The sequence below is a fragment of the Actinomadura sp. NEAU-AAG7 genome (assembly GCF_018603865.1).
Lineage (GTDB): Bacteria > Actinomycetota > Actinomycetes > Streptosporangiales > Streptosporangiaceae > Spirillospora > Spirillospora litoris.
The window spans coordinates 1-56,209 of the sequence record NZ_JAHFZY010000004.1; the positions used below are offsets into that span (position 1 = coordinate 1).

General features: G+C 73.1%; 50 protein-coding genes, 2 pseudogenes and 1 riboswitch (1 of these 53 cut by a window edge). Of the genes and pseudogenes, 27 read left to right on the plus strand and 25 right to left on the minus strand.

Going from position 1 to position 56,209, the window contains the following annotated elements; genetic code table 11:
- The first annotated feature begins 160 nt into the window (after positions 1-160).
- A complete protein-coding gene (locus tag KLI87_RS18970; protein ID WP_308166075.1) occupies positions 161-853 on the plus strand; it encodes an O-methyltransferase in 693 nt (230 codons plus the stop codon).
- A 94-nt stretch (positions 854-947) separates the two neighbouring features.
- On the opposite strand, the gene KLI87_RS18975 is transcribed toward KLI87_RS18970, so the two are convergent.
- Complete coding sequence (locus KLI87_RS18975; RefSeq protein ID WP_214618125.1) at positions 948-1,187, minus strand: phosphopantetheine-binding protein; 240 nt, start codon at positions 1,185-1,187, stop codon at positions 948-950.
- Positions 1,188-1,392: 205 nt separating this feature from the next.
- On the opposite strand from KLI87_RS18975, the gene KLI87_RS18980 reads away from it, so the two are divergent.
- The 3 genes from KLI87_RS18980 to KLI87_RS18990 are packed head-to-tail and all read left to right on the plus strand — an operon-like array spanning position 1,393 to position 7,545.
- A complete protein-coding gene (locus tag KLI87_RS18980; protein ID WP_214618126.1) occupies positions 1,393-4,449 on the plus strand; it encodes an AMP-binding protein in 3,057 nt (1,018 codons plus the stop codon).
- 5 nt (positions 4,450-4,454) lie between these two features.
- A complete protein-coding gene (gene cmdF, locus KLI87_RS18985; protein WP_308166076.1) occupies positions 4,455-6,059 on the plus strand; it encodes a tyrosine 2,3-aminomutase in 1,605 nt (534 codons plus the stop codon).
- A 13-nt stretch (positions 6,060-6,072) separates the two neighbouring features.
- Entirely contained in the window at positions 6,073-7,545 is a 1,473-nt protein-coding gene (locus tag KLI87_RS18990; protein WP_214618128.1) for a tryptophan 7-halogenase, read from the plus strand.
- 58 nt (positions 7,546-7,603) lie between these two features.
- On the opposite strand, the gene KLI87_RS18995 is transcribed toward KLI87_RS18990, so the two are convergent.
- The gene (locus tag KLI87_RS18995; protein ID WP_156222257.1) at positions 7,604-9,106 is read right to left on the minus strand and encodes a 4-hydroxyphenylacetate 3-hydroxylase family protein; all 1,503 of its coding nucleotides are present in this window, start codon (positions 9,104-9,106) and stop codon (positions 7,604-7,606) included.
- A gap of 461 nt (positions 9,107-9,567) precedes the next feature.
- Here KLI87_RS18995 and KLI87_RS19000 point away from each other — a divergent pair, with 461 nt between their 5' ends.
- Positions 9,568-11,097 carry an acyl-CoA carboxylase subunit beta gene (locus KLI87_RS19000; protein ID WP_156222255.1) on the plus strand — a complete coding sequence of 510 codons (1,530 nt, stop codon included), beginning with the start codon at positions 9,568-9,570 and terminating at the stop codon, positions 11,095-11,097.
- 7 nt (positions 11,098-11,104) lie between these two features.
- Here KLI87_RS19000 and KLI87_RS19005 read toward each other — a convergent pair whose 3' ends face one another.
- The 4 genes from KLI87_RS19005 to KLI87_RS19020 all read right to left on the minus strand — a co-directional run bounded on the left by KLI87_RS19005 (position 11,105) and on the right by KLI87_RS19020 (position 16,076).
- A complete protein-coding gene (locus KLI87_RS19005; RefSeq protein WP_308166077.1) occupies positions 11,105-11,782 on the minus strand; it encodes a TetR/AcrR family transcriptional regulator in 678 nt (225 codons plus the stop codon).
- A gap of 168 nt (positions 11,783-11,950) precedes the next feature.
- Positions 11,951-12,802, minus strand: coding sequence for an alpha/beta fold hydrolase (locus KLI87_RS19010; RefSeq protein WP_284734162.1), 852 nt, complete (start codon positions 12,800-12,802; stop codon positions 11,951-11,953).
- A gap of 1,130 nt (positions 12,803-13,932) precedes the next feature.
- The gene (locus KLI87_RS19015; RefSeq protein ID WP_214618130.1) at positions 13,933-15,282 is read right to left on the minus strand and encodes an NAD(P)/FAD-dependent oxidoreductase; all 1,350 of its coding nucleotides are present in this window, start codon (positions 15,280-15,282) and stop codon (positions 13,933-13,935) included.
- 98 nt (positions 15,283-15,380) lie between these two features.
- Entirely contained in the window at positions 15,381-16,076 is a 696-nt protein-coding gene (locus tag KLI87_RS19020; RefSeq protein WP_214618131.1) for a TetR/AcrR family transcriptional regulator, read from the minus strand.
- Positions 16,077-16,374: 298 nt separating this feature from the next.
- On the opposite strand from KLI87_RS19020, the gene KLI87_RS19025 reads away from it, so the two are divergent.
- The 5 genes from KLI87_RS19025 to KLI87_RS19045 all read left to right on the plus strand — a co-directional run bounded on the left by KLI87_RS19025 (position 16,375) and on the right by KLI87_RS19045 (position 21,185).
- Entirely contained in the window at positions 16,375-16,680 is a 306-nt protein-coding gene (locus KLI87_RS19025) for an STAS domain-containing protein (RefSeq protein ID WP_173391018.1), read from the plus strand.
- 323 nt (positions 16,681-17,003) lie between these two features.
- Positions 17,004-18,053, plus strand: coding sequence for an alpha/beta fold hydrolase (locus KLI87_RS19030; RefSeq protein WP_214618132.1), 1,050 nt, complete (start codon positions 17,004-17,006; stop codon positions 18,051-18,053).
- Between the two features lie 119 nt (positions 18,054-18,172).
- Positions 18,173-18,372, plus strand: a riboswitch (cobalamin riboswitch).
- A 34-nt stretch (positions 18,373-18,406) separates the two neighbouring features.
- Entirely contained in the window at positions 18,407-19,387 is a 981-nt protein-coding gene (locus tag KLI87_RS19035; protein ID WP_214618133.1) for an ABC transporter substrate-binding protein, read from the plus strand.
- Entirely contained in the window at positions 19,384-20,418 is a 1,035-nt protein-coding gene (locus tag KLI87_RS19040) for an iron ABC transporter permease (RefSeq protein ID WP_214618134.1), read from the plus strand. The genes KLI87_RS19035 and KLI87_RS19040 overlap by 4 nt, the downstream gene beginning before the upstream one ends.
- Positions 20,415-21,185 (plus strand): ABC transporter ATP-binding protein, encoded by a 771-nt coding sequence (locus tag KLI87_RS19045; protein WP_214618135.1) that lies wholly within the window; start codon positions 20,415-20,417, stop codon positions 21,183-21,185. Before KLI87_RS19040 ends, KLI87_RS19045 begins: the two co-directional genes overlap by 4 nt.
- On the opposite strand, the gene KLI87_RS19050 is transcribed toward KLI87_RS19045, so the two are convergent.
- Positions 21,166-21,594 carry a MerR family transcriptional regulator gene (locus tag KLI87_RS19050; RefSeq protein WP_214618136.1) on the minus strand — a complete coding sequence of 143 codons (429 nt, stop codon included), beginning with the start codon at positions 21,592-21,594 and terminating at the stop codon, positions 21,166-21,168. The genes KLI87_RS19045 and KLI87_RS19050 overlap by 20 nt on opposite strands.
- 50 nt (positions 21,595-21,644) lie before the next feature.
- Here KLI87_RS19050 and KLI87_RS19055 point away from each other — a divergent pair, with 50 nt between their 5' ends.
- On the plus strand, positions 21,645-22,559 hold the full coding sequence (locus tag KLI87_RS19055) for an NAD(P)-dependent oxidoreductase (protein WP_214618137.1): 915 nt from the start codon (positions 21,645-21,647) through the stop codon (positions 22,557-22,559).
- Positions 22,560-22,563: 4 nt separating this feature from the next.
- On the opposite strand, the gene KLI87_RS19060 is transcribed toward KLI87_RS19055, so the two are convergent.
- The 3 genes from KLI87_RS19060 to KLI87_RS19070 form a co-directional block, all read right to left on the minus strand.
- Positions 22,564-23,274 (minus strand): class I SAM-dependent methyltransferase, encoded by a 711-nt coding sequence (locus KLI87_RS19060; protein WP_214618138.1) that lies wholly within the window; start codon positions 23,272-23,274, stop codon positions 22,564-22,566.
- A gap of 28 nt (positions 23,275-23,302) precedes the next feature.
- Positions 23,303-24,013, minus strand: coding sequence for a restriction endonuclease (locus KLI87_RS41575; protein ID WP_214618139.1), 711 nt, complete (start codon positions 24,011-24,013; stop codon positions 23,303-23,305).
- 259 nt (positions 24,014-24,272) lie between these two features.
- A complete protein-coding gene (locus KLI87_RS19070; RefSeq protein WP_156222238.1) occupies positions 24,273-24,851 on the minus strand; it encodes a hypothetical protein in 579 nt (192 codons plus the stop codon).
- A 291-nt stretch (positions 24,852-25,142) separates the two neighbouring features.
- Here KLI87_RS19070 and KLI87_RS40160 point away from each other — a divergent pair, with 291 nt between their 5' ends.
- Positions 25,143-26,129, plus strand: a complete 987-nt coding sequence (locus KLI87_RS40160; protein ID WP_250904051.1) for a hypothetical protein — start codon at positions 25,143-25,145, stop codon at positions 26,127-26,129.
- Here the strand turns inward: KLI87_RS40160 and KLI87_RS40165 are convergent.
- Together KLI87_RS40165 and KLI87_RS41880 are read right to left on the minus strand one after the other, a co-directional pair.
- A complete protein-coding gene (locus KLI87_RS40165) occupies positions 26,102-26,380 on the minus strand; it encodes an NAD(P)H-dependent oxidoreductase (protein ID WP_250904052.1) in 279 nt (92 codons plus the stop codon). The genes KLI87_RS40160 and KLI87_RS40165 overlap by 28 nt on opposite strands.
- Positions 26,381-26,417: 37 nt before the next feature.
- Positions 26,418-26,690: pseudogene (locus KLI87_RS41880) on the minus strand (LLM class flavin-dependent oxidoreductase); the annotation flags it as partial.
- Between the two features lie 117 nt (positions 26,691-26,807).
- Between KLI87_RS41880 and KLI87_RS19080 the strand changes: the two are divergent.
- Entirely contained in the window at positions 26,808-27,257 is a 450-nt protein-coding gene (locus KLI87_RS19080) for a MarR family winged helix-turn-helix transcriptional regulator (protein WP_156222234.1), read from the plus strand.
- Here the strand turns inward: KLI87_RS19080 and KLI87_RS19085 are convergent.
- Genes KLI87_RS19085 through KLI87_RS19095 form a run of 3 tightly spaced genes read right to left on the minus strand, consistent with a single transcriptional unit; the run spans position 27,254 to position 29,690 of the window.
- On the minus strand, positions 27,254-28,027 hold the full coding sequence (locus tag KLI87_RS19085) for an aldo/keto reductase (protein WP_214618140.1): 774 nt from the start codon (positions 28,025-28,027) through the stop codon (positions 27,254-27,256). The two genes, KLI87_RS19080 and KLI87_RS19085, sit on opposite strands and share 4 nt — an antisense overlap.
- A 19-nt stretch (positions 28,028-28,046) precedes the next feature.
- The gene (locus KLI87_RS19090) at positions 28,047-28,694 is read right to left on the minus strand and encodes an AAA family ATPase (RefSeq protein ID WP_214618141.1); all 648 of its coding nucleotides are present in this window, start codon (positions 28,692-28,694) and stop codon (positions 28,047-28,049) included.
- 21 nt (positions 28,695-28,715) lie between these two features.
- A complete protein-coding gene (locus tag KLI87_RS19095) occupies positions 28,716-29,690 on the minus strand; it encodes a threonine/serine dehydratase (RefSeq protein ID WP_214618142.1) in 975 nt (324 codons plus the stop codon).
- A 256-nt stretch (positions 29,691-29,946) separates the two neighbouring features.
- Between KLI87_RS19095 and KLI87_RS19100 the strand changes: the two genes are divergently transcribed.
- Positions 29,947-30,756: a methyltransferase domain-containing protein gene (locus KLI87_RS19100; RefSeq protein ID WP_214618143.1), complete on the plus strand. Its 810-nt coding sequence runs from the start codon at positions 29,947-29,949 to the stop codon at positions 30,754-30,756.
- Between the two features lie 22 nt (positions 30,757-30,778).
- Here the strand turns inward: KLI87_RS19100 and KLI87_RS19105 are convergent, their stop codons facing one another.
- Both KLI87_RS19105 and KLI87_RS19110 read right to left on the minus strand, forming a co-directional pair.
- Entirely contained in the window at positions 30,779-32,380 is a 1,602-nt protein-coding gene (locus KLI87_RS19105; RefSeq protein ID WP_214618144.1) for a hypothetical protein, read from the minus strand.
- A gap of 221 nt (positions 32,381-32,601) precedes the next feature.
- Positions 32,602-33,012: a hypothetical protein gene (locus tag KLI87_RS19110; RefSeq protein WP_214618145.1), complete on the minus strand. Its 411-nt coding sequence runs from the start codon at positions 33,010-33,012 to the stop codon at positions 32,602-32,604.
- Between the two features lie 269 nt (positions 33,013-33,281).
- Between KLI87_RS19110 and KLI87_RS19115 the strand changes: the two genes are divergently transcribed.
- On the plus strand, positions 33,282-34,178 hold the full coding sequence (locus tag KLI87_RS19115) for a class I SAM-dependent methyltransferase (protein WP_250904054.1): 897 nt from the start codon (positions 33,282-33,284) through the stop codon (positions 34,176-34,178).
- Positions 34,179-34,196: 18 nt separating this feature from the next.
- Here KLI87_RS19115 and KLI87_RS19120 read toward each other — a convergent pair whose 3' ends face one another.
- Complete coding sequence (locus KLI87_RS19120) at positions 34,197-34,481, minus strand: hypothetical protein (RefSeq protein WP_214618146.1); 285 nt, start codon at positions 34,479-34,481, stop codon at positions 34,197-34,199.
- Between the two features lie 90 nt (positions 34,482-34,571).
- The gene (locus KLI87_RS19125; RefSeq protein WP_214618147.1) at positions 34,572-35,351 is read right to left on the minus strand and encodes an SGNH/GDSL hydrolase family protein; all 780 of its coding nucleotides are present in this window, start codon (positions 35,349-35,351) and stop codon (positions 34,572-34,574) included.
- Positions 35,352-35,485: 134 nt separating this feature from the next.
- On the opposite strand from KLI87_RS19125, the gene KLI87_RS19130 reads away from it, so the two are divergent.
- Positions 35,486-36,442 carry an ATP-binding cassette domain-containing protein gene (locus tag KLI87_RS19130; protein ID WP_214618148.1) on the plus strand — a complete coding sequence of 319 codons (957 nt, stop codon included), beginning with the start codon at positions 35,486-35,488 and terminating at the stop codon, positions 36,440-36,442.
- Positions 36,439-37,206 carry an ABC transporter permease gene (locus KLI87_RS19135; RefSeq protein WP_156222217.1) on the plus strand — a complete coding sequence of 256 codons (768 nt, stop codon included), beginning with the start codon at positions 36,439-36,441 and terminating at the stop codon, positions 37,204-37,206. Before KLI87_RS19130 ends, KLI87_RS19135 begins: the two co-directional genes overlap by 4 nt.
- Here KLI87_RS19135 and KLI87_RS19140 read toward each other — a convergent pair.
- The 4 genes from KLI87_RS19140 to KLI87_RS19155 form a co-directional block, all read right to left on the minus strand.
- Positions 37,190-40,375 (minus strand): BTAD domain-containing putative transcriptional regulator, encoded by a 3,186-nt coding sequence (locus tag KLI87_RS19140; protein WP_214618149.1) that lies wholly within the window; start codon positions 40,373-40,375, stop codon positions 37,190-37,192. The two genes, KLI87_RS19135 and KLI87_RS19140, sit on opposite strands and share 17 nt — an antisense overlap.
- On the minus strand, positions 40,375-41,271 hold the full coding sequence (locus KLI87_RS19145; RefSeq protein ID WP_156222214.1) for an HAD family phosphatase: 897 nt from the start codon (positions 41,269-41,271) through the stop codon (positions 40,375-40,377). Before KLI87_RS19145 ends, KLI87_RS19140 begins: the two co-directional genes overlap by 1 nt.
- Before the next feature lie 75 nt (positions 41,272-41,346).
- On the minus strand, positions 41,347-41,523 hold the full coding sequence (locus KLI87_RS19150; protein WP_156222212.1) for a hypothetical protein: 177 nt from the start codon (positions 41,521-41,523) through the stop codon (positions 41,347-41,349).
- 237 nt (positions 41,524-41,760) lie between these two features.
- Positions 41,761-42,387, minus strand: coding sequence for a sigma-70 family RNA polymerase sigma factor (locus KLI87_RS19155; protein WP_214618150.1), 627 nt, complete (start codon positions 42,385-42,387; stop codon positions 41,761-41,763).
- A 225-nt stretch (positions 42,388-42,612) separates the two neighbouring features.
- Between KLI87_RS19155 and KLI87_RS19160 the strand changes: the two genes are divergently transcribed.
- The 8 genes and pseudogenes from KLI87_RS19160 (at position 42,613) to KLI87_RS19195 (ending at position 51,657) form a co-directional block, all read left to right on the plus strand.
- A complete protein-coding gene (locus tag KLI87_RS19160) occupies positions 42,613-44,151 on the plus strand; it encodes a putative quinol monooxygenase (RefSeq protein WP_214618151.1) in 1,539 nt (512 codons plus the stop codon).
- Positions 44,148-44,411, plus strand: a complete 264-nt coding sequence (locus tag KLI87_RS19165; protein ID WP_214618152.1) for a glutaredoxin family protein — start codon at positions 44,148-44,150, stop codon at positions 44,409-44,411. Before KLI87_RS19160 ends, KLI87_RS19165 begins: the two co-directional genes overlap by 4 nt.
- 308 nt (positions 44,412-44,719) lie before the next feature.
- Positions 44,720-45,454, plus strand: coding sequence for a redox-sensing transcriptional repressor Rex (locus KLI87_RS19170; RefSeq protein ID WP_214618153.1), 735 nt, complete (start codon positions 44,720-44,722; stop codon positions 45,452-45,454).
- A gap of 103 nt (positions 45,455-45,557) precedes the next feature.
- Positions 45,558-46,877 (plus strand): annotated as a pseudogene (locus KLI87_RS19175) (glutamyl-tRNA reductase); the annotation flags it as partial.
- A gap of 343 nt (positions 46,878-47,220) precedes the next feature.
- Positions 47,221-48,180, plus strand: a complete 960-nt coding sequence (gene hemC / locus KLI87_RS19180) for a hydroxymethylbilane synthase (protein WP_308166078.1) — start codon at positions 47,221-47,223, stop codon at positions 48,178-48,180.
- Positions 48,167-49,798: a uroporphyrinogen-III synthase gene (locus KLI87_RS19185; protein ID WP_156222206.1), complete on the plus strand. Its 1,632-nt coding sequence runs from the start codon at positions 48,167-48,169 to the stop codon at positions 49,796-49,798. Before hemC ends, KLI87_RS19185 begins: the two co-directional genes overlap by 14 nt.
- Positions 49,799-49,859: 61 nt before the next feature.
- Positions 49,860-50,840 (plus strand): porphobilinogen synthase, encoded by a 981-nt coding sequence (gene hemB / locus KLI87_RS19190; RefSeq protein ID WP_214618154.1) that lies wholly within the window; start codon positions 49,860-49,862, stop codon positions 50,838-50,840.
- Between the two features lie 148 nt (positions 50,841-50,988).
- Entirely contained in the window at positions 50,989-51,657 is a 669-nt protein-coding gene (locus tag KLI87_RS19195; protein ID WP_156222202.1) for a bifunctional DNA primase/polymerase, read from the plus strand.
- A gap of 83 nt (positions 51,658-51,740) precedes the next feature.
- Here the strand turns inward: KLI87_RS19195 and KLI87_RS19200 are convergent, their stop codons facing one another.
- Entirely contained in the window at positions 51,741-53,432 is a 1,692-nt protein-coding gene (locus KLI87_RS19200) for a serine/threonine-protein kinase (RefSeq protein WP_173391016.1), read from the minus strand.
- Between the two features lie 183 nt (positions 53,433-53,615).
- Here KLI87_RS19200 and hemL point away from each other — a divergent pair, with 183 nt between their 5' ends.
- Complete coding sequence (hemL, locus tag KLI87_RS19205; protein WP_214618155.1) at positions 53,616-54,908, plus strand: glutamate-1-semialdehyde 2,1-aminomutase; 1,293 nt, start codon at positions 53,616-53,618, stop codon at positions 54,906-54,908.
- A gap of 72 nt (positions 54,909-54,980) precedes the next feature.
- On the opposite strand, the gene dapA is transcribed toward hemL, so the two are convergent.
- Positions 54,981-55,853: a 4-hydroxy-tetrahydrodipicolinate synthase gene (gene dapA / locus KLI87_RS19210; RefSeq protein WP_173391015.1), complete on the minus strand. Its 873-nt coding sequence runs from the start codon at positions 55,851-55,853 to the stop codon at positions 54,981-54,983.
- Positions 55,854-56,037: 184 nt separating this feature from the next.
- Between dapA and KLI87_RS19215 the strand changes: the two genes are divergently transcribed.
- Positions 56,038-56,209 carry the beginning of a LysR family transcriptional regulator gene (locus KLI87_RS19215; RefSeq protein WP_156222196.1) on the plus strand. It continues 731 nt past the right edge of the window, so only the first 172 of its 903 coding nucleotides appear in the window; its start codon is at positions 56,038-56,040; its stop codon lies beyond the right edge, outside the window.

The window sequence follows — 56,209 nt, forward strand, 5'->3', positions numbered from 1 at the left end:
GTCGATGGGGCAGATCCTGGCCGATGTGCAGGCGGTGAACCTGCACGCGTTGATGAACCCCGAGACCAACGCCGAGTTGCATGGGCGGATCCTGTGCGACCAGGAACCCAACACCCTCTACATCTGACCAGCGACGCGTCCGTCCAGGAGGGAGAACACCGTGAGCGGCGCCGTTCCGTCCCCCGCGGTCAAGCACGTGCCGGTCAGCGAGGCCATGCGCGCCTACCTGGCGCGCTCGTGCACCCCGCCGGACGCCGTGCTGACCAGCCTGATCGAGAAGACCGCCGCGCTCGGTGACCAGGCGGGCATGATGGTGCCCGCCGAGCAGGCCGCCCTGCTCACCCTGCTCGCCCGGACCGTCGGCGCGCGGACCGTCGTGGACGTGGGGACGTTCACCGGCCTGTCCGCGCTGGCGTTCGCCCGGGGGCTCGCGGCGGGCGGGACGGTCATCACCTGCGACGTGTCCGACGAGCACGCCGACCTGGCGCGCGAGCACTGGGAGCTGGCGGGCGTCGCGGACCGCATCGACTTCCGCCTGGGCGCGGCGGGCCGCACGCTCGCCGCGCTCCCGGACGGCCTCGCGGCCGACATCGTCTTCGTCGACGCCGACAAGATGAACTATGTGAACTACCACGCGCTGGCCGTTCCGCTGCTGCGGCCGGGCGGTCTGCTGATCGCCGACAACGTCCTTCTCGACGGTTATGTCATGGACCCCGACCTCGCCGGCGACGCGCTCATGCGCAGTTGCGCGCGAAAGCTCCGTGAATTCAACGCGGCGCTCGCCTCCGACGACAGGCTCGACACGGTCATGCTGCCGATCGCCGACGGCCTGACCATCGCCCGCAAACGCTGACCGGCAAGGCGGGCGCCCCGAGAACGCGGGCGGTCCGGATCCTCACCACAAGCTCGGTACCCCGGATCCGGACCGCCCGTACTTCCTTTTCCCCTTAGGACCGCTGAGCGGTCGCCGCGACCTCGCGGGCCAGCGTTCCGGCGTCGCAGTCGTTGAAAAGGACGCCGATGTCCAGCACCACCCCGAACTCGTCCTCCACCCGCGCGACGATGCGGGCCGCGGAGATCGACTGCCCCTGGAGCTCGAAGAACGTGGCGTCCTCCTCGCCCTCCCCGGCGTTCAGCACGTCCGCCCAGATCTTCCTGACCCGGCCCTCGATCTCCTGCGGACTCAAGTCACCCATCATGCGGCTCCCTTTTTCTCGTGGACAATGCCGCCGGTGATCGCGGCGAAGCACGTCCATCGTCATCGCGTGCGAAGCGGCCCGGCATCCTGGTGATTGCGCTTTCTTCGCCCTGGCCAGGGGAGTCGCCGCGCATTTCATGAGAAGCGCGCCGGTCGGCCGCGTGTGAGGATCCATAACTGTCAAAGGAGGTGAAATGGCGGCGACGAATTCACCGGCATCACGGGAGCGGCGGACCGCCATTTCCCGCGCCCAGGAGGGGCTCTGGTTCCTGGACCGGCTGAACCCGTCCGCGCCCGCGATGATCCTGCGCAGGGCCTACCGGGTGACGGGCGAGCTGGACGCCGGCGGGCTGGAGCGGGCGTGGCGCGCCGTCACCGAGCGGCACCGGATCCTGCGCACCCGGATCCGGCAGCGGGACGGACGGCCGGTGCCGCGGGTCTCCCCGCTCGCCCCCGCCGCGACCGGACGCCTCCTCGACCTCGCCGACGGCCCGGTGGCCGGGCTCACGGTCGTGCGGACCGGGCCGTCCGAGCACAGGGTCCTGCTGGAGGCGCACCGCGCGGTCGCGGACCGCGCCTCGCTGGCGCTGCTCGCGGGTGAGCTGTCCACCGCCTACGGCACCGGCCGGGCGCCCGCCGTCCACGCCCCTCGATACGCCGACTACCTGCGGTGGGAGGGGCGGGCGCGGTGGCAGCGCGCGCGCCGGTTCTGGGACGGCGCGCTCACCGCGCCCCCGCCCGCGCTGCCCTTCGACCGCGGCGGCGGCGCGCCCGTCGCGGTGCCCTTCGACTGGGGCCCCGGGGCCGCCGCGCGGGTGGCCGCGCTCGCCGACCGGTGCGGCACCACGTCCGAGATCGTGCTGCTCGCGGCGTTCCACGCGCTGCTGTCCCGGTACTCCGGTGGCGGCGCCGTGCCGGTCACGGTGCCGATGGACGCGCGTCCGGCGGGTTTCGAGCGCACGGTCGGGCCGCTGGAGAACCCGGTGGTGGTGTGCGGTGACGCCTCGGGCGGACCGTCCTTCGCCGAGCTGGTCGCCAGGGTCGCCCGCGCCCACGCCGAGGCGCACCGGCACCGGACCCTGCCGTTCGCCGAGGCGATACGGTCGATACGCGCCGACCGCGACCCGGACCGCGTCCCCTGGGGCGACGCGACGTTCGTCCCGCCGGTCACCGCGGACGGCGCCCTCGTCCTCGGGGACGCCCGCGCCGAGCTCCTCCCGGCGGCCGACACCGAACTCGCGGACCTGTGGCTGAGCCTGGACGAGGCGCGCCGCACGGTCCGGGGCAGGCTGGGCTACCGCGTGCACCCGCACGCGCCCGCGCCGGCGGCGATGCTCGACCACCTGCGGACCCTGGTCCAGGCGGCGGCCGCCGACCCCGACGTCCCGATCGGCGACCTGCCGTTGGAGGACCGGGCCCTGCGTCCGGACGATCGGCTCGGCGCGGACGCCCCGCGCGAGCCGGTGCACACGCTCATCGGGCGGCACCGCGACGGCACCGCCATGACCTGGCCCGACGGCCGGCTGCCCTACCGCACGCTCATGGAGCGGGCCGCCGCGCTCGCGTCCCGGCTGGCGGGCATCGGCGTCGACCGCGCGCCCGTGGCCATCCGCATGGGGCACGGCCCCGCGCAGCTCACCGCGTCGCTCGCCACGCACCTGGCCGGAGGGCACGTGGTGTGGTTCGGGCCGGGGGACGCGGGCGAGCGCGGCCGGTCGGTGCTGACCGAGCTGCGCCCCGCCTGCCTGGTCACCGAGACCCCGGACGCGCCGCTGGAGCGCTGGTACCGCGACCACCTCGGCGGCACGCTGCTCCTCCCCTCCGACCCCGCCCCCGACGGCGCGGCCCCGGTCCCGGTCCCGCCGTCGGACCTGGACCGGCTCGCCTACGCCGCCTACACCTCGGGCTCGACCGGCAAGCCCAAGGGCATCGCGCAGACGCACGGCGCGCTCGTCCAGTTCGCCGCCTGGCTGGCGGACGAATGCGGCATCGACGCCCGCTCGCGCGTCGCCCTGTGGGTCGCCCCCGAACACGACCCGAGCCTGTGCGAGATCTTCGCGACGCTGGTCGCGGGCGGCACGCTGTGCGTGGTCCCCGACCGGCTCCGGCTGAACCCCGAGCCGCTGCTGGAGTGGCTGCGGGACGAGCGGATCACCTTCCTCCAGACCGTCCCGAGCTTCGCGGCCGAACTGCTGCGCGCCGCCCGCGACCACGCCGGCGGATGGCCCCGGACGCTGGACCGCGTCGCGCTGATGGGCGAGGCCCTCCCGGCGGGCCTGGTGAACGGGCTGCGCGCGGCGGCGCCGCACGCGCGGGTCTTCAACGGCTACGGCCCGACCGAGACCATCGCCGCCACCTGGCACAGGTTCACCGGGCCGGTGGCCGCGACCGTCCCGATCGGCCGCCCCATCCCGGGCCGCCAGGTGCTCGTGCTGGACGGCGACGACCGCCCCTGCCCGGCGGGCGTCACCGGGGAGATCGTGATCCGCAGCCCGTACGCCGCCGCCGGCTACCTCGGCGGCGACGACGCGGGCGCGTTCCGCCCCGTCCGGGGCATGGGCGGGACGACCCGCTGCTACCGGACGGGCGACCTCGGCCGCTGGGGCTTCGACGGGACGCTGGAGTTCCGCGGCCGCCGCGACCACCAGGTGAAGCTCGGCGGCAACCGCGTCGAGATCTCCGGGGTCGAGGCGGAGCTGGCGGCGCACCCGTCGGTGCGCGAGTGCGCGGTCGTCCCCGTCACCGGTGACCACGGCCTGGTCACGCACCTGCTGGCCTACGTTGTGCCCCGGGACGGCGCCGAGGCCGCCCCGCACGCCTGGCGCGCCCACCTGAACCAGCGGCTCGGCGCGTCCGTCCGGCTGATCGCCTTCCACGTCCTGGAGGCCGGGCTGCCGCGCAACATCGCGGGGAAGGTGGACCGGCGCCGGCTGCCCGACCCGGCCCGGGTGCTGTCCCGGCGGGGCCGCGCCCCGGCGTCCGATACCGAACGCGAACTGGCGCGCATCTGGCACGACCTGCTCGGTGCCGCCCCGGAGACCGTCGAGGAGAGCTTCTTCTCCGCCGGCGGCCATTCGCTGCTGGTACCCACGCTCACCCAGCGAATACACGGCAGATTCGGCGTGCCGGTCTCCCTCCGGGAATGCCTGCTGCGCCCTTCACTCGCCGGAATGGCGGCTCTGATCGAGTCCGCCACTGTCCATTCCCGTCCCAAGAACGACGATCGCCGTCGTGATCGAGTGAGAGGTTGAGTTTGGTGGATTCGGAGTCGCGGGTTGTTTTCGATGGTGCGGGTGTGACGACCGCCGACGTGCGGCGGGTGGCGGAGTCCGGCACCCCCTGCGCGGTGGCGCCGGGCGCGTTGGAACGCGCCGCCAAGAGCCGCGGCCAGTTCGAGGACCTGGTGAGCCAGGGCGTCCCCGTCTACGGGGTGACCACGGGGTACGGCGAGATGATCTACATGCTCGTCGACCGCGCGCACGAGGTGGAGTTGCAGACCAACCTGGTCCGCAGCCACGCGGCCGGTGTCGGGCCGCTGTTCAACACGGTGGAGGCCCGCGCGATCGTCTCGGCCCGCCTGAACGCCCTCGCCAAGGGGCACTCGGCGGTGCGGCCGGAGGTGCTGGAGCGGCTGGCGCTGTACCTGAACTCGGGGCTGACCCCGGCCATCCCGCAGATGGGGTCGCTCGGGGCGAGCGGCGACCTGGCGCCGCTGTCGCACATCGCGATGGCGCTGATCGGCGAGGGCTACCTCCTCGGCAAGGACGGCGAGGGGCAGGTGGCGACCGGGCCGGTGCTGCGGGAACTCGGCATCGAACCCGTCCGGCTGCGGTTCAAGGAGGGGCTCGCGCTGATCAACGGGACCTCCGGCATGACGGGCCTGGGCGCCCTGATCGTGGAGCGCGGCCTGGACCAGGTCCGCCAGGCCGAGATCGTCACCGCCCTGGCCGTGGAGGCGCTGCGCGGCTCGACCGGGGGGTTCCAGCCCGAGGGCCACGACATCGCCCGCCCCCACCCGGGCCAGATCGACACCGCCGCGAACCTGCGCGCCCTGCTGGCGGGCAGCGGCCTGGTCGTCTCCCACGCGCAGATGCGCGAGTCGGTGCAGGCCGAACGCCGCGAGGGCGACGGGGTGCAGCGCACCCAGATGTACATGCAGAAGGCGTACTCGATGCGGGCGATCCCGCAGGTGCTGGGCGCCGTCCGCGACACCCTCTACCACGGCCGCCGCGTCGTCGACATCGAGCTGAACTCCGCCAACGACAACCCCCTGTTCTTCGAGGGCATGGAGGTGTTCCACGGCGCGAACTTCCACGGCCAGCCGGTCGCGTTCGCGATGGACTTCACCATGGTCGCGCTGACGCAGCTCGGCGTGCTCTCCGAGCGGCGCACCAACCGGATGCTGAACCGGCACCTGAGCTACGGCCTCCCCGAGTTCCTCGTCGCGGGCGACCCGGGGCTCAACAGCGGGTTCGCGGGGGCGCAGTACCCGGCGACGGCGCTGGTGGCCGAGAACCGCACGATCGGCCCCGCCTCGACGCAGAGCATCCCCTCCAACGGCGACAACCAGGACATCGTCTCGATGGGTCTGATCGCCGCCCGCAACGCCCGCCGGGTGCTGGACAACAACCGCTACATCCTGGCGGTGGAGTTCCTGGCCGCCGCCCAGGCCGTCGACATCGCCGACCGCGCCGCCGGCCTGTCGCCCGCCGGGCGGGCCGTCTACGACCACATCCGCGCCACCGTCCCCACCCTGGACGCCGACCGGTTCATGGCCGACGAGATCGAGCAGGTCGCCGGAATGATCGAGCGCGGCGAGTTCCTGACCGCCGTCGCCGGCACCGGCACCACCCTCCACTGAAGGAGAGACAGCAATGGACGAGCCCGGCTTCGATGTGGTCGTGGTCGGCGGCGGCCCGTGCGGGTCGACGGTGTCGACCCTGATCGCCCGCGAGGGGCACCGGGTGCTGCTGCTGGAGCGCGAGCGGTTCCCCCGCTACCAGATCGGCGAATCGCTGCTCCCCGCGACCGTGCACGGGATCTGCCGCCTGCTCGGCGTGAGCGAGAAGGTCGAGGCGGCGGGGTTCACGGTGAAACGCGGCGGGACGTTCCGCTGGGGCGCGAGCCCCGAGCCGTGGACGTTCGCCTTCGCCGCCTCCCCGCGTTTCGCGGGGCCGCATTCGACCGCGTTGCAGGTGGAGCGGATGCGGTTCGACCAGATCCTGCTCGACAACGCCCGCGCCACCGGCGTCGACGTCCGCGAGGAGGCCACCGTCACCAGCCTCCTGCGCGAGGGCGACCGCGTCAGCGGCGTGACCTGGCACGACTCCGAGGGCGTCAAGCACCAGACCGCCGCGCGGTTCGTCGTGGACGCCTCCGGGAACGGGTCGCGCATCCACACCGCCACGGGCGGGACCCGGCGCTATTCGGAGTTCTTCCGGAATCTGGCGCTGTTCGGCTATTTCCGGGGCGGGAAACGGCTTCCGCCGCCGAACCGGGGCAACATCATCGCGGCGGCGTTTCCGTCGGGATGGTTCTGGTACATCCCCCTCAACGACGAACTCACCAGCGTCGGCGCCGTCCTGCTGCCCGAGGCCCTCGAACGCGTCCGGGGCGACCGGGCCGAAGTTCTGCAAACGCTGATCGGGGAATGCCCGTTCATCGCCGATCTGCTCGACGGTGTTCCCCGCGTCACCACCGGCCCGTACGGGCAGGTGCGCGTCCGCAAGGACTACTCCTACATCCAGGACGCCTTCACCGCGCCCGGACTGGTGCTGGCCGGGGACGCGGCGTGCTTCATCGACCCGGTGTTCTCCTCCGGCGTGCACCTGGCCACCTATTCCGGCCTGCTCGCCGCGCGCTCGATCAACACCGTCCTCACCGGCGCCCTCACCGAGACCGCATGCATGGAGGAGTACGAGGCGCGGTACCGGCAGGAGTACGCCCGGTTCCACGACTTCCTCGTCGCCTTCTACGACATGCACCAGGACCAGCACTCCTATTTCTGGCGCGCCAAGAAGGTCACCGACCACACCGGCACCGAACTGGAGTCCTTCGCCGAACTCGTCGGCGGCGGCTCCTCCGGCGAGACCGCCCTCACCGCGAGGACGACCGCCATCCAGGAACTGTCCCAGGCCGTCCAGACCATCGACGGCGACACGAAGCAGGTGGCGCCCGACCGGGACCTGCTGCACACCAGCCTGGCCCGATCGGTCACCCGCACCGGTATCCGCCTGCAACTCCAGGCCACCGGTGACACCGACGACACCACCCCGATCCGCCCGCACGGGCTCATCCCCACGACCGACGGCACGCACTGGACCACGCCGCCCGATCAGGCGGCCTGACGAGACGATGAAGGCCGCGCGTCACGCGCGGCCTTCATCGCTTTGTGCCGGGGCTCGGTCAAAGGGACGAATTCAGGTCGGGCACCGTCCAGCCGTCGAGGTCGTATTCGGCCATGCACCGGTCGACGAGGTCCTTGTAGGACGCGAGCTGCCCGCCGAGCGTCTGGGCCCCGAGCAGTTCGAGCCGGGTGTTCTCGTGGTTGCCCGCGTAATTGCGTTCGTAGAGCTCGTGCCGGCCGCCGAACTCGGTGCCGACCGCGTCCCACAGCAGCTTCATGAGCTTGACCCGCTCCACCGAGTCCGCGCCGCCGGAGCCGCGCAGGTACTTGTCGAGATAGGGGCGGACGCGCGGGTCGCGGAAGTCGGCGGCGCTGGAGTTGACGTAGATCAGGCCGCTCGCCACGTCCTGGAGGACGATCTCCCGGATCCGGGGATAGCCGATCTGCATGAACCACCGGTAGGCCATCCCGTAGTCGGGATTGGGGAGGACGGCGCCGTTCTTCCAGGGGACGGGATTGCGGGCCGCCGCGTCCGACAGGCCCCAGAACAGGTTCCGCCAGGCGAGCACTTCCCCGAGCCGGGTCTGCACGCCCCGGAAGTCGGCGACGCCGGTCAGGTCCAGCGCCTTGGCGAGCAGCCCGGCGATGAACTCCAGCTTCACCGCCAGCCGGGTGGCGCCGTGGAAGGTGAAGCGCTCCACGAAGCCCGACTGGCCTGTGAACGTCTGCGCCTTGCCCAGGTCCCCGTAGACGAACACGTTCTCCCAGGGGATGAGCACCTTGTCGAGGACGAGGATCGAGTCGTTCTCGTCCATGCGCGCCGACAGCGGATAGTCGAACGGGCTGCCCGCCGCCGCGGCCGCCGTATAGGAGGGCCGGCAGATCAGCTTCACCCCCGGGGCGCCGGTCGGCACGGTCGCCACGAGCGCGAACTCCTTGCGCCGGACCGGCACGCCGTAGTGCGCCACGAACGTGTGGTGGGTGAGCGCGGAGCCGGTGGCCACGACCTTGGCGCCGCTGACCACCAGGCCCGCGTCGGTCTCGCGCTCGACGTGCACGAAGACGTCGGCTACCTCGTCCGGCGGCCTGCTCCGGTCGACGGGCGGGTGCACGATCGCGTGGTTCCAGTACAGGACGCGCTCCTGCGCCCGCCGGTACCACCGCCGGGCGTTGTCCGCGTACTCGCCGTAGAACTCGGCATTGGCGCCCAGCGTGCCGAGGAAGGACCCCTTGTAGTCGGGGCCGCGCCCCATCCACCCATAGCTCATCCGCGCCCAGAGCGCGATCGCGGCCTGGTCGGCGACCAGGTCCTCGGAACTGCGCGGCGCGGTGAAGAACCGGTGCGTGTACCCCTCGCCGCCGCCGTCCAGCGGAACGGTGAGCACCGGACGGGTCTTCTCGTCGTGCAGGGAATCGTAGAGCCGCGCCGTCATCGCGATCGGATTGCGGAACGCCGGGTGGGCGGTGACGTCCTTGATGCGCTCTCCGTCCAGGAAGACCTCGCGGTCGTCACGCAGGCTGTCGACGTACTCCGCGCCGGTGTACGGCCTCGTCTCGGGCATCACCAGCCGCCTTCCTTCGCTCGTCGATCGCGGTGGCCGGGGCGGCGCCCGGTGGCCCGGGACGCGCGCCTGGCGTCGCCAGCATCCCCCGGGCCGCCGCGCGGCCACATCTCGCGACGTGCGCTCGGGCCCCCGCCGCCCTTTTCATCGGGCGGTGTTATGGAAATGCGTTATAAAATGGTGTTATCAATAAATGATCGACGGGCGCACGTGGGGAGAAGCCGGGAGAACGCCATTACGGCACGCTGTCAGCAGAATTAATTGCGGTCACGCACGGGGGAGATGAGTCCTTGAGCGCCTCGGAGATAGATTTCGTCCCCGTACCCGTTCCGCGGCCGGTGAACGGCCGCGCGCCGGCTCCGCGAGTCGTTCCGCCGAGCCGTTCCATTCCGGCCGCGCCGGCCGCGCCGGCCGCGCCGGCCGCGCCGGCCGCGCCGGCCGCGCCGGCCGCGCCGGCCACGATGCGCGAACTGCGGGAGCGGCGGCGCGCGCTGGCGGACCGCGTCGCGGCGGGCGCCGGGCCCGCGGTCGCGCGGCAGCGCGCGCTCGGCAAGCGGACGGCGCGCGAGCGCCTCGGCCTCCTCCTCGACGAGGGCTCGTTCATCGAGCTCGACGCGCTCCGCCGCGCCCGGGGCGAGGACGGCGCGCGTCCCCACACCGACGGGGTCGTCACCGGCTCGGGGACGATCGACGGCCGCCGCGTGTTCGTCTACGCCCAGGACTTCACCGTGATCGGCGGCTCGCTCGGCGAGGCGCACGCCGCGAAGATCCAGAAGCTGATGGACCTGGCGCTGGCGAACGGCGCGCCGCTGATCGGGCTCAACGACAGCGGCGGCGCCCGCATCCAGGAGGGCGTGATGGCGCTCGACGGGTACGGCGGGATCTTCCGCCGCAACGTCCGCGCGTCCGGCGTCATCCCGCAGATCAGCGTGATCCTCGGGCCGTGCGCGGGCGGCGCGGCCTACTCGCCCGCCCTCACCGACTTCACCTTCATGGTCCGCGACACCGCGCAGATGTACCTGACCGGGCCCGACGTCATCGAGGCCGTCAGCGGCGAGCGCGTCACGCACGCCGAACTGGGCGGCGCCGACGTGCACGGCCGGCGCACCGGCGTGGCGAGCTTCGTCCACGACGACGAGGAGAGCTGCCTGGACGAGGTCCGCTACCTGGTCTCGATGCTGCCGGGCAACTACCTGGAGCCCGCGCCCGCCGGGCCCCCGCGCGGCGCGACCGCCGACGAGCGGCCCGCGCTGGCGGAGATCGTGCCGGTGGAGCCGAACAGGCCCTACGACATGCGGCTCGTGATCGGCGAGCTGGTGGACGACGCCGACGTCATCGAGGTGCACGAGCGCTGGGCCGCCAACGTGATCTGCTGCCTGGCACGGATCGACGGCCGGGTCGTCGGGATCGTCGCCAACCAGCCGATGGTGCTGGCCGGGGTGCTGGACGCGGCGGCCGCGCAGAAGGCCGCGCGCTTCGTCCGGTTCTGCGACTCCTTCGGCATCCCGCTGGTGACGCTCGTCGACGTCCCCGGCTTCCTCCCCGGCACCGACCAGGAGCACGCCGGGGTCATCCGGCACGGCGCCAAGCTCCTCTACGCCTACTGCGAGGCGACGGTCCCGCGCGTCCAGGTGATCGTCCGCAAGGCCTACGGCGGCGCCTACATCGTGATGGACTCCCGCTCGATCGGCGCCGACCTCTCGCTCGCGTGGCCGACCAACGAGATCGCCGTGATGGGCGCCGAGGCGGCCGTCAACCTCGTCCACCGCCGCGCGCTCGCGGCCGCCGACGACCCGGCGGCGCTGCGCGCGAAGCTGGTCGCCGACTACACCGAGCGGCTCATGCACCCCTACTACGCGGCGGAGCGGGGCCTGGTGGACGACGTGATCGACCCGGCCGACACCCGCGCCGCCGTCGCGCGCGGCCTGGCGATGCTCGCCGACAAGCAGGAGGGCGTACAGGCGCGCAAGCACGGGAACGGGCCGCTCTGAGCGGGGCTCAGGCGCCGGTGCCGCGCCGGAGCCGCTCCAGCGCGGGACGCGACGCCTCGACGGAGGCCGACGCCGCCTCGGGCGCGTCCCCCTGCCCGACCATGAGGCTGACGAGCTGGCTCTCGAAACAGGTGTCGGGGTCATAGGGCGGAACCAGATATCCGCCCAGCTCCAACGTCACGAGCCCGTGGATCGCGCTCCACATCTGGTGCGCCACCAGTTCCGGGTCGGCGCCGGTGAACCGGCCCGCGGCGACGCAGCGCGCCGCGGTCTCCACCACCCGCGCCAGCGTGAACCGGCCGTACTGGCGGTCCTGGTCGGTCAGCGAGAAACCGGCCGGCGTCGCCGTCCCGAACATGATGGCGTAGAGATAGGGATTCGTCCGGGCGTTGTCGCGGTAGACGCGGCCGATCAATGCCATGTCGGCCACCGGATCGGCCGAGTCCACGACGCCGGAGAAGGCGCGCTGCAAACGCGCGAAACCCTCGTGCACCATTCCGCGGACCAGCCCGCTCATGCCGCCGAAATGGGTGTAGACGGCCATTGTCGAGCATCCCGCCTCGGCCGCCAGCCGCCGCGTCGACAGCGCTCCGGGCCCGCCCTGTGCCAGCAGCCGGGCACCGATGTCGATCAGCCTGGTGGTCAGTCGGGGATCAGGCCGCCGGGGCGACACGGTCGCGTCCACGAGTGCGCCGCCACGCGTCCCCGTCCAAGACACCACTTCCTTACCCGAATGATGAAAGGGTGAATGCGCCGATACTAGCCGCTGCTCGCGTGGGGACCTAATTTCCTGGGGGTGTCGTGTTATAGGGAAAAAGTGAGATTTGGGGCAACAAGTCTGGAAAATAGCGGTTCAAGGGGTGGTGGGGTGATCGCCCTCGGGTTCGCGGCGCGCCGCGTCCGGCCGGTCGGCCTCGGTGCCGGCAGCGGTGCCGGCGGCGGGTCCGGCGGCGGGTCCGGCCTCGGCTGCCACCTCCGCGCCGACCTCGTCCAGCAGTGCGACCAGCTCTCCCGGCGAGGACACCATCGGCCAGATGCCGGTGTCGAGCGTGCGGAACCGCCAGGTGGGCGAGGACCGCAGCCGCTCCACGTCCGCCGGGAGCCGCCCGTCGAAATGCTCCAGCCCGCACACCACATAGGTGGCGCGCCGCTCCGCCACCGGCCGGGTCAGCCGGATCGGCTCGGTGAGCGGGCGCCCCGGATGGTCGATCAGCCGGTCGGTCAGCCACTTCGCCTGCTCGGACGTCAACCCCTGGCCGTCGGCCACCGCCTCGGCGTCGGGCGTCGGCCAGCGGCCCTCGTGCTCCTCGATCAGGCGGAGCTCGGCGGTGCGCAGCGGCTCGCCGAACGCGTCAATGGCCGACCGCCCGTCATGCGGGACGAACGCCTCCACGTACACCGAGTGGACGACCCGGTCGGGGCTGCGGTCGGCGACCACCCCGGCCACCAGCCCCGAGGTGCTGTGGCTGACCAGGATGACCTGGTCGAGGGCGCCGACGACGGACGCCACGTCCTCGACATGCCGTTCGATCCCGATTTCGGAGACGTCCGCTCCGAACTCGGCGAGGCCCGACAGCGTGACGGGATGGACGGAGTGGCCGCGGGCGCGCAGGCCCTCGGCGACACCCTCCCAAACCCAGGAACCCATCCAAGTCCCGGGGATCAATACGTACGTCTGCACGAGATCTGGCCTTCCCTTCCGCATCGGAGCGGACCGACTCACGATGTCAGTTCAAAATGATCGCACCACTGCGGGACGAGCTTTGTCGCGACAATGGCCCCCGCTTGGATCCGGCGGTGAATGGCCATGATCCTGACGCACACAGGTTCCAGGTCAAGAGCCGAGCCGCGCCGTTGGGGGACGGTGCGGGCGGCGGATCGGCGGGTCGGGTTCCGTATCGGCGGCCCTTGGAACGCGGCAGCCGTCCGGCGCGCCGTCCCACCACGGGAGGCGTCCCGGTTACGGCGGTATGACGCGGTCCTCACCGACAGCCCTTTCACCCTGCGCGGGCCGAAGCCCGGCCCCCGACCGTCACGGTCGTGCCCGCCCCGGCCCTGCCCTCGGCCGGCCCTGCCCCGCGACCACGCCGGCGCCGTCGAGCACACGTTCACCAATGGGGCCGCTAGCGCGTGTTCGCTGTAGATGACCTCACCGCAGGGGCCCCGGCCTCGGCGTTCCCACACCCGCGCACGCGGCACGGCCCCACGCCGCCGCCCGGCTCAGATCCGGTGAGCCCGGCCCGGCACGGCCACCATACTCCGTATCCGCACCCGCAACGGCGCGGGACGCCCCGGCCGGCCAGCCCTGCGCGCGGCCGTCCGTCCAGCCGCGGCGGCAGCGGCCCTGACCAGCCCGAACAGGGCCATCGTGCCCTCGGCGACCGGGGCCGCGGGGGTGGTGGCCGAGGAAATGGATCAATAAGTGCTCGTGCGCTAACCGCAATTACATGTCGGCCGGTTCCGGTGGTCGATCTCGCGGGACACGCGGTGCCCTCGGCACGACCGCAGTTGAAGCGGTGTTCGGGACGCCCGCGGTGAGTTTTCCGGCGCCCCGTCGTCACATAACCGAGCCGTGCGGGTGCGGCGATCCTGCGACCGGAAGGGGACGGGTATGGGTGCGATGGCGGAACCGGCGGCACGTGGGCGTGCGCGGCCGGAGGCCGTCGCGGGCGCGCCGCGGGCCGTGCCCGCCGAGGGGCCGGCCGAGGTCCCCGCCCGGGACCCCGCCGAGGAGCCCGCCCCTTGACCGGCCTCACGACGACGGGGGGCGGGCGCCATGATGGCGCCCGCCCCCCGAGGACGAGGTCGGCCGGCACGAGGCCCGCCGACCCTGGATCACCCCTTGGCCGCGGCCAGGACGCGGTTCGACGTGCGCATCACGCGCATCATCAGGCCGGGCTTCATGAGCGCCTGCGGCTGGTCGACGAGGCCGGCCGCCCGCATGAACGCCTCGGTGACGGTGGCGTCCTGGGTGGCGGCGATGATGACCCGCGTCATGTACGCCTGCATCATCTTCAGCTTCCGGCTGCGCTCCCCCTCGACGCCGGGGAAGCTGAGGTCGATGCCGCGGGTCATCTCCCACGCCGGGTCGATGATCTGGCCGACCTCGCGCATGAACTCCAGCGAGGACGGCGCCTTCCCGCTCCGCATGTGCTTGAGCAGCGCCAGCGCCTCCAGGGCGGCCAGCGTCTGCGCCTGGGCGAAGACGGGGTTCGGGGTGCAGACCGCGTCGCCGATGATGAGGAAGCCCTCGGGGAACCGGTTGAACTTCTCGTAGCGGCGGCGCAGCGTGGTCGGGAACTTGTAGAGGGCCGGGTCGTCGATCGCCTTCGCGTCCACGATCGACTCGTAGATCTCCGGTGCCGCCAGCGTCTTGACGAAGGCGGTGAACCCCTCGGGGTCGGTCGGCGGGTGGTCGCCGAGGATGCCGTAGGTGGTCAACTCGACGGTGCCGTGGTCGGTCTTGGTGAAGATCGCGCCGCGGGGGCGGTCGGGCGAGGCCACCACGATGATCGAGTGGTCCTTGCCGAACGGGTCGGACTTCAGGACGTAGTGGCGGCTGGCGTACCCGAGCCCGATCTTCGCCCCGTCCTCCTGCACCCGGCCGTAGCCGAGTTCGGTGAGCCAGACGGGGGAGCGCGAGCCGCGCCCGGTGGCGTCGATGACGAGGTCGGCGTCCAGCACGATCTCCTCGCCCTCGGTGTCGCGCGGCTGGACGCGCGCGCCGATGACGCGGGAGTTGTCGTCGTTGGTCACGAGACCGAGGACGTCGTGCTTCTCCATGAACGTGACGTTCTCGTACGCCTGCACCCGCTCGCGGACGTGCGCCTCCATGAGCGGACGCCTGGCCGCCACGTTGGTCAACCCGGCACGGGTCTGCTGGAGCGGCACCCCGTTGAAGTACCAGCGGACGGTCCCCGCGAGGTCCGTCAGCGGGCAGCCGTCCCTGACGAGCTCCGCCGTGATCTCGGGGAACATCTCCTCCATGGCCCGCGACCCGCGCGCCAGCAGGCCGTTGATGTGGCGGCCCTGCGGCGCTCCCCGGCGCACCTCCCGCACCCCGACCAACTCGTCCCGGTCGACCAGGACGACCTCCTCGTACCCCTCCGCCAGCGCCCGCGCCGCGAACAGGGCGGCGATGCTTCCACCGAGCAGTACCGCGCGGTTTCCGATCTTGGCACCCACCCGATCATCTCCTTCAGTCTCTGTCCGCACTGGAATTCACCGTCGCAGCCCGCCCGCGACCGGGCACCTTCTGGATTGCTGGAGTGGCGTCCGGCCGTTCACGGGCGCGCGGCCCCTTCGGCGCGGGCGTCGCCATTGACGTCCTCGACCTCGCCGACCAGCCGGAGCAGCGACGCGGCGACCGACCCGGACGCCGCCGCGCGGCTGTCGCCCGCGCTCGTCATGAGGTTCACGAGCTGGCTCTCGAAGCACGTGTCGGGGTCGTAGGGGGGAATGAGGTAATGGCCGAGTTCGAGCGTCACCAGGCCGTGGAGCGCCGTCCACATGTGGTGGGCGACCAGCTCGGGATCGTCGGTGCTGAAGCGTCCGTCGGTGATGCAGCGGTGCGCGGTGTGGACGACCTTCGCGAGCGTGTATCGGCCGTATTGGCGGTCCTCTTCGGTGAGCGAGAAACCGGCGTGGGTCGAGGTGCCGAACATGATGCTGTACAGATGCGGATTGCGGTGGGCGTTGTAGCGGTAGGCGCGGCCGAGCAGCGCCATGTCCGCGACGGGATCGGAGGTGTCGAGGACATGGGAGAAGTGGACCTGGAGCCGGGCGAAGCCCTCGTGGACCATTTCGCGGACGAGCCCGCTCATGCCGCCGAAATGGGTGTAGACGGCCATCGTGGAGCATCCGGCCTCGGCCGCCAGCCGCCGGGTCGACAGGGCGCGAGGGCCCTCCTCCGACATCAGCCGGGCCCCGATGTCGATCAGCGTGGGCCTGATGAGCGGGTCGGATCGGCGGGGGCTCACGACGGTGCCTGGGGCCTGCGGGCTGCCCCTGGTCGGGACATTCGTACGCGCATGGGACGGTCCCTCCTCGGTGCGTCCAGACTCGTACCGGCCGGATGCGTGCATCGCGGACGGTGGCATTCCGGCGACCTTCCCGAGGCTAATCACCCGCTGATCGGCGGAAATCTCCGATCGTGCGGGCGGCCGCCGGCCGGGTGCGCACGGCACGAGATGGCGGCGGGCGGCGGCGGGTGTGAGCATGGGGCGCTACCGCAAACGGCCGGTCCTCGGGGGCCCTCGATCATGGGAGCGACCGCGCATGGAGCGACCCGAGCAGGACGCCGTCCCCGTCTTCATCCGGCTGGACGCCGCGACCCCCGGTGACGACCCCTGCGAGCGGCTGCGCGAGGCCCTGCGGGAGTCGGACGCGGCGCCCCGCGAGGTCGTGTGCGACCTCGGCGGCTCGGCGGGCCCGAATATGGCGACGCTGGAAATTCTGCTGCGCATGCAGCTCACGGCACGCCGCCTGGGCCATGAGATAAGGCTGTACCGCCCGAATGCCGAACTCGTGCAGTTGCTGGAGATGATCGGCCTGTCCGACACGCTCCCCTTGTACGGCCCCTGAGAACCGCCAGGATTTCTCGGCCGCTTCTCGTCGTCGCCGTGCCGTCACCGAAGGTCATGCGGGGCGCGCCGGCATCGAAACCGGCAAGGCCGGGATTGGCCGGTTCCGGCTAGGGCGCGATTCGCCGACCCAATAGGGATTGAGTGATCACTGCGGCACCGTAGGTGACCCGATTTCTTCGTTCGTGCTCAATTCGCGGCCCGGCGGCGAAGATCGTCGCGGCCACTTCATTCCCATGGGCAGCCCCCGTAATATCCGAGGCGGCGTCAGTGGCGCCGGTGATCGGGGATCGCATGTGTTGCATATGTGGAGGGGAGCCTGGCATGAATACCAAGCGAAATCTCGACGGGGCGGGCGCGCGGAGGCCCGCCCGCGGGCTGGGCCTCGTCATCGGCGCGGTCGTGGCCGTCGCCGCGCTGCTGTTCGGCACGACGGCCGCCACCGCGTCCCCCGCGTCCAGGCCGGCGGCGCTGCCCGGCCAGGGCGACCTGGCGGGGCTGCGCGGTTTCCGCCACGGGTTCGTCCCGGTCGACGGAGGGTCGCTGCACTACGTCAAGGGCGGCCAGGGGCCCGCCCTGGTGCTGCTGCACGGGTGGCCCGAGACCTGGTACGAGTGGCACGAGGTCATGCCCGAACTCGCCAAGACCCACACGGTGATCGCCTTCGACCTGCCGGGCCTCGGCAGGTCCTCCATCCCCACCGACCGCAAGTACGACCTGGTCACGGTCGCGGCGAAGCTCCACCAGGGCGTGACCAAGCTCGGCTACGACAACGTCGCGATCCTCGGCCACGACGTCGGCGCGCTGGTCGCCTACCCCTACGCCCGCAACTTCCCCGGCGGCGTCTCGCGCATGGCCGTCCTCGAAGCCCCGCTCAACGGCTTCGGGCTGGAGTCCGCGTACGGCCTGAGCTGGCACTTCCAGTTCAACATGACCGCGGCGCCGGTCCCCGAGCAGCTCGTGAACGACCGGGCGCACGTCTCGACCTACCTGGGCTGGCTGTTCGCCGCCGCCAAGTACCCGAAGGCGATCGCCCAGTCGACCTACATCGACGCCTACTCCGACGCCGCCCACCGCAGCGCCGGGTTCGACTACTACCGCGCCTACCCGACCAACGCCGCCGACAACAAGAGGCTGGCGGAGCAGAAGCTGACGATCCCGGTCCTCGCCATGGGCGCGGCGGACGTGTTCGGCCCCGCCGTCGGGCAGTCCTTCGGCGCCGTCGCCACCGACGTCCGCACGGTCGTCGCCCCCGACAGCGGCCACTGGATCCCCGAGGAGAACCCGGCCTTCCTCCAGCAGTGCTCGGCGCTGTTCTTCGGCGGCGCCGACACCAAGCCCACCACCCCCGAACTGGCGGGCTGCGCCCGCTGACGCCCCCCTCGCGCCGCGCCCCGGCGGCCGGTCCACCCCTTGACCGGCCGCCGGGGCGCCCGCACGCTGCGCCCCGCCTCCGACAGAGCGGCGACCAGGCGATTCGGGCTTATTGCGACTTTGTGGCAAGAGCGAGGTGTGCCACCATGTGCGGGTAGGCGACGGCGGAACGAGGAAGCCGGTGCGAATCCGGCGCGGTCCCGCCACTGTGATCGGCGAGCGGATCCCGAGCGAGGCCACCACCGCGCGAGCGGCAGGGAAGGCCGGGACGAGCGTTGACCCGAGAGCCAGGAGACTCACGCGGTCGCCTCCTCAACTGACCTGGGGCGGATCTCCCCAGAGAGGAGAGCGGGATGCCATGGGCACGACTCGCGGGGCTGCTGGCCGCCGCGGCCCTGCTGGCGGGCGGATGCGGTTCCACCGGTACGGACGCGGTGGGCGGGAGCGGGGCGGCGCCGCCCGGATTCCCGGTGACGGTGGCGAACTGCGGGGTCACGACCACCTACGAACGGCCGCCCCGGCGCGCGGTGTCGCTGAACCAGCACGCGACCGAGGTGATGCTGGCGCTCGGGCTGGAGCGCTCCATGGTGGGGACGGGCTTCCTCGACGACCGCGTCCTGCCGGAGTTCCAGGCCGCCTATGACCGGGTGAAGGTGCTGTCCAAGGAGTACCCGTCCTTCGAGGCGCTGCTGGCGGCCGAGCCCGACTTCGTCTACGGCGGCTGGTCCAGCACGTTCGACGAGAAGGAGGGCCGTGGCCGGCCGGCCCTGCGCGAGGCCGGGATCGACACCCACCTCAACATCGAGGAGTGCCCCCGGGGCCCGGTGACGATGGCGACGGTCGAGGAGGAGATCCGGACCATCGCCAAGATCTTCGGTGTGCCCGAGCGCGCGGAAAAGCGGATCAACGCGCTACGTGCCGTCCTGGACCGGGTCAAGAGCAAGACCACCGGCACCGCGCCGACCAGGGTCGCCGTCTACGACAGCGGCGACAAGACGGTCTTCACCGCCGGGGGCGCCGGGATCGGCAACGAGATCATCCGGCTGGCGGGCGGCGCCAACCTGTTCTCCGACGTGCGCAAACCCTACGGGGACGTCTCGTTCGAGCAGTTCGCCGAGCGGGCGCCGGACGTCGTCCTGATCTATGACTACGGCGACCAGAGCGCCGAGGCGAAGAAGCGGTTCCTGCTGTCGAACCCCGTGCTGAAGGACGTCCCCGCGATCAGGAACCGCCGGTTCGCGGTGCTGCCGCTGTCGTCCACGGTGACCGGCGTGCGGGCGGCCGGCGCGGTGGAGTCGCTCGCCCGGCAGCTGCACCCGGACCGCTTCGCGTGACCGGCGTCCGGCGTGCCGGATACGCGCTGGTGCTCGCCTGCCTCGGCGCGCTGGTGCTGGCGGCGGCGACGGCGGGGGTCGCGGTCGGATCCGTCCGCGTCCCGCCGGACCAGGTCTGGGGCATCCTGCTGCACCGGGCGCACCCGGCGCTGGCCGACCCGGCGTGGCCGCCGGTCCGCGAGACGATCGTGATCGACGTGCGGCTGCCCCGGGTCCTGCTGTGCGGCGTGGTGGGGGCGGGCCTGTCGGTGTGCGGGACGGCGCTCCAGGCCCTCGTCCGCAACCCGCTCGCCGACCCGATGCTGCTCGGCGTCTCGTCGGGCGCGACGGTCGGCGCGGTGACGGTCGTGGTGTTCCACCTGGCCTGGTTCGGGGCGTTCTCGCTCCCGCTCGCCGCCTTCTGCGGCGCGCTCGCGGCGCTGGTCGCGGTCTACCTGCTGGCCCGCTCGGGCGGGCGGATGACCACGGTGCGCCTCGTGCTCGCGGGGGTCGCCACGGCCGAGGTGCTGTCGGCGGTCGCGAGCTACCTGGTGATCAGCTCCGACGACCCGCGCGCGGCCGAGTCGGCGCTGCGGTGGATGCTGGGCGGCCTGGCCGGGACGCGGTGGACGGTCGTGTGGATCCCGGCCGTGATCGTGCTGGCCGGGACCGCGGTCCTGCTGGGGGTGTCCCGGCACCTGAACCTGCTGCTGGCCGGGGAGGAGGCCGCCGCGGCGCTGGGCCTGGACGTGCACCGGTTCCGCGCGTCCCTGTTCGTGCTGGTCGCGCTGATGATCGGCGCGGTCGTGGCGGTCAGCGGCTCGATCGGGTTCGTCGGGCTGATGATGCCGCACGTGGTGCGGCTGCTGGTCGGCGCCGACCACCGCCGCGCGCTCCCGGCCGTCGCGCTGCTCGGCGCGGCGTTCCTGATCCTCGCCGACCTGGCCGCGCGCACGCTCGTCGCGCCGGAGGAGATCCCCGTCGGCGTCCTCACCGCCCTGGTCGGCGGCCCCTTCTTCCTCTGGCTGATGCGCCGGAAGGCGGCCCGATGACGGTAGCGCTGCGGGCCGAGAAGGTGTCGGTCGCCATGGACGGCCGGACCCTGGTCGACGCGGTCTCCCTGGACATCGCCCCCGGCGAGGTCGTCGGCCTGGTCGGCCCCAACGGCGCCGGGAAGTCCACCCTTCTCCGCACGTTCTACCGGGCATCGCGCCCCACCTCGGGCCGAATACTCCTGGACGGCGAGGACGTCTGGCGAATGCCGGGGAAAAGGCTCGCGCGGCGGCTGGCCGCCGTTCTCCAGGAAACGCCCGGCGACTTCGAACTGACCGTCTACGACGTGGCGGCGATGGGCCGCACCCCGCACAAACGCGCCTTCCAGGGCGACGACGCGAACGACCGCGACATCATTCTGCGCTCGCTCGCCGAACTGGACGTCGCGCACCTGGCGGAGGCCCCCTTCGACCGCCTCTCCGGCGGCGAGAAGCAACGCGTGCTCATCGCCCGCGCCCTGGCCCAACGTCCCGCCGCGCTGGTCTTGGACGAACCCACCAACCACCTGGACCTGCGCCACCAGATCGACGCTCTGCGCCTGGTCCGCGGCCTGGGCGCCACCGCCCTGATCGCCCTGCACGACCTGAACCTGGCCGCCGCGTTCTGCGACCGCCTCTGCGTCCTCCACGAGGGAGCCCTGCTGGCGGACGGCCCGCCCGGCGAGGTCCTGACCCCGGAACTCCTGGCCCGGGTCTACCGGGTCAACGCGGAGGTCAGCGCACACCCGCGCACCGCCGCCCCGCAGATCACCGTCCTCCCGGACTGACCATGGGGTGAGCGGCCCTTTCCGCGTCGCTGTGGGTGGTCTCGCAGTTCTGCGGGGCGCGCATCTCGGTGTTCTTGATGAAGTCGTGCAGGGCCCGGCGGGAGCGGGTGAGGGTGTCGATGCGCTCGTCCAGCCCGTCGAGGCGGGCGTTGAGCACGTCCATGAGCTCGGAGCACGGTTCGATCTCAAGGCTCACGCCGCTGACGCAGGGGAGCATGTAGGCGATCTCCTCGGTGGACAGCCCGGCCCCGAGCAGCTTCCTGATCTGGTACACGGTCAGGACGTCGTCGTCGCTGTACTCGCGGTAGCCGTTGGAGCCGCGGCCGGGCTCCAGGAGGCCCTGGGCCTCGTAGTAGCGCAGTTGGTGCGTGTGGACTCCGGCCCGCCGGCCCAACTCCCCGATCCGCACGGCCGTTCCCCCTTGACCTTCATATCGATATGAACGTTGATGATTCTGCCATGACCTCCAACACGACCGAAAAAGAGCACGCGGCGCCCGACCAGGGCGCCGACCGCACCCCCGTGACCGTCATCGGGCTCGGGCTGATGGGACAGGCACTGGCCGGAGCCTTTCTGGACGCCGGGCATCCCACGACCATATGGAACCGCACGGCCGCGAAGGGTGAGGGCCTCGTGGCGCGGGGCGCGCAATTCGCCGACTCCGTCGGTGACGCGGTGGCGGCGAGTCCGCTCGTCGTCGTCTGCCTCACCGATTACGAAGGGGTGCGGGGGCTCCTCGAACCGCTGGGCGACGTCCTCGGCGGGCGGGTCCTGGTCAATCTGACCTCGGGGACGCCGCGGGAGGCGCGGGAGACCGCCGAATGGGCGGGGGCCGGCTATCTCGACGGGGCGATCCTGGCCGTTCCCGAGGGCATCGGAAAGGACGCCCTCGTCCTCTACAGCGGGCCGCGATCGGCCTTCGAAGCGCACGAGTCGGCGCTAAGCAGCCTGGGCGCGGGCGTCACGTACCTCGGGGACGACCATGGGCTGGCGTCGTTGTACGACGTCTCCATGCTGAGCCTGATGTGGAACATTCTGAACGGCTTTCTGCAGAGCGCCGCCCTGCTCGGCGCGGCCGGGGTCGACGCGTCGGCGTTCGTTCCGATCGCGACCAAGGGGATCGAGACCGTGACGGACTGGCTGCCGGACTACGCGCGGCAGGTCGACGACGGCGTGTATCCGGCCTACGACTCCACCATCGACACCCACGCGGCCGCGATGCGGCACCTCGTCGCCGAGAGCGAGGCGCTCGGTGTCAACGCCGAGTTGCCGAGGCTCATCCAGGATCTGGCCGGACGGGCGGTGGCGGCCGGGCGCGGCGGCGACGGCTACGCGGCGTTGATCGAGCAGTTCCGCAAGCCCGCGCGGGCCTGACCGGTCAGGGCTTGCGGGCGAGGAGGAGGCGGTAGCGCGGGCTTCCGTCCTCCCGGCGGCCCAGGCCCTCCAGCGGGGTGGTCGTCACCGTGAACCCGGCCGCCGCCAAATCGTCGCGCATCGCCTGGAGAGGGCAGGTGCGGTAGTACATGACGAACGGGGGGCGCCATATCGCGTTGCGGATCCGCATGGCCGCGTCGAACCCGAGCAGCGTCCAATACCCGACGGACGCGATGGGCGGCGGCGCGCCGATCGGAAAGGCGAACAGGCCGCCCGGCCGCAGCGCGCGGTGCACCCCGGCGAAGAGCGCCGGACGTTCGGCGGGCAGCAGATGCCCGAGGGCGCCGAAGGTGACGGCCAGGTCGAATGCCTCGGAGAAGGGAAGGGCGCGGACGTCGGCTCGGATCCATTCCGCGCCGGGGTGCGCCTCGCGTGCCCGGGCGAGCATTCCGGCGCTGAAGTCGACGCCCGCGACCTGTTCCTTGCACAGCGGTTCGAGCGTCCGCATGCCCGCGCCGGTGCCGCAGCACACGTCCAGCCCCCGCTCGAACAGGCCGCGCGGACGCAGCGCGTCGGTGGTGGCGTCGAGGATGGCGTCGGGGGTCCGGAAGGGCGTGTGGTCGAACTTCGGGGCGAGCAGGTCGTAGCCGCGCTCGACCGAGGACAGCGACTGGACCGCCAGTTCGCGCAGCGACGGACCCTGGGGCGAGAACATCGCCCCGGCGTACTTCGCCGGCCGGGGCTCAGGAGGCCGAGCGCTGGGGGCGCGGGGCGATGCCGAGCACCTCGTACAGGTGGATGCCGCGCCCGGCCCAGTCGACCAGGCGCTCGCGGTCGATGAGGTGCATCCCGGCCTTGCTGGCGAACCTCCGGGCGTCGCGGGTGTAGGTGTTGGTGGTGACGACCAGGGTCAGTTTCGCCCGGTAGATCGGCCACGCCGCGCCCGCGACCTTCTGGACGTCATCGGAGGTGACCTTGGACTTCGGGCCGTAGTGCTTGACCTGGACCATCCAGCTCTCGCCGAGGACGGGATCGAGGCCGATCACATCGCCGGAGAAGTCGCCCGCCTTGCCGACGTGCTCGGCCTCGATCCCGTCCCGGCGCATCAGGTCGCGGACCGCGACCTCGAAGTTCAGCCACGTCATGTCGTCGAGTTCGCCGATCGTCCACGAGAGGGCGGCGAGCCGTTCGCGCCGCACCTTCTCGCGCGCCCAGCGCGCCCGGTACCAGCGGTCGACCAGCCACCACACGCCCGCGAGGGCCGCCAGCGCGATGAGCGGGTGCGCGATCGCCTGCTTGACGGCCAGCCCGGCCGCCAGCGCCGCGACCAGTGCCCCGAGACCCGTGTAGCCCCATTCTCCGGCGTTCCGGGGGAGCCTCAGCCGGGTGACCCAGTCGGGAATCAGCCAGCGGTGCCGGTGTTCGTGGAAGGGGCTCGGCCGAACGCGCGCCACCGGCCCGCCGCTCCCTTTTCTAGGAGGGGTCTTCATCCTGCGATGGAAACACGGATCCGTGACAGAATCGGCCCCCGTCCCGCGAATTCAGAACGCCGCGTCCACATGAGGCCATCCGGCCGGATGATCAACTTCGCGCGTTAGGGATATCCGAAACGCGAACCGGAGGTCAGGGTCGGGGCGCCGCATCTGACCTCCGACCCTGAACGCCTTTTCTGGCAAATTTGCCGATTTTTCGGTCGAGGCCCTCGGTGGTCGGCTAGGGGATTCGGCGGGTGCCGAAGCGCGCCCATTCCGCGTCCCACAGGCGGTATCGGCGCTGGTCGCAGCGGTAGCGGATGATCAGGTACAGCCCCAGCAGCGGCATGCCGAGGGCCATCGCGCTGCCGAGCGCGACGGTCAGGGTGTCGCCGACCGTCCGCGTGTGGTGGCGCGGCGCCTCGTCGGTGACCTGCGACGACGGCCCGACCCACACCTCGCGCCGCTGGCCCGCCGTGCCGCCGTGGAAGGCGGTGAACGACCCCGTCCGCGCGGTGCCGTCGGGCTCACGCCAGGTCACGGTGACCTTCCGTCCCGAGCGCATGTCCTCGACCCGCAGGACGGTGGCGCTGACCTCGTGCCGGGTCGCCCTCTCCTGCCGCTCGGCGCGGACGCCCGAGGCGTAGACGCTCCGGCCCGCCCACGCGCACAGCGGCGGGGCGAGGCTCAGGAACAGCATGAGCAGCGCGATTCCGAGCATCCACTGCCTGCGGTCCACGTCGCGGCGCAGCGCGTTGTGGTCGAAGCCGAACCTCCGCCGTAGCCGGTCGAAGCCCGACGCCGCTCCGCTCGGCCCCATAGCCGCCTCCCTCGTCCGTTCCTAGTGTGAGGCTAGGCAAGCGATCAGGTCGGCGGCAGGGCCCAATGTCCCTATATCGTCGCAAACTTCCAAATTGCTCGCCGTCCGGGTGCGGCTTGGGCCCGCCTTCCCGGGGTAGCACGTGGACGACGTCCAGCCGCGCGCCGCGGCAGAGGGCGGCGCGACACAGCGGCCCGGCCATCGGGCCTGACCCGCACGCGGGGCCCTCCTCCCTCCGGAGTCCCGCACCCGGGCCGATGGCCTGGCGAAAGGCGAATCCGGGGGGAGAACATGCGAGCACTACAGCCCGATCTTCGGGCCGTCGTGGAGGACGCGGTCTGGGCGCCCTCGATCCACAACACCCAGCCGTGGCGGTTCACACTCAGCGGGTCCCGGATCAGTCTGCGAGCCGATGCCGACCGCAGGCTGGAGGTCGCCGATCCCGAGGGCCGGGAGATGCTGGTCAGTTGCGGCGCGGCCTTGTTCAACCTGCGGCTGGGGCTGCGGGCGCAGGGCCTGGAGCCGCAGGTCACGCTGCTGCCCGACCCCGATCGGCCGCATCTGCTGGCCGATGTCGAGGCCGTCCCGGGTGAGGATCCCGACGAGTACACGCGGGCGCTGCACGCGCAGGTCCGGCGGCGGCGCAGCCACCGCGGGGGGTTCCGGGCCGATCCCGTGCTCGATCCGGAGCTGGCGCGGATCCGCGCCGAGGCCGAGCAGGAGGGCGTCCGGTTCATCCAGGCCGTGGACGCGCACGTCAAGGGCGCCTTGGCCGCGCTCAACAACGCCGCCGAGCACATCCAGCGCCGCACCCCCTCCTACGCGAGCGAGATCGCCCGCTGGGCCCCGGCCCCGGGCGGCCACCGCACCGACGGAGTCCAGCACGGCTCCTATCCGCGCACCACACCGTGGACCGATCCGCATTTCTCCGCCCGGGACTTCGCGCGGGGACGCGGCTGGGGCGCCGACCCCGTCCACACCGAGGAGCCGCCCACGGCCGGGGTGATCGTCCTGCTGGTCACCGACACCGACCGGCCCGCCGACTGGCTGCGTGCGGGCCAGGGCCTCCAGCGCAGCCTGCTGCGCGCCTCCCAGCACGGGTTCGCCGCCGCCTACCACACGCAGTCGCTCCAGATCCCGGAGCTGCGCGCGTTCATCCGCACCCACTTCTGCGGGGACGCGTGGCCGCAACTGCTGCTGCGCTTCGGCATGCCCGACACCGAGGTCCTGACCAGCGTCCGCCGCCCCCTTCAAGACGTCCTCACCGAAGGACCGTGAAGAGGACCAAGGTCCCTGCGGGGCCCCTCGGCGAGGCGCAGCGCGTCTTCGACCTCGGGCGCGGCACCGGCGCGTTCGACCGCCCCGGTGAATCCCGGCCCGAGGCCGTACACGTCGATCCGGGACGCCTCGACCGGCAGCGCCTTCTCCAGCGTGTCGAGGACGACGTCGACCAGCCCCATCGTCCTGGACGGGCGGCTCGGGCTCCCGTTGACGACGACGACCCGCAGCGCCGGTTCCGTTGCCGTCATGCCGCCCTCGCTCCGAGCGCGGCGACCTCGCGGCGCGGCCCGCGATGATCTCCGCCCGGCCCGCCGACAGCAGGTCGATCGTGGCGAGCTGCTCCCAGACGCGCACGGGGTCCTCCGAGCCGAGGACGGTGACCGAACTCGTCAGCCGGATGCGCTCGGTGCGCTCGGCCGCCGCCGCCGGCCCCACCTCGTCGGCGACCCTCGCCTGCTCGATCGTCTCCCGGACGCGCCGCCGCGGTGACGGCGCCGCCCCGGTGACCGGGTCCCGCGTGACCTCGCCGAACAGCATGATGCCGATCTCGAACGCCATCTCCGGTCCTCTCCCGGCCGCCGGGCCCCGGGTGCGCCCGGCCTGACCGGATGACTTGTCTGCGCAGGCAGGTATTCCGGCTTGGTCGCGGCGCCGGCATCCGGATACGGTGCGGCCATGGCGACCGACGGTCTACGCGACCTTGAGCAGGACGCTTGGGGCGGGTTCCTGCTGACCCACGACCGGCTCTGGCGCGCGCTGGAGGCGGGGCTCGCCCCGCTGAACGTGAGCATGGCCGAGTACAGCGTGCTGTCCCTGCTCTACGAGGCCGGGCCCGGGGGCATGCGCATGTCGGACCTCGCCCAGCGCCGCCTGATGTCCACCGGCGGGTTCACCCGCCTCGCCGACCGCCTCCAGAACCGCGGCCTGATCGAGCGCCGCCGCTCGGCCGCCGACGGGCGCGGCTTCGAGGCGGCGCTCACCGGCGGCGGGCGGGCGCTGATCCGCCGCGCCCGCCGCCGCCACCACGACGACCTGCACGCGCTGTTCTTCAGCCGCCTGGACGACGGCGACCTGCGCCGCCTCGCCGAGATCTGGGCCCGCCTGGACCCGGGTACCGAGTCCTAGCCCTTGGCGAGGGCGTCGATCGCGGCGACGTCGTCCGCCGTGAGGTCGAAGCCGTCCAGGTCGAGGTTGGCGGCGATGTGCTCGCGGCGCGACGACCTCGGCAGGATCACGATGCCATGCTCCAGGTGCCAGCGCAGGATCACCTGCGCGGTGCTGACGCCGTGCCGCTCGGCGATCCCGGTGAGCACGGGGTCGCGCAGGTCGGTGTTGTTCAGCCCGCTGTAGCCCTCGACGACGACGCCCCGGCGCCGGTGCTCCTCCAGCAGGGCCGGGTCGTGCCGCCCCGGGCTCCACGAGATCTGGTTGACCGCCGGACTCCGCCCGGTGGCCCCGGTCACGTGGTCGATCTGCGCCGGGCTGTAGTTGCTCACCCCGACGTTGCGCGCCAGCCCCGCGTCCTTGGCGGACAGGAGCGCCTCCCACGTCGGGACGAGGTCGTCCGGGCCGGTCGCCCAGTGGATCAGCCAGAGGTCGACGTAGTCGGTGTCGAGCAGCCGCAGGCTCGACTCCAGCGCGCGCCGGGCCTGCCGCGCGTCCCGCGGCCGCAGCTTGGTGGTGACGAAGACCTGGTCCCGGCCGACGCCGCTGTCCTTGACGGCCCTGCCGACATCCGCCTCGTTCTGGTACAGCGCCGCGGTGTCGATATGCCGGTAGCCGACCTCCAGCGCCGTGCGCGTCGCCTCGTAGGCCGTCGCGGGCGGCAGCTCCCAGGTCCCGAAACCGATCAACGGCAGCGCGGTGCCGCCAGGCAGGTTCACAGTCGCAGTCATGCTCCGCATTCTGCCCGGATCATCGGCGCGGAAGCCTCGCGGGTCGGAGCCCGAAAGCCGTGGCCACCTGGGCGGCGAGCGCGTCCTCGTCCATCGCGGTGCCGACCTCGACGGCGGGCAGGCCGAGCCCGGTGGTCTCGTCCATGAGCCGGTCGGTGAACATCCTGTCGCGTTCGAGCAGGTTGTACCGGGCCCGTCCGGGATCGCTCGTCCGGCGCGGGATGGCCCAGCCCCGGCGCTCGAACGCGGCCCGGCGGAACTCCGGCGTCGGCAGCAGCCACACCGCGCGGCCCGGACCGGCGAGCAGCGGCCGGACGAGGCGGGGCAGCAACCGGAAACCCTCGACGATCACGCCTTCGTCCTCCGGCAGCCGCAGCAGATCCTCGACGATCAGAGAGAAGCCCTCGCCCCGGAACCAGTGGAAGGTCTCCAGCATCTCCCGTGGAGAACGGTTCACCCAGCGCTCGTCCATTCCCATGGACTTGAACTCATTCAGGAAAGGCGCGTCGTCCGGTGAACAGCGCGCGGCGTGGTCCGGCATCACGTCGTCGGTCGAGTAGAGGCGCAATCCGTACCGGGCCGCGAGACGCCGCGCGATGGTCGTCTTACCGGCGCCGCTTCCGCCGCCGATCCAATAGGCGTTCCGCAAGGGCATCTCGTCGGGCATGGCCATAAGCGTAGGGGTGCCTCAGCGAATGGACGCCGCGCCGATCCAGCGGTGGTAGGAATCCAGATCGACGTTGCTGCCGCACACGATGGTGGCGACATGGCGCCCGGCGAAACGCTCGCGGTCCTCCAGCACCGCCGCGATCCCGAGCGCCGCCGACGGCTCGACGACGAGGCCCGCGTGGTCGAGGAGCGCCCGCATCCCCGCGATGATCGACTCCTCCCGGACCAGGACGGCGTCGTCGGCGACCTGGAGCAGATCGTCCAGCACGGCCTTGATGGGCCGCCGCCCGGCCACACCGTCGGCGATCGTGTCGGTCGGCCCGGTCGTGACGACGCTCCGCCGGTGCCACGACCGCGCCATCGCCGGCGCGCCCTCCGGCTGGACGCAGATGACCTCGACCCCGGGCGCGAGCGCCTTCAGCACATGCCCGACGCCGGTGGCCATCGCGCCGCCCCCGAGCGCGACCAGGACGGCGTCGACCGGCTGCGCCGCGTCCACCAGCTCCAGCCCGATCGTCGCCGCGCCCTCGCAGGTCTCGATGTCCTGGCTGTCCTCAAGCAGCCGGACGCCGTCGCCGCGCGCGATGTCCACGGCGCGCTCCCTGGCCTGGTCGAAGTCGCCGTCCACCAGCTCCAGCCGGGCGCCCAGCGCGCGGATCCGGTCGAGCTTGGCCGCGGGCGCCGACCTCGACGCCACGACGGCGACGTTCAGCCCCCGCCGGCGCCCCGACCAGGCGAGCGCCAGCCCGAGGTTGCCCGCGCTGGCGCACACCACGTCCCGCGCGCCCATGTCGATCAGCCGGCCCGCGACCAGCTCCGTCCCGCGTCCCTTGAAGCTGCGGACGGGATTGGCCGTCTCCAGCTTGACGCTGACCGCGCACCCGAGCCCGGGCTCCAGGCCCTCGCACCGGTAGAGCGGGGTATCGAGGAAAAGGGGGTCGATGACCAGGCGCGCCGCCCGGATCCGTCCAGTATCAAGCCGCGTCTCCAGCACGACACAACACCCTAACGGCAAGCACAATCGGCCCAGGCGGGCGGCGCCGATCGCGGTACCCGCCGCAATACCTTCGGTTAGCCTGGCCGAAGGAATGGGCTATTCGAATCGGTCCGCATGAAAGGATCTTCGCCATGGGCAAGCATGAGAATCCCTCGAACTGCGGCAAGTGCGGCGGAAATGGAAAGGTCGTGGTGAACAATGACAACCAGGAGCAGGAGATCGACTGCCCGGGGTGCGACGGCTCGGGTAGGACGTGAGCATCGACGCGGCGTTCGACGCGGTACCGCGTGAGGCGTTCGTCCCCGACCTGGTCTGGGTCCGCGGCGACGACGGCTGGGCCGTCCCGCTGCGCCGCCAGGACGACCCGGACCGCTGGCGCGCCCTGGTGCGGTCCGGCGACGCGGTGACGATCCAGATCGACGACGGGGCCACCGACAGGGGCGTGTGGCCCACCAGTTCGTGCTCGGCCCCGCACGTCGTGCGGGAGATGCTGGAACTGCTCGACCTGGAGCCCGGCCACCGGGTCATGGAGATCGGCACGGGGACCGGCTGGAACGCCGCGCTGATGGCGGCGATCGTCGGCCCGGAGAACGTCACCACGATCGAGATCGACCCGGCGCTGGCGGACCGGGCCCGGCTGAGGCTCTCCGCCGCCGGCTGCCCCGTCCGGGTGGTCACCGGGGAGGGCGAGGCCGGGGACCCGGCGGGCGCGCCCTACGACCGGGTGGTCGCCACCGCCGCCGCCGCGGAGCTGCCGCACGCGTGGGTGCGGCAGACGCGGCCGGGCGGGCTCCTGCTCGTGCCCTGGGCTCCGACCTTCCACCCGGACGGCCCGCTCGCCCGCCTCACCGCGCGCGGCGGAGGGCGGGCGGACGGCCGGTTCGTGGCCCCTTCCTGGTTCATGCCGCTGCGCGGCCAGCGGATCTCCCAGCCCGACCGGCACGCCTACAAGGCCCGGTGGATCGAGACCGGCGCACCCGCCTGCGAACGTTTCGGGATCACCGTCACCCCGCGGGGCCAGACGATCTGGCTCGACACCCCCGCCAATCCGGTCGTTCCCTGACGCCGTCCAGGCGGTGGCGGTCTCAGTTCGCCTCGCGCAGGATCGACCTGCCCTCACGCAGCCAGTTCGCCGCCGTGTCCTCCTCCAGGTAGCCGTCCTCCAGCACGCCGGCGACGAACACCTCCTTGGCGCGTCCCGGCGGGAAGCTGAGGTCGCCGTAGACGTTGCCGACGCAGAAGGCGTCGATCTTGGCCTCGGGCTTGGCGAAATAGAGCGAGTAGTGAAGCACCTGGGCGCGGATCACCTCGGCCGTGAGAAGGCCGCCGTCGTCGCCGTGGTCGCACAGCACGACGGTCGCGACCTCAAGCGCGCCGCTGATCGCGGCGTTGATGCCGTAGCGGAACAGCGCCGCGTGGGCCCACACGTCGCCCTGGACGGCCAGGATGCTGCCGTAGGCGTCGCCGCCCGCGACGGCGTCGAGCGTCCCGTCGACGATCAGGTCGCCGCGGATCGCGACCCCGTAGTCGTCCCGGTGGTCGTCGAACAGCGCGCCGGTGTCGGCGACGTGGACATCGCCGTCGTAGAACCGGATCTCCTCGAACGAGTACATGTCCTCGTCCGGCCATTCGACCTCGGGCATCCGCCGCTGGGCCTCGTCGAACGAGATCAGCTGGAAGGCGTCGACCGCGAGCGACGGGCGGCCGGAGCGCCCGACGGTGCGCGTCCTCGGCGGGCCGAAGTCCTGGCGCGGCGCCTCGTACACCCTGTCCGGGGCGTGCTCGCCGTCGAAGTAGAGCGCGCCACGGAACCGGTAGGGCGGGCCCTGCTCGACCCAGCCGGCATAGAGGTGGCCGTCGCCCCAGGGCAGGATGCTCGTGAGCCGGTACGGCGGCTCCGCGGCGGGCAGCGGCCGCAACGCGCCGTCGCGGCCGAGCGCTCCGACGTAGCCGTCCTCGCCGGCGACCACGAAGCGGTCGCGGCGCGGATCGTAGCTCAGGCATTCCATGTCGAGCGCGGGAACGCCGTCGCACGGCTCGGGCGTCCCGCCGGGCGCGGCCAGGTAGAGCTGGCCCGCGTCGCCGGCCACCGCGAAGCCGCCGTCGGACGAGTAGGCGAGGTCGGTCAGCGGCGCGTGTCCGGAGAAGACCGTCTCCTCGGTGCCGTCGGGGAGGCGCCGCAGTATCTGGCGGCCGACGACGAACACCGGCTCCCCGCCGGGGGCGGCCACCGCGCGGACGACGCGCTTGCGATCGAATCGCGGCTGCGCGCGCAGTTCGCGGGTCCGCGGATCGAGCGTGGCGACGAAGCCCTTTTCCCCGGTGACCCAGATCAGGTCCCCGATCGGCGTCAGCCCGAACAGGCAGCCGCCCTGCCGCGTCTTGATCTCAACGACGCCCTCGTCGTCCTCGTCGTCGGCCGCGGAGTCGACGATCGCGGTGTCGATGACCGCGAGGAAACCGTGTTCGCCCGCGACGACGGCGGTCCGGTCGTCGAGCGGCAGCACCGCGCGCACGCCGTGGGCGTCGATCGGCCAGGCGCGCCAGCCCTCGGCTCCGAACCGTAACACCGAGCTCTCGCCGCGGCCGCCGCCGGCCGCCCAGATCGTCCCGTCATGACCGGCGAGGACCAGGGGCCCCGGCACGCTGCCGAGCGTCGGGTGCCCGTCCTTCAAGAACGCATCCATGGGACCCGCAACCTAGCCCATCCATGACGCACCCGATCGACGAATTCACCATCTGGAAGCCGATTTAGCGGAATGAGTCTCCGCGATCACTCTAGGTCACTCCAGGGTTTCTGAAAATGCTCGACCGCCGATGATGTCAGCGGCCGGAAACATTGGAGGAAAAGGTTGGGGCGGGGTGGCCCGTTCCAGTGGGCCACCCCGGTGCTTCTTCTCGGCCTGGCCTACTTTCGGTAGCAGAGGTAGATGTACTTGCCTCCGGCTCCCTTGTTGAGGTCCACGTCGATCCTGGTGTAGCCGTCGGGCGCGTTGGCGTTCGGGTCGGAGGAGGAGACGACGGTCAGGTATTGGATGGGCGCGTAGTCGGCGGTGCGGGTGAAGGTCAGATAAATGTAGGCGCCGCCCGCGCCCTTGTTGAGGTCGGTGTCGATCTTGATGTAGCCGTCCGGGGGATCCTGCTCCTTGGAGAGGAGGAAGTAGATGTCGCTGACCGCCTCCTCGGAGCCGTCGGTCTCGAAGGCGAGGTAGAGGTAGGCGCCGCCGGCGCCCTTGTTGAGGTCGGTGGGGTCCTTGTGCCAGCCGGGCGGGGGAGGTTGGTCCTGGCCTTCCAGGATGGTGATGTTGGTGACTGCCACGCGCTGTCTCCTCTGCCGTATCGAGGGGATCTGAGCGGTACCGCTCGCTACACCGGTATGGCTACCCCACGGCATTGATCACCTACCGGAAAAGTGAACCTTTCTGGTTTTGGTGTCTTTTGTCATTCGGGGGTGCGGTTTACGGGCTCTCCGTTTCGTGTTCCGAACAAGTGGACGGAGCCCGAGTGGTCGTCAAGTTCGGCGCCGGGGAGGTTTTCATTACCGGTTCGGGGGCGGGTTCTGTCCGGTAAATCGGTGGCCTGGCCCGCATGGATGTGGTTAGGGTCGCGCGGGTGATCTACGAGCATCCCTTGGCCTACCTGCTCGGCATCGAGGGCGCCGCGCTGCTGCGGGCGTTCACGGGGGAGGGCGACCGGCGCTTCGTCGAGGAGCGGCTCGCCGAGGTCCGGCGGCTGCTGGACGATGAGTCCCTGGCGGGCCTCGGCACCGAGGTGCGGCGGGTCGGCACCGTCGAGGGCTACGGCGTGTGGGCCGGGACCTATGACGACCCCGGCAACGCGGCGTTCGGCATCGACCGGCCCGTCGTCGCGGAGATCCTCGGCGGGCTCGCGCCGGGGGAGGCGCTGGACGCGGCGTGCGGCACCGGCCGCTACGCGCGTGACCTGGTCGGACGCGGGCACCGGGTCATCGGCGTGGACAGCTCACCGGACATGCTCGACCGGGCCCGCGCGAGCGTCCCGGAGGCGGAGTTCCGGCTCGGCGACCTCCATCGGCTGCCGGTGGACGGCGGGGCCGCGGACCTGATCGTGTGCGCGCTCGCGCTGACCCACGTCGCGGACCTCGGGCCCGTGATGGCGGAGTTCGCCCGGGTGCTGCGGCCGGGCGGGCATCTCGTGATCTCCGACGTCCACCCCGAGGCCGTGGCGCGGGGGTCGGTGCCGTCGGTGCGCGACACCGACGGCCGCCCCGCGCGACTCGCGACCCACCGGCACCCGATCGGGGACTATCTGCGGGCGGCCCTGGCGGCGGGCCTGCGGTTGCGGCGGTGCGAGGAGCCTCGACCGCTGGCCGCCTCGCACGGGGCCTCCGGCGAGGCGGGCCCGTGGGAACTGTGGCCGTGGAGCCTGGCGCGCATGATTCCCGAGGCGGCGGGCGCCGCGAACGCCGGAGTGCCCGCGATGGTCGTCTGGCATTTCCAGGCATGACGCGCAAGGCGTGACGGATCAGGGTTCCGGGCGGCAGCGTTTCGCGTCGACGAATCCGTTCCAGGAGAAGGCCGTCTGGCAGCGGTGTTTTCCGGTGGCTCCGCTGATGACCTTGATCACCACGTCGACGCCGTTGACGTCGCAATTGTGGGCGGTGAGGTTGTAGTAGCCGTTGTCTCCGGGGGTCTTTTCGCCGAAGAAGCAGGTGTAATAGCCGCCCGCGTGGGCGGCCGGGGTGGCCGGCGCGGACGAGAGCAGGCCCGCGAGCACGGTGGCGGCGACGGCGAGGCTGGTGAGGCGCACGATGATCCTTTCGCGGATCCGGCTTTTTCTCCTCTCAAATTAGGGAGTGGGAGCCGCCGCCACAATGGGGGGCCGGGATCGGTTGCGGCATCAGGGGTGTTCGTTCATGCGGATCGGTTCCAGTCGGGGGCGTTTCGCGATGCGTCCGTCCGCCGATGAGCGGCCGCGTAGCCGCCGCACCACCCATGGGCCGAGAAAAGTCGCGGCCCATGTGGCTTCGGCGCGGGCGCGATGCCATTGCGGCACCGGCGGTAGTGGCGGAAGGGGGGCCGTCCAAGATGTGTCGGCATCCGGAAGCGCGAGGGCCTCGGCGACCGCCGCCGCGATGCGCGCGTGGCCGAGCGGACTGGCGTGGATGCGGTCGCCGCTCCACAGCCGGGGATCGGTCGTGACGGAATGCGGAAAGGTGTCGACCAGTACGACGTCGTGGCGGCGGGCCGCCCAGCGGATCCGGGCGTTGAAGTCCACGAGTTTCGGGCGCAGGTGCCGGACGAGCGGGGCTATCTTCCCGACGTCGGGAAAGGTGAAGGCGACGACCCGCGCGCCGGACGCCGTGAAATCGGCGTACATCGCCTCCAGGTCGGCGGTGACGGCGCGGGCGTCGAATCCGGGCCTGATGAGGTCGTTCACCCCGGCCATGACCGTCACCAGGTCGGGTTCCAGCGCGAGGGCGGCGCCCGCCTGCTCGGCCCGGATCCGCCCGGTGAGGTGCCCGCGGACGGCGAGGTTGGCGTAGCGGAAGTCCGGTTCCCGGGCGGCCAGGGTCTCGGCCAGCCGGTCGGCCCAGCCGCGATAGCCGGTCCTGTCGTCGCCGTCGTTCAGACCCTCGGTCTGGCTGTCGCCGATCGCCACGTACCGCAGGTAGCGCAATGGTCCGCCTCCACGATGGGGTCCGCCCTAAAGCCGTCCTGACCCGCACGATACCCGCAAATGATCATGATGGGGGGCAGGGGTGAAACCGGTGTGAAAGGGCGCTGAAGGGCGGTCGCCGCAGGGTTCGGGGCATGACGAACTCAGTGGAGCAGACGGCCATCCATGTGGCCGGGCTGCGGAAGGCGTTCGGGGACAAGGTCGTCCTCGACGGGCTCGACCTGGACGTGCGGCGCGGGACGGTCTTCTCGCTGCTCGGCCCCAACGGCGCGGGGAAGACGACCACCGTCCAGATCCTGTCCACGCTGATCGGCGCGGACGCCGGGGACGTGCGCGTCGCGGGCTGCGACCTCGCCCGCGACCCCGAGGGCGTGCGGCGGGCCATCGGCGTGACCGGGCAGTACTCGGCGGTGGACGGGCTGCTCACCGGCCGCGAGAACCTGATCATGATGGCGGACCTGCACCGGCTCGGCCGGGCCGCCGGGCGGCGCGCCGCCGACGAACTGCTGGAGCGGTTCGACCTGGCCGAGGCGGGCCGCAAGCAGGCCGCGGCGTACTCGGGCGGGATGCGGCGCAAGCTCGACCTCGCGATGACGCTGATCGGCGGCCCGCGGATCATCTTCCTGGACGAGCCGACGACCGGCCTGGACCCGCGCAGCCGCCGGACGATGTGGGCGATCATCCGCGAGCTGGTCCGGGGCGGGGTGACGGTCTTCCTGACGACGCAGTACCTGGACGAGGCCGACCAGCTCGCCGACCGCGTCGCGGTGCTGGACGGCGGGCGCCTCGTCGCCGACGGGACGCCCGACGAGCTGAAGCGGCTGGTGCCCGGCGGCCACGTGCGGCTGCGGTTCGCCGACCTCGCCTCGCTGGACGCGGCGGCGCGCGCGCTCGGCACCAGGACGCGCGACGACGAGGCGCTCACCCTCCAGGTGCCCTCCGACGGCGGCGTGCGGGCGCTGCGGGAACTGCTCGGCCGCCTGGACGCGCACTCGATCGAGGTCGACGAGCTGTCGGTGCACACCCCTGACCTCGACGATGTCTTCCTCGCCCTGACCGGGCGGCCCGAGAACGAGGCGGCCTCGGCATGAACGCGCTCCACGACTCGGCGACGATGCTGCGCCGCAACCTGCGGCACGCGCTGCGCTACCCGGCGCTGACGATCGCGACGATCGCGACCCCGATCCTGATGCTGCTGCTGTTCGTCGGCGTGTTCGGCAACGCGCTCGGGACCGGGGTCGGCGGGCCGTCCAAGGACGACTACATCGGATACGTCGCCCCGGGGATCATCCTGATGGCGGTCGCGTCGGGCTGCATGGTCACCTCGGTGTCGGTGTGCGTCGACATGACCGAGGGCATCGTCTCCCGGTTCCGGACGATGCCGATCGCGCGCTCGTCGCTGCTGACCGGCCATGTCGCCGGCAGCATGATCCAGACGCTGCTGAGCACGTTCGCGGTGGTCCTGGTCGCGGTGGCGATGGGGTTCCGGACGAACGGGACCGTGCTCGACTGGCTGGGCGCGATCGGCCTCCTGACGATGCTGACGTTCGCGCTGACCTGGCTCGCGGTCGTGATGGGGCTGGTCGCGAAGAACCCGGAGGGCGCGAGCAACTCGCCGCTGCTCGTCCAGTTCCTGCCGTTCCTCGGCAGCGCGATCGTCCCGCCGGAGTCGATGCCCGCCGGGGTGCGGTGGTTCGCCGAGTACCAGCCGTTCACGCCGGTGATCGAGACGCTTCGGGGGCTGCTGATGGGCACGCCCGTCGGGCGGGACGCGTGGATCTCGGTGGCCTGGTGCGCCGGGATCGCGGTCGTCAGCTACGTGCTGGCCAAGCGGCTGTTCAACCGCGCTCGGTGAGGACGGCCAGCGCGGCGGACCGCAGCGCCGGGCGGTCGAGGCCGGCGTACTCCGACACCGCGTCGGCGTACGCCGGCCCGTCGGCCTCCTGGGCGGCGCGGCGGGCGAGGGGCGCGGACATGGTCGGCTGGAAGTTGCGGATGAAGCGCAGCCGCTCCGCCAGCGCGATCATGCGCGCGGCCCGCGCGGGCTCGCGGCCGCGGGCCAGGTCGGTCAGCGCGAGCGCCAGCAGGACCGCGCCGCAGACCGGCTGGTCCATGTAGAAGGACGGGATCCGCTCCTCGGGGAGGGTGAGCAGCATGGTCAGCCTGCCGGGGAGCCCGTCGGCGATGTGCTCGACCGCGCCGATGCCGCCGTGCCGGGCGTGCGCCACGACCGCCGCGCTGTGGGTCTCCAGCGTGAACGGGTCGAGGTCGAGGTCCGCCGAGGCGAGCGGGCGTTCGGCGTCGTCCAGCTGCTCGGCGGCCCGCCGCCACAGGGCGAGGCCGGCGGCGGTGTCGCCGCGCGCCAGGGCGATCTCGGCGCGGGCGCAGAGGTAGAAGGTGGGCGTGCCGGACGCCTCGTCCGCCTCGTGCGGGAACGAGACCTCCAGCCAGCGCTCGGCCGCGTCCAGGTCGCCGAGCTGGAGGCTGATGATCGCGAGGGCCCAGCGCAGGCCGATGACGTCGGCCCACGCCTCGTGCCCCTCCAGGACGTCCAGCGCCACGCGCATGTGGCGCTCCGCGCGGGCGCTCTGGTCCACCTGCATGTACAGCTCGCCCAGGCGGGAGTGGGAGGCCATCCGCATCCACGGCGCCTCCTGGTCGTCCAGCGCCCCGACCATCCGCTCGGTGGCGGCGATCGCGCCGTCCAGGTCGCCGCGGCTCTCGTGGAGGTAGCCCGCGACGGCGTTCGCGGCCCCCGCCAGCAGCGGCTCGCCGCTCGCGCACATCTCCGCCAGCGCGGCGCCGTCGCGGCCGAGGATCTCCGGCAGCGACCGGACGACGGTGGCGATCGCGTTCCCGACGGTCGTGGGCGGGACGGGCGGCAGGCGGCGCAGCGCGACGAGCGCGCGGGTCGGGCGCGGCCCGTCCAGCACCAGGCCGGTCATCGCGCACAGCGTCAGCGCCGACCGGGCGACCTCGACGTGCTCGGGCCCGGGGCGGAACCGCGACAGCGCCCCGGCCGTGTCGGCGGTGAGCGCGGCGAGCCGGTTGAACGCGGACTCGACCGTCCACAGGCAGCCGAGGACGGCGGTCACGGCGGCGACGGCGGGCCCGTCCCGGCGGTCGAGGGCGTGGTGCAGGGCGAGCTGGAGGTTGTCCTGCTCGGCGCGGACCAGTTCCCCGGTCGCGAACGGCTCGGCGCCGAACAGCGCGGCGTGGTGCGCGGCGCCGAACCCCTGAGCCCACGCGACGAGCCCGTCGACCGCGCGCGCCTCCTCGCCCGCCTCCGCGAGCCGGGCCGCGCTGAACTCGCGGACGGTCTCCAGCATCCGGAACCGCGCGCCCGCCCCGGTGTCGGACACCTTGAGCAGCGACTGGTCGGCGAGGTCCGCCAGGACCGCCAGGACGTCGCCGCCGACGAGGTGGCGCGCCGCGGCCGCGGTGAAGCCGCCCGGGAAGACCGACAGCGCCCGCATCGCGGCCCGCCCGGACGGGTCGAGCAGCGCCCAGCTCCAGTCGACCACGGCGTGGATCGTCCGGTGCCGGGACGGCGCGTCGCGGGCGCCGCCGCGCAGCAGCGCGAACCGGTCGCCGAGGCCGCGCGCGATCTCCGGGACCGACATGACCCGGACCCGCGCCGCCGCCAGCTCCACCGCGAGCGGCAGCCCGTCCAGATGGCGGCAGATGTCCTCGACGGCGTCCGCGGGCAGGTCGGCGCGCGGCCGTGCCGCCCGCGCCCGCTGGAGGAACAGCTCGACGGCCGTCGCGAGGTCCAGCTCGGGCAGCGGGTACACCGACTCCGACGACAGCCCGAGCGGCGCGCGGCCCGTGGTCAGCACCCGCACGTCCCGCGTCAGCGACACCAGCGCGCCGACCAGGTCGGCCGCGCCGCCGACGACGTGCTCGCAGTTGTCCAGGACGAGCAGCGCCGGCCCCGGTCCGAGGGCCTCGGCGATCCCGGAGACGAGGCCGTTCCGGGAGTGCGTCCCCCCACCGGGGGCCGGCCCGGCGTGCCCGGGGGCGCGGCCGGGCGTCAGCCGGGTGTCGCCGGCGCCGAGGACGGACGCGACCTCTCCGGCGACGTCCTCGTCGCGCGCGACCCCGGCGAGCGGCACCAGGTGCACCGAGCGCTGTTCGGCGCCGCGCGCGACCGCGTTCGCGAGCCGTGTCTTGCCGAGCCCGCCCGGACCGACGATCGAGGTGACCCGCGACGCGCGCACCAGCGCGCGGACGGCGGCGGTGTCGTCCTCCCGGCCGAGCAGCGGGTTCGGCTCGTGCGCGACGCCGCGCCGCACGGGGGGCGCCGCGTCCCGCAGCAGCTCCTGGTGGACGGCCCGCAGCGCCGCGCCCGGGTCGGTGCCGAGGTCCTCGCGCAGCGCGCGCCGGTACCCCTCGTAGCGGGCCAGCGCCGCCGCCGCGCCCGCCGTCGCGGCCTCGCAGCGCAGCAGCTCCCGCAGGACCTCCTCGTCCCTCGGGTACACGCGGGCCAGGGCGGCGAGCGCGTCGGCCGCCTCGGCGCGGCGGCCGAGCCGCGACAGCGCCAGGCCGCGGGCGCGCAGCAGCGTCCAGTACGTCGGGATCCGGGCCGCGCGCAGTACCGCCACCGGGTCGTCGCCCGGCGGCGCCTCGGGGCGGACCCCCTCCCAGAGGGCGAGGCCCGCGTCGGCGTGCGCGAGCGCGGCGGCGTGGCCGCCGTCGCGGGCGGACCGGGCGGCGGCGGACGCGGCGAGCAGCACGGCCGAGGCGTCCACCGCGTCCTCGGCGAGCGAGAGCCGGTAGCCGGACGGCGTGCTGGCGATGACGTCCGCGCCGAGCTGCGACCTGGCCCGCGACACGACGACCTGGAGCGCCTTGGCCGGGTTCTCCGGCCGCCCGTCCGGCCACAGGCCCTCCACCAGCCGGGACGCGGCGACGCCCGCGCGCGGCTCGGCGGCCAGCAGCGCGAGCAGGTCCCGCAGCCGCGGGCCCGTGATCTCGCGGCCCCGGCAGGCGACCCGCGTGAGCAGCGCCAGCTCGACGGCCATCAGCCGGTTCGGTAGTGCCTGCGCAGCGCGATGCCCGCCGCGACCCCGCCCGCCAGCGCGCCGGCCCCGGCGGCGGCGGGCAGCGCGACCATCGTCACCTTGCGCCCGGTGCGGAAGTCGTGGATCGGCCAGCCGTTCCGCCTGGCGTGCTCGCGCAGTTCGGCGTCGGGGTTGACCGCATGCGGATACCCGACGGCGGTGAGCAGCGGCAGGTCGTTGACCGAGTCGCTGTAGGCGGCGCAGCGCGCGAGGTCGAGGCCCTCGCGCTGGGCGAGCGCGCGGACCGCCTCGGCCTTGGCGGGCCCGTGCAGCAGGTTCCCGACGAGCCGCCCGGTGTAGACGCCGTCGCGGGTCTCGGCGACGGTGCCGAGCGCGCCGGTCAGCCCGAGCCGGTGCGCGATCGTCCGGGCGACCTCCACCGGCGTCGCGGTGACCAGCCAGACCTGCTGGCCCGCGTCGAGGTGGCCGAGCGCGAGCGTGCGGGTGCCGTGCCAGATCCGGTCGGCCATCACCTCGTCGTAGATCTCCTCGCTGAGCTTGACGATCCCGGCGACGTGCTGCCCCGCGACGAACGCGAGCGCGGCCTCCTTCGCGCTGCCGATGTGCTCGGAGTTCTCCGTGCCGCGCAGCCGGAACGCGGCCTGCCCCCACGCGAACGTGGCGAGGTCGCGCAGCGTGAACAGCCGGCGGGCGGCGAGGCCGCGCGCGAAGTAGTAGATCGACGCGCCGCGCATCATCGTGTTGTCGACGTCGAAGAACGCGGCGGCGGCCGGGTCGGGCGAAGGCGGCGGGGGCGTCGCGGCCGCCGCGGCGGCGGCCGCCGCCTCCCCGGCGCTCACGTGGTCCTCGTGCCTGCCGCGCTGCCAGAACAGCCCACGCCGCCAGATTTGCCGCATGGGCCCGAGCCTAGTCACCCGGACCCACGCGCGACGTGCCGATCTCCTCCCGGTCTCCTCCTGGTCGACCTGCCCCTACTCGACGGGTTCCGTGCGGTTGTCCTTGCGGTGGTCCTCGCCGTGCCCACCGGCGGCGGCCATCAGCCGCTCGCGCAGGTCGGCGCGGAACCGCGGGTCGGGACCGTCCCCGCTCGTCCGCAGCCGCGCCAGCGCGCCACCCTTCTCGACGATCTTGCCTCGCCTGGTTCTCACCGGCCGCTCCCTTGCGGATCCAGGCGCGAAAGCGCTCTCCTGCCCGCGAGAACGACCCTGGGGCGGGCCGGGTTACGGGCAATCCGTCATCGGACCGGCCGTCCGAGGGGGTCGGACGGGCCGTCCAGTGGTGCCCGGGGCGCACCGGTGTGTCACGTTCCGGCAGGTCACGCGGCGCCGCGCCGGCATGCGTCACCCCGGCCCATCACACGGGTCGATACCACCCGATAACACCGGTCAATAGCGTAGATCGTCCGGCAGCATCCGGGCCAGAGACCGGACGGCCCGGTATTGGAGCGCTTTGATCGCGCCCGGCTTCTTGCCCATCACGAGCGCGGTCTCGGCGACCGACAGCCCGTGCAGGAACCGCAGCACCACGCACTCCTGCTGCTCCGAGCCGAGTCGGCGGACGGCGGTGAGCAGCGTCCGGTTCGTCATCGCCTCGATCACGGCGCGCTCCGGGCCCTCCTGCGGGAGGTCCGGCTCGACCTGCTCGGCCGTGCAGACCTCCAGCCGGTACCGGCCGGACTTGAAGTGGTCGGTGACGAGGTTCCGCGCGATCGTGACCAGCCACGCGCCGAAGTCCTTGCCCTGCCAGCGGAAGTCCGGCATCCGGCGGAGGGCGCGCAGGAACGTCTCGCTCGTCAGGTCCTCGGTAAGGGAATGGGCGCCGACCCGGTAGTAGACGTACCGGTAGACCAGTTCGACATAGTGGTCGTAGAGGGAGCCGAACGCCTCGGCGTCGCCGTCCCTCGCCCGCAGCACCAGCGCCTTGAGCGTCGCGGCCCGGTCGGCCCCCGGCTCGGCCCGCGGGGTGGGCCGGCGTAGCGGGACGACCCGGGTATCGAGGGTCAAGCTGCTCATGCAGTTCTCCTCGGGGCGTACGCGACCTCCGGCGTGTTTTGCCACTCTAGATACCGAAAGGTACGGCGGGCAATGGTCGGCGGTTTGGGGTCCGCGCGGGCACCGGACGGGCACCCGGCGGGTCGCCGGACGCGAGGGTCCGCACCGGCGGTTTCCCGGGGTTTCGGACGCCGGACCGGAAAGCGGTTACCCGTCACGCCCCCGTATCGGGCACCATGGGGCGCGATGGTCGACGCTCTGCTCGCGCTGCTGGCGGCCCTGGGTGCCTTACTGGCCACCGGGTTGCTGATCTCGCGCGCCTACAAGGACCGGCTGCTCTACCTGATCAGCTGGTCCGTGACCCAGGTCGGGCTGACGCTCGCGCTGCTGTCGATGGGCGTGGGCTTCCTGGCCGGGTTCAACGGGCCGCTGTTCCGCGTCGCCGAACTCGGCGCCGCGATGATCGGGCCGGTCTGGCTCGCGCTCGGCATCATCGAGCTGATCGCGCGGTACGTGCAGGTGCGGTTCGCCGCGTGGCTGTTCGCGGTGTCCTACACGCTCGTCGCGCTCGTGATCCTCATGGTCGACCCGCTGAAGGGGTCGCTGAGCAAGAGCCTGCCGAAGCCGGGCGACACCTACGACGCGCTGCCGCTGCTGCTCATCGACGGCGCGCACGTGGTCGCGGTGATCGCGCTCGTCGGCTGCACCGGCGTCACCGCCTGGCTCGCCTCCAAGCAGGACCGCGAGGCCGGGGAGCTGCTGATCCCGGTGGCGCTGCTCGCGCTCGCCGGGGTGCTGGTGGTCAGCGGCAGCCGCGGGCTGCTGCCCGCGCCGATCGCGATCATCGCGCTGGGCGCCGCCGCCGGGCTGGTCTGGTACGGCGCGATGCGCATCGCCCCCGGCTACGAGGGCGAGGGGGGCTACGACGACGAGTACGACCGGCGGGACGACCGGCAGTACCGGGACGAGCCCGCGACCGGCTACGAGGACCAGGGGTACGAGGACCAGGGCTATGGGGACCAGGGGTACGAGCAGCAGGGGTTCGAGCAGCAGGGCTATGAGCAGCAGGGCTATGAACAGCAGGGGTTCGAGCAGCAGGGTCTTCCGGCCGCGCAGCCGCGCGAGCTGGCCGCCGCCCAGGCGCCGCCCGTGACGCCGCCCCTCCCGCCGGTGCCGCCGCCGGGCCGGCAGCCCCAGGCCAAGCGCGGCGAGCTGCGCTTCCCCGAGCAGGCTCCGGCCGACGAACTGCGCTTCCCCGACGCGCTCGGCCCGCTGGACGACCCGTCCGGCGACCCGGCCGGGCCGACCTCCATCGACGGCCTGCGCGGCGCCCTGCCCCAGCCCGCCCCGCCGGGCGGCGCGCTCGCGAACCCGCTGGGCGGCCTGCCGAGCGGGTTGCCGGGCGGTCTGCCGGGGGGTCTGCCGGGCGGGTTCGGCGGCGCCGACCTGCCGGGCGGCTGCGGCCAGATCACCGTCTACACGCTGCTGGAGGGGCGCGAGGACGCCTTCGACCGGCTCGCCGCCGACCTCGTCCAGGCGGCGCGGGCGGCCGAGCCCGACACCGTCGTGTTCGCCTCGCACGAGGTGGTGGGCGCGCCCACGCAGCGGATTTTCTACCAGGTCTTCCGCGACGAGGCGGCCTTCGCCGCGCACCGGCGCCAGCCGCACCTGCAGCGCTTCCTCGCCGAGTCCCGCACGCACGTGCTGGCGACCAACGTGATCGAGCTGCGGCTCGGCGCCGCCAAGATCCCGCTGCCGGGCGCGCCGGAGTTCCCGGGGAGATGACGGTGCGGCCCATCATGATCACGCTGCTCGGCAAGCCGGGCTGCCACCTGTGCGACGACGCCCGCGCGGTGATCGAGCGCGTCGCGGGCGAGCTGGAGGTCCCCTGGGAGGAGCGCGACATCACCCGCTCCGAGGAGGACACCCGGCTCTACTGGGAGCAGATCCCGGTCACGCTGATCAACGGCGTCCAGCACGACTTCTGGCGGGTGGACGAGAACCGGCTCCGCGCCGCCGTCGAGAAACTGCGCGCCCCGCGGTAGTCCGCCCCGCGATTCCCTCGATCGGGGACGTTTCGGGTGTCTGGTCGGTCACATCCGGCGGGCGTCCGGGGGGCGCCGCGTCCGGCGGAACGGTCCGATGGTCCCTGCTGGGCGGGGCTTCCCGCGCGCCGGGCCTGGCCAGCGATGATCTCGTTGGCGGGGGGCCACTTTGTGCGCGTATTCACAAAGGCTTAACCTGGTCAATAGCCCTGGGGCGGTCAGGCCGCGGCCGTGCGGCCCGGCCAGGCGAGCCGGGGTGAGGGGTGCACCGGCCCCGTCCCCAGCGTCGAGCCCCGAAGAAGCAGGCCGTGACACCTCGACAGAACCGCCAGCGCGACCGCGGCATCCCCGAAGCGACCGTCGCGCGGCTCCCCGTGTACCTGCGGGCCCTGACCGGGCTCCAGGAGCGCGAGGTGGCGACCGTCTCGTCGGAGGAGCTGGCCGCCGCCGCCGGCGTGAACTCCGCCAAGCTCCGCAAGGACCTGTCCCACCTCGGCTCGTACGGGACGCGCGGCGTCGGCTACGAGGTCGAGTACCTCGTCTACCAGATCTCCCGCGAGCTCGGCCTCACCCAGGACTGGGTCGTCGCCATCATCGGCGTCGGCAACCTCGGTCGTGCGCTGGCCGGATACGGCGGCTTCGCCTCGCGCGGCTTCCGGGTGGCGGGCCTGCTCGACGCGGACGAGGCCATCGTCGGCCAGGAGATCTCCGGCAAGACCGTGGCGCACATCGACCGGCTGGAGGAGATGATCGCCGAGCACGGCGTCTCGATCGCCGTGATCGCGACGCCGGCCGGTGCCGCGCAGGGCGTGTGTGACCGGGTGGTCGCCTCCGGCGTCACGAGTGTTCTGAACTTCGCGCCTGTCGTACTCTCCGTTCCGGAGGGTGTGGACGTGCGTAAGGTCGACTTGTCCATCGAATTGCAGATCCTCGCTTTCCACGAGCAGCGCAAGGCCGGGGGCCCGGGGGACTATGAACCCGTCGCGGGCGGCGGCGAGGACCCACCCGGCCCCGCGCAGTACGTGGAGGCGGTAGAGGCGTGACGGCAGAAGCGTGACGTCGGCGGCGTTGGGATTGACAGCGTTGACGCCGGCGGAGGCTTGACGTGCTCGACGGTGGGAGAGGCTTGATGGCGGGAGAGACGGTATGAGCGTGTTGGTCGTGGGGCTCAGTCACCGCAGCGCCCCGGTGGCCGTGCTCGAACGCACGGCGGTGACCGGGGACGATCTGGCCAAGCTGCTGACCTCCGTGCACGGCGCCGCGAACGTCGCCGAGGCCGCCATCGTCTCGACCTGCAACCGGGTCGAGGTCTACGCGGTGGTCGACAAGTTCCACGGCGGCGTCTCGGCGATCTCCGAGTCGCTCGCGCTGCACTCGGGCGTCCCGCTGGAGGACCTCACCCGGTACCTCTACGTCCACTACGAGGAGCGGGCCGTCCAGCACGTGTTCGCGGTGGCGTGCGGGCTGGAGTCGATGGTCGTCGGCGAGGGGCAGATCCTCGGCCAGATGCGGCAGGCGTTCCGGCTCGCGCAGGAGCACCGGACGCTCGGCCGCGACCTGCACGACGTCCTGCAGCAGGCGCTGCGGGTCGGCAAGCGCGCCCACCACGAGACCGGGATCGACAAGGCCGGGGCGTCGCTGGTCAGCGTGGGCCTGGAGGTCGCCGAGCGGCACCTCGGGCCGCTCGCGGGCGTGCGCGCGCTCGTTGTCGGCGCCGGGTCGATGAGCTCGCTGGCCGCCGCGACGCTGAGCCGCGCCGGGGCCTGCGAGGTCGTGGTCGCGAACCGCACGCACGAGCGCGCGGTGCGGCTCGCGGAGTCGCTGGAGGTCCCCGCGCGCGCCATCGAGCTGGCCGCGCTGGACGAGGCGATCACCGCGGCCGACCTCGTCGTCTCCTGCACCGGCGCGGCGGGCCTCGTGCTCACCGCCGACCGGCTGCGCGCCCGCGGCGTCGGCGCCGACGGCCGCCGCCGCTTCTTCCTCGACCTCGCGCTCCCGCACGACATCGACCGCGCCGTCGGCGACCTGCCGGACGCGGCGCTCGCCGGGCTCGACGACCTGCGCACCGCGCAGGAGGCCCGCAGGGCGATCGGACCCGAGGCGGTCGAGGCCGCCCGCGCGATCGTGCGCGAGGAGGTCGCCGCGTTCCTCGGCGCCGCCCGCGCCGCCGCCGTCGCGCCGACGGTCGTCGCGCTGCGCAGCAAGGCCGCCGAGGTCGTGCGGTCGGAGCTGGCCCGGCTCGGCGGGCGGCTGCCCGAACTGGACGAGCGGGCCCGCAAGGAGATCGACCAGACCGTCCGGCGCGTGGTGGACAAGCTGCTGCACGCGCCGACCGTCCGGGTCAAGGAGCTGGCGGCGGCGCCGGGCGGCGACTCCTACGCCGTCGCGCTCCGCGAGCTGTTCGACCTGGACCCGAAGGCGCCCGAGGCCGTCGCGCGCGCCGACATGCGTGAGGGGGAGCCGCAGGCGGCGCGGGAGTCGGGGCGGGCGTCCCGGCGGATCTCCCCCGGGACGGCCGCTTTCCGGGACGGCGCCGCGCGCTCGGCGCCCGCCGCCCCTACGGTGGAATCGGGCATGCGGGAGGAATGCGCGGACGCCGACTGCCTGAGCGGCGGCCCGGTCGACGCGGGCCGGGCGATCGACGCGGTGGAGGCGATCGAGGGGGCCGGCGGGGTGACCGCCGAGGCCGTCACCGCGCAGGCCGCGAGCGTGCGCGCGGTGAGCGGGCGCGACCCGCGGCGCGAAGGAGACCAGACGTGAACGGCGGCGGCGTCCGGCCGACCCGCCGGTGGACGGGCGGAGCGGGGCAGTGAGCAGTACAGGCGGGGCAGGCAGCGGTACAGGGGACGACGGCAGGCCGTTGCGGCTGGGCACGCGCAAGAGCCTGATGGCGATGACGCAGTCGCAGCAGGTCGCGGACGCCCTCGTGCGGCGTACCGGGCATGCCGTGGAGCTGGTCGGGGTAACGACCGAGGGTGATGTCTCCAAGGCGCTGCTCGCCCAGATCGGCGGGACCGGGGTCTTCGTCAACGGGCTGCGCGAGAAGCTGCTGTCCGGCGAGATCGACTTCGCCGTGCACTCGCTGAAGGACCTGCCCACCGGCGAGGCCGACGGGATCGCGCTCGCCGCGACCCCGGCCCGCGACGACCCGCGCGACGCCCTGTGCGGGCCGGCCAAGCTGTCGGACCTGCCGCTCGGCGCCCGCGTCGGCACCGGCTCGCCGCGCCGCGCCGCGCAGCTGCGCGCGCTGCGTCCCGACCTGGAGGTCGTGCCGATCCGCGGCAACGCCGACACCCGGCTCCGCAAGGTCACGGGCGGTGAGCTGGACGCGGTCGTCCTCGCGCACGCCGGGCTGCGGCGGCTCGGACGGCTGGACGCCGTCGCCGAGGTGTTCGACCCCGACCAGATGCTCCCCGCCCCCGGGCAGGGCTCGCTCGCGCTCGAATGCCGCGCCGACCGGGAGGACCTGCGCGCCCTGCTCGGCAGCGTCGACGACCCGGCCACCCGGCGCGCGATCACCGCCGAGCGGACGGTGCTGGCCGTGCTGGAGGCGGGCTGCTCCGCGCCCGTGGGAACATACGCTGCCGAAGAAGAAGAGAACCTGCGCCTGACCGCGTCCGTCGTCGCCTACGACGGGAGCCGGCAGATCAGGCTGTCCGCCAGCGGCCACCCGCAGCGGGCCGGGGAGCTGGGGCGCGAACTCGCGAACCGGCTGCTCGCCCAGGGGGCCGACCAGTTGATGGGGGAGCGCGACATTGAGCCCCGCTAGCCAGAGCCCGGCGACCCAGCGGGCCGCCGCCAAGACCACGAGACACGTGCCGGTCGGCGGCAGGACGGCCGATCCCGGCACCGTCGCCATCGTCGGCGTCGGCCCCGGCGACCCCGGCCTGCTGACCCTGCGCGCCGCCGCCGAGCTGGAGCGCGCCGACACCGTCATCGTCGGCCGCGCCCACTGCCCCGCCGAGATCCTCGCCTACTGCCGCCCGGACGCCGAGATCATCGACTCCGCCGAGGGCGACCCGGCCAAGCTCGCCGCGCGCGCCGCCAAGGCGGGGCGGCGGGTCGTCCGGCTGTTCCAGGGCGACCCCGGCCTCGGCTGCGGGCTCGCCGACGAGGGCGGCGCGCTCGCGAAGGCGGGCGTCCCGTTCGAGGTCGTCCCGGGCGTGTCGGCGGTGACCGGCGTCCCCGGCTACGCGGGCATCCCGCTGACCGACGCCAAGCACCGCGAGGTCCGGGTCGTGGACGCCTCGCACGGCGGCGTCGACTGGGACCGGTTCGCCGACCCGGCCGCGACGCTGGTGATCCTCGGCGCCGAGGACACGCTCCCCGAGACCGTCAAGGGACTGGTCGCGGCGGGCCGCCCGGCGAGCACCCCCGCCGCGATGACCAGCCTCGGCACCACCACCGAGCAGGAGACCGTCGTCTCGACGCTGCACCGGCTGGTCGCCGACACCAAGGGCATGGAGTCCCCGGCGATGATCATCGTGGGGGACGTGGTCGGCTGGCGCGACCGGCTGTCGTGGTTCGAGACCAAGGCGCTGTTCGGCTGGCGCGTGCTCGTCCCGCGCACCAAGGAGCAGGCCGCCTCGCTGTCGGACCAGCTCCGCGGCTACGGGGCCGTGCCCGACGAGGTCCCGACGATCTCCGTCGAGCCGCCCCGCACGCCCCAGCAGATGGACCGTGCCGTCAAGGGCCTGGTCACCGGGCGGTACGAGTGGGTGGTCTTCACCTCCACCAACGCGGTCAAGGCCGTCCGTGAGAAGTTCGTCGACTACGGCCTGGACGCCCGCGCGTTCGCCGGGCTGAAGGTCGCCGCCGTCGGCGAGCAGACCGCCGCCGCGCTGGTCGAGTTCGGCATCCAGCCCGACCTCACCCCGACCGGGCAGCAGTCCAGCGAGGGCCTGGCCGAGGTGTGGCCGCCCTACGACGAGGACCTCGACCCGATCAACCGGGTGCTGCTGCCGCGCGCCGACATCGCCACCGACACCCTCATCGCCCGGCTCACCGAGCTGGGCTGGGAGTGCGAGGACGTGACCGCCTACCGCACCGTCCGGGCCGCGCCGCCGCCCGCGCCGATCCGCGAGGCGATCAAGGGCGGCGGGTTCGACGCGGTGCTGTTCACCTCCTCCTCCACGGTGAAGAACCTCATCGGGATCGCCGGCAAGCCGCACAACGTCACGGTGATCGCCGTCATCGGGCCGCAGACCGCCAAGACCGCCGAGGAGTACGGGCTGCGGGTGGACGTCATGGCCGACCGGCCGTCGGTCTCCGCGCTCGCCGAGGCGCTCGCCGAGTACGGTGCGAAGCGGAGGGCGGCCCAGATCGAGGCGGGGGACCCGCTGCGCAAGCCCAGCCAGATGCGCCGGGGGGCCCGCCGCCGCAAGTAGCCCGGCCGCGAGGCGGCCCGGCCGCACGTAGCCCAGACACGCCCAGAGCTGGAGAAGGACGATGACCGCTCAGTTCCCCGTCGCGCGCCCCCGGCGCCTGCGCCGCACCCCCGCGCTGCGCCGGATGGTCGCCGAGACCCGGCTCAGCCCCGCCGAGCTGGTGCTGCCGATGTTCGTCAAGGAGGGCATCACCGAGCCGCAGCCCATCGCGTCGATGCCGGGCGTGGTGCAGCACACCCGCGACAGCCTCCGCAAGGCCGCGCACGAGGCCGTCGAGGCGGGCGTCGGCGGGCTCATCCTGTTCGGGATCCCCGCCGTGAAGGACGGGACGGGCTCGGGCGCCGACGACCCGGCCGGGATCGTCCAGCTCGCGCTGCGCGACCTGAGCGCCGATCTCGGCGACGCGACCGTGGTCATGACGGACCTGTGCCTGGACGAGTACACCGACCACGGGCACTGCGGCGTCCTCACCGGCGCGGGCGAGATCGACAACGACGCCACGCTGGAGCGCTACGCCTCGATCGCGGTCGCGCAGGCGGCGGCGGGCTCGGCCGTGATCGGCCCCTCGGGGATGATGGACGGCCAGGTCGGCGCGATCCGCGAGGCCCTCGACGGCGCCGGCTACCAGGACGTCTCCATCCTCGGCTACTCGGTGAAGTACGCCTCGGCCTACTACGGCCCCTTCCGCGAGGCCGCCGAGTGCGCGCCCCAGTTCGGCGACCGCTCCACCCACCAGCAGGACCCGGCCAACGCCGACGAGTCGCTCCGCGAGGTCTTCCTCGACCTCGACGAGGGCGCCGACATGGTCATGGTGAAGCCCGCGGGGGCCTACCTCGACATCGTCCGCCGCGTCCGCGACGCGGTCGACGTGCCCGTCGTCGCCTACCAGGTGAGCGGCGAGTACGCGATGGTCGAGGCCGCCGCCGAGCGGGGCTGGATCGACCGGGAGCGCACGATCCACGAGTCGCTGGTCTCGATGCGCCGCGCGGGCGCCGACATCATCCTGACCTACTGGGCCACCGAGGTGGCCCGCGCGCTCTGATCCGCATGCGCCTTTGACCCCCGGTTACCCAGAATCCCCTAGTTACTTAGGGTGGGTTACCGGGGGTTGCCGTGTGCCCGGGGGCGGAGCGGCGGCATCATCGTCCTAAGAGGAACCCACGGTCGACGTTGGGAAACGGGGGGCGGACATGCTGGCGGTCACGGGGAGCAGGCGGCAGCGGGCGGCGCGCGACCGGATGGCGGCGGCGGCGCTGGAGTACGCCGCGCTGGGCTGGCCGTGCTTCCCCGGGGCGCACCCGCCGGCCGGCGGTGACCGGGCGTGCTCGTGCGACCGGATCGGCTGTCCCGACCCGGGCGCGCACCCGGTGTCGGCCGCGTGGGCGCTGGAGGCGAGCGTCGACCCGGCCGCGATCCGGCGGTGGTGGGCCGAGCGGCCCCGCGCCAACCTGATCCTCCCGACGGGCCGGGTGTTCGACGTGTTCGACGTCCCGGCGGCGGCGGGCGCGCGGGCGCTGGAGCGGATCGCGCGCGAGGACCTGCCGGTCGGGCCCGTCGCGAGCGTCGGCGGCGAGCGGCACCTGTTCTTCGTCGCGACGCGCGGCGCCCCCGCCGACGAGGACGAGTGGTGGTCCTGCCATCTCGACACCTCGCCCGAGACCGTCACCGCGACCCCCGGCATGCGCTGGCACTGCCGCGACAGCTACGTGGTGGCGCCGCCGTCGGTCCTGCCCCACGGGCGGGACGTGGGCTGGCTGCGCGCGCCGGAGCGCGCCGCCGAGGGCGGGGGCCTCCCCGACCCCCTGCGGCTGCTCGAAGTGCTCTCCGACAGCTGCGAGGACGCGGCGGCGGACGCCTGAGACCGCCTGAGACCGCCTGAGACCGCCTGAGACCGATTGAGCCCGCCTGAGACCGGCTCAGCCGCCCGGCGCGGGCCGAGGGGTCAGCGCGGGGCCTTGACCGGCGCCGCGTGCCCCCAGCCCGAGTAGGAGACCGAGAGGATCTGCGTGCGCTTCTTCGCGGCGTCCTGCGCGCGGACCCACAGCTTGACGGGCAGCCCGCCGTCCATCCGGACCGCGAAGCTGATCTTGGTGGCGCCGGTCGCCCGGGCCATCTCCGCGTAGAGCGGGCCCGAGCCCGGGTCCTGCGCGAGCCGCGCGGGAGGCGCCTCGCCCTGGTAGACGTCGCCGGACCTGCGCAGCGCCGTCGCCGACCGCAGCAGCGCCGTCATCGCCGGGACGGAGCTGCCCAGCCGGATCTGCTCGGCCAGCGCGGGGTAGCCGCGCCCGCCCGCCGGCGCCTGCCGCCACCGCTTGCCCGCCCGCAGGTACACGACGTCGCGGACGACGACGGCCTGGGCCGCCTTGCGGGTCCCCCCTGCGCCCGACAGCGACATCGAGTACGACGCCGGGCCGCCCTGCACCAGCGTGAAGCCGCCCCGTCCGGCGGCGGGGCCGCCGGCGCCCGTCCGGCGGTAGGTGAACCGGGCGCCGCCGGCCCGCGCGGTCGACTGGTCGATGCTCGCGACGAGCGGCGCCGGGTCCACGCCGCCGGCCGGGAGGCTCGGCTGCGGGGTGCTGCTCTGCGCGGGGGTCGGGTCGGGCGCGGCGGACTCGCCGTCCTTGCCGAGCAGGAGGACGCCCGCCGCGACGACGCCGACCACGACGACGGCCGCCGCCACGGCGATCCACCGGCCGCGCCCGCCGCCCGCCTTGGGCGCCGCGCCCGCCGCCGCGACGATCGGGTTGCGGCCGCTGCCGCGCGCGGGCCTCGGCTTGGGCTCCGGTTGCGCCGCCGCCTGCGCGGCGAGTTCGGTGAGGCGGCCGCGGCCCTGCGCCTCCCAGGACGGCCCGTAGGCCGACACGGCCGCGTCCTCCAGCGCGCCGAGGAAGTCCGCCGCCGACTTCGGACGCTCGTCCGGGTCCTTGGCGAGGCCCTGGGTGATCAGGCCGCGCAGCGGGCCCGGGACCTCCTCGGCGGGGATCGGGCCCTCGCGGTGCAGCTTGGCCATGTTCCGCCCGGCGAACGGCGGGCGCCCGGTCAGGCACTCGAAGAAGACCGCGGTGGCGGCGTAGAGGTCGGTGGCGGCGCTCGCGGGCGCGCCGTCCCACAGCTCGGGCGCCGCGTAGGCCGGGCCCGCGGCCGTCTCGGTGCCGGCGGGCGCCGTCGCGAAGTCGGCGAGGCGGGCGTTGCCCTGCCCGTCCACCAGCACGTTGGACGGCCTGAGCGCGCCGTGCACGATCTCCCGCGCGTGCCCGGCCGCGAGGCCGAGCAGCGTCCCGCCGAGCATCGACAGGGCCGCCAGGGGGCCGGTGGGGCCCTGCGCGGCGAGGATCCGGCGCAGCGCGACGCCCTCGACGCGCTCCATCACGATCGCGGCGCCCTCGGCGGTCTCCACGAAGTCGTAGAGGTCGACCACGTTCGGGTCCTCAAGCTGGGACAGCGGCCGCGAGAGCGCGCGGAACCGCGCCCGGAACGCCTCGTCGGCCTGCCGCCCGCCGAAGTACTTGATGGCGACCTTCGTGCTGGTCAGGTCGTCGACCGCCAGCACCACCCGGCCTGAGGCGCCGCCGCTGAGCTCTCGCTCGTGGGTGAAGCCCGGGACCGTCCAGCCGTCAACCACGGTGAAAGCCATCCCTCCGATCCGGCCGCCGCCGGTGAGAGTCATTGATGCGGGGAAGTTGTGGGGAAGTTACAGGGAAGTGGGGACATAGCAGGCCCACCTCCCGGCGGGTCTCATGTCGTACTTGGTGGAATATCGGCCCGTGCCCGGCGAGGTCAAGGGCAGTCGCCGAACTGCAACTGAGAGGATTGGAGCGTGACTGGAACCGATCGCTCCCAGCAGTTGTTCGACCGTGCCGCCGAGGTCGTCCCCGGCGGCGTGAACTCCCCGGTGCGGGCCTTCGGCGCCGTCGGCGGGACGCCCCGCTTCATGGCGTCCGGGCGCGGCCCGTACCTCACCGACGCCGACGGTAACGAATACGTCGACCTCGTGTGCTCGTGGGGTCCGCTGATCCTCGGGCACGGGCATCCGGCCGTCGTGGACGCGGTGCGCGAGGCGGCGGGGCACGGCACGTCCTACGGGGCGCCGACGCCCGGCGAGGTGGAGCTCGCTGAGGAGATCGTCGCGCGCGCCCCGGTCGCGAAGGTGCGGCTGGTCAACTCCGGCACCGAGGCGACGATGTCGGCGATCCGGCTCGCCCGCGGGTTCACCGGCCGCAGCAAGATCGTGAAGTTCGCGGGCTGCTACCACGGGCACGTCGACTCATTGCTCGCGGCGGCGGGCTCGGGTGTCGCCACCTTCGGGCTGCCCGACACCCCCGGCGTCACCGGCGCGACGACCGCCGACACGATCGTCCTGCCCTACAACGACGTCGCGGCCGTGGAGAGCGCCTTCGACGAGCACGGCCACGAGATCGCCTGTGTGATCACCGAGGCGGTGCCGTGCAACATGGGCGTGGTGCCGCCGCTGCCCGACTTCAACGCGCTGCTGAAGCGGCTCTGCGAGCGCAGCGGCGCGCTGCTGGTGGTCGACGAGGTGCTCACCGGGTTCCGGGCGTCCCGGTCGGGCTGGTACGGGATCGAGGGCGTGCCCGGCGACCTGATGACGTTCGGGAAGGTGATGGGCGGCGGGCTGCCCGCCGCCGCGTTCGGCGGGCGCGCCGACGTCATGGACCACCTCGCCCCCGCCGGGCCCGTCTACCAGGCGGGCACGCTGTCGGGGAACCCGCTCGCCACGGCGGCGGGCCTCGCGACCCTGCGCGGCGCGACCGAGGAGGTGTACGCGGCCGTGGACGCGGCGGCGGCGCTGGTGTCCAGGGCCGCCTCCGAGGCGCTGACCCGGGCGGGCGTCCCGCACCACGCGCAGCACGCCGGGAACCTGTTCTCGATCTTCTTCACCGAGGAGCCCGTCGGCGACTTCGCCGCCGCCCAGCGGCAGGACTCCAAGGCCTACGCGGCGTTCTTCCACGCCGCGCTCGACCGCGGCGTCTACCTGCCGCCGTCGGCGTACGAGGTGTGGTTCCTGTCGGCCGCGCACGACGAGGCGGCGCTGGACCGCGTCCTCGCCGCGCTCCCGCACGCCGCCCGCGCCGCCGCCGCCGTCTCCTGACCCGGCCGGGGCTTGCGGCGGACCCCGGCCGGGAGCCGTTCGGTGGTTCGGCCGATCAGTAGGGGAGGCCGATCAGTAGGGGAGGATGTGCAGGGCGTCCCTGGCCCGCGCGACCGAGTCCGGGTGCGGCGCGCGCAGCGGCGCCCGGACGGCGGGGTCGTCGATCACCCCGGCGTCGGCCAGGCACGCCTTGAGCACCGCCGGGGACGGCTCCGCGAACAGGGCCTCCACCAGCGGGTACAACGCGTCGTGGAAGGTCAGCGCGCGGGTGGTGTTGCAGGTGCGCGACGCCTCGGCCATCGCCGCGAACGCCTCGGGCGCGAGGCACGCCGTTGCGGCGATGGCCCCGCACGCGCCGAGCTGGAGCATCGGGTAGGTGTAGGCGTCGTCGCCGCACAGGATCACCTTGCCCGTGCGGGCGGCGAACAGGGCGAGGGTGTCCTGGTCGATGCCGCCGGGGCAGTGCTTGAGGCCGAGGACGCAGTCGAGCTCCAGCAGCCGCAGCAGCGCCTCGGCGGACAGGTGCTTGCCCGTCCGGTAGGGGATGTTGTAGACGAGCAGCGGCACGTCCACGGCGGCGCCGATCGCGGCGATGTGGTCGATCACGCCGTCGTCGGAGGGGCGCAGGTAGTAGGGGACGACGACGAGCAGCGCGTCGGCGAGCGGGGCGCGCTCGCGGGCCTGCCGGATCGAGTCCTCGGTGCCCATCGTCCCGGCGCCGACGATCAGCGGCGCGCCGTGCTCGGTGGCGACGGCGCGGCCGGTCTCCAGCACCGCCCGCTGCTCGGCGGCCGTCAGCGTGGCCGCCTCGCCGGTGGTGCCCAGCGCCACGAGCCCGGACGCGCCGCCCGTGAGGCAGTGCGCCGCGAGCCTTTCGAGGGACTTGAGGTCGACCTCGCCCGCGCGGGTGAACGGCGTCACCAGGGACGCGTGGATTCCGTGCATGTCTCTCACCTCGTCAGGACGGGTCGGGTCACCCGTACGATGGCCGTGGAACGTTCTATGAGACGCGCGACACCCTTCGCCGGACGGCACGCCCCCGGCGGGGAGCGCGGTTTCCCGCATCGTCCTCGGCGGATAGCTTTAGAACAAGCTAGAACTCTTTGACAGTTCGTTTTAGCATTGCTACATGCTCGATCTGGAACGGCTGCGCGCCCTGCACTCCGTGGCGACCTACGGCTCGGTCAGCGCCGCCGCCGACGTGCTCCACGTCACCACCTCCGCCGTCTCCCAGCAGCTCGCCAAGCTGGAGCGGGAGACCGGCCAGAAGCTGCTCGAACGCAACGGGCGCGGCGTCCGGC

Excerpts from the sequence above, each read along its gene's own strand:
- KLI87_RS19165 (WP_214618152.1), top strand. The coding sequence starts at position 44,148 with ATGACGGTGCGGCCCATCATGATCACGCTGCTCGGCAAGCCGGGCTGC.
- KLI87_RS19085 (WP_214618140.1), bottom strand. The coding sequence starts at position 28,027 with ATGACTGCGACTGTGAACCTGCCTGGCGGCACCGCGCTGCCGTTGATC.
- KLI87_RS19055 (WP_214618137.1), top strand. The coding sequence starts at position 21,645 with ATGACCTCCAACACGACCGAAAAAGAGCACGCGGCGCCCGACCAGGGC.
- KLI87_RS19135 (WP_156222217.1), top strand. The coding sequence starts at position 36,439 with ATGAACGCGCTCCACGACTCGGCGACGATGCTGCGCCGCAACCTGCGG.
- KLI87_RS19010 (WP_284734162.1), bottom strand. The coding sequence starts at position 12,802 with ATGCGGAAGGGAAGGCCAGATCTCGTGCAGACGTACGTATTGATCCCC.
- KLI87_RS19070 (WP_156222238.1), bottom strand. The coding sequence starts at position 24,851 with ATGGGGCCGAGCGGAGCGGCGTCGGGCTTCGACCGGCTACGGCGGAGG.
- KLI87_RS19035 (WP_214618133.1), top strand. The coding sequence starts at position 18,407 with ATGCCATGGGCACGACTCGCGGGGCTGCTGGCCGCCGCGGCCCTGCTG.
- KLI87_RS19160 (WP_214618151.1), top strand. The coding sequence starts at position 42,613 with ATGGTCGACGCTCTGCTCGCGCTGCTGGCGGCCCTGGGTGCCTTACTG.
- KLI87_RS19080 (WP_156222234.1), top strand. The coding sequence starts at position 26,808 with ATGGCGACCGACGGTCTACGCGACCTTGAGCAGGACGCTTGGGGCGGG.
- KLI87_RS19025 (WP_173391018.1), top strand. The coding sequence starts at position 16,375 with ATGGAGCGACCCGAGCAGGACGCCGTCCCCGTCTTCATCCGGCTGGAC.
- KLI87_RS40160 (WP_250904051.1), top strand. The coding sequence starts at position 25,143 with ATGCGAGCACTACAGCCCGATCTTCGGGCCGTCGTGGAGGACGCGGTC.
- KLI87_RS18980 (WP_214618126.1), top strand. The coding sequence starts at position 1,393 with ATGGCGGCGACGAATTCACCGGCATCACGGGAGCGGCGGACCGCCATT.
- KLI87_RS19030 (WP_214618132.1), top strand. The coding sequence starts at position 17,004 with ATGAATACCAAGCGAAATCTCGACGGGGCGGGCGCGCGGAGGCCCGCC.
- dapA (WP_173391015.1), bottom strand. The coding sequence starts at position 55,853 with ATGCACGGAATCCACGCGTCCCTGGTGACGCCGTTCACCCGCGCGGGC.
- KLI87_RS19140 (WP_214618149.1), bottom strand. The coding sequence starts at position 40,375 with ATGGCCGTCGAGCTGGCGCTGCTCACGCGGGTCGCCTGCCGGGGCCGC.
- KLI87_RS19090 (WP_214618141.1), bottom strand. The coding sequence starts at position 28,694 with ATGCCCGACGAGATGCCCTTGCGGAACGCCTATTGGATCGGCGGCGGA.
- KLI87_RS18995 (WP_156222257.1), bottom strand. The coding sequence starts at position 9,106 with ATGCCCGAGACGAGGCCGTACACCGGCGCGGAGTACGTCGACAGCCTG.
- hemB (WP_214618154.1), top strand. The coding sequence starts at position 49,860 with ATGACCGCTCAGTTCCCCGTCGCGCGCCCCCGGCGCCTGCGCCGCACC.
- KLI87_RS40165 (WP_250904052.1), bottom strand. The coding sequence starts at position 26,380 with ATGACGGCAACGGAACCGGCGCTGCGGGTCGTCGTCGTCAACGGGAGC.
- KLI87_RS18990 (WP_214618128.1), top strand. The coding sequence starts at position 6,073 with ATGGACGAGCCCGGCTTCGATGTGGTCGTGGTCGGCGGCGGCCCGTGC.
- KLI87_RS19195 (WP_156222202.1), top strand. The coding sequence starts at position 50,989 with ATGCTGGCGGTCACGGGGAGCAGGCGGCAGCGGGCGGCGCGCGACCGG.
- KLI87_RS19045 (WP_214618135.1), top strand. The coding sequence starts at position 20,415 with ATGACGGTAGCGCTGCGGGCCGAGAAGGTGTCGGTCGCCATGGACGGC.
- KLI87_RS19130 (WP_214618148.1), top strand. The coding sequence starts at position 35,486 with ATGACGAACTCAGTGGAGCAGACGGCCATCCATGTGGCCGGGCTGCGG.
- KLI87_RS19145 (WP_156222214.1), bottom strand. The coding sequence starts at position 41,271 with ATGCGGCAAATCTGGCGGCGTGGGCTGTTCTGGCAGCGCGGCAGGCAC.
- KLI87_RS19060 (WP_214618138.1), bottom strand. The coding sequence starts at position 23,274 with ATGTTCTCGCCCCAGGGTCCGTCGCTGCGCGAACTGGCGGTCCAGTCG.
- KLI87_RS19000 (WP_156222255.1), top strand. The coding sequence starts at position 9,568 with ATGCGCGAACTGCGGGAGCGGCGGCGCGCGCTGGCGGACCGCGTCGCG.
- KLI87_RS19115 (WP_250904054.1), top strand. The coding sequence starts at position 33,282 with ATGGATGTGGTTAGGGTCGCGCGGGTGATCTACGAGCATCCCTTGGCC.
- KLI87_RS19105 (WP_214618144.1), bottom strand. The coding sequence starts at position 32,380 with ATGGATGCGTTCTTGAAGGACGGGCACCCGACGCTCGGCAGCGTGCCG.
- KLI87_RS19200 (WP_173391016.1), bottom strand. The coding sequence starts at position 53,432 with ATGGCTTTCACCGTGGTTGACGGCTGGACGGTCCCGGGCTTCACCCAC.
- KLI87_RS19155 (WP_214618150.1), bottom strand. The coding sequence starts at position 42,387 with ATGAGCAGCTTGACCCTCGATACCCGGGTCGTCCCGCTACGCCGGCCC.